The sequence below is a fragment of the Citrobacter telavivensis genome, assembly GCF_041807075.1.
GTDB lineage: Bacteria > Pseudomonadota > Gammaproteobacteria > Enterobacterales > Enterobacteriaceae > Citrobacter_A > Citrobacter_A telavivensis.
In genome coordinates, this window is the sequence record NZ_JBGUBF010000004.1 from 1 (window position 1) to 57,671 (window position 57,671).

The 57,671-nt window shown below is 52.9% G+C and carries 55 protein-coding genes and 1 tRNA gene (1 of these 56 running past the window's edge); 33 read left to right on the forward strand and 23 right to left on the reverse strand.

What is annotated here, in order from left to right; all coding sequences use genetic code 11:
- On the reverse strand, positions 1 to 703 hold a 703-nt coding region (tssI, locus tag ACERJC_RS17175), incomplete at its 3' end, for a type VI secretion system tip protein TssI/VgrG (protein ID WP_373672131.1).
- A 211-nt stretch (positions 704 to 914) separates the two neighbouring features.
- Complete coding sequence (locus ACERJC_RS17180; RefSeq protein WP_330983250.1) at positions 915 to 1,433, reverse strand: Hcp family type VI secretion system effector; 519 nt, start codon at positions 1,431 to 1,433, stop codon at positions 915 to 917.
- 676 nt (positions 1,434 to 2,109) lie between these two features.
- On the opposite strand from ACERJC_RS17180, the gene tssB reads away from it, so the two are divergent.
- From tssB to ACERJC_RS17275, 19 genes are all read left to right on the forward strand, one after another.
- The gene (gene tssB, locus ACERJC_RS17185) at positions 2,110 to 2,610 is read left to right on the forward strand and encodes a type VI secretion system contractile sheath small subunit (protein ID WP_373672132.1); all 501 of its coding nucleotides are present in this window, start codon (positions 2,110 to 2,112) and stop codon (positions 2,608 to 2,610) included.
- A gap of 19 nt (positions 2,611 to 2,629) precedes the next feature.
- Positions 2,630 to 4,114, forward strand: a complete 1,485-nt coding sequence (tssC, locus tag ACERJC_RS17190) for a type VI secretion system contractile sheath large subunit (protein ID WP_373672232.1) — start codon at positions 2,630 to 2,632, stop codon at positions 4,112 to 4,114.
- A 2-nt stretch (positions 4,115 to 4,116) separates the two neighbouring features.
- Positions 4,117 to 4,542 carry a type VI secretion system baseplate subunit TssE gene (tssE, locus tag ACERJC_RS17195; RefSeq protein WP_373672233.1) on the forward strand — a complete coding sequence of 142 codons (426 nt, stop codon included), beginning with the start codon at positions 4,117 to 4,119 and terminating at the stop codon, positions 4,540 to 4,542.
- A 5-nt stretch (positions 4,543 to 4,547) separates the two neighbouring features.
- Complete coding sequence (gene tssF / locus ACERJC_RS17200) at positions 4,548 to 6,380, forward strand: type VI secretion system baseplate subunit TssF (RefSeq protein ID WP_373672133.1); 1,833 nt, start codon at positions 4,548 to 4,550, stop codon at positions 6,378 to 6,380.
- A complete protein-coding gene (gene tssG, locus ACERJC_RS17205) occupies positions 6,347 to 7,390 on the forward strand; it encodes a type VI secretion system baseplate subunit TssG (RefSeq protein ID WP_373672134.1) in 1,044 nt (347 codons plus the stop codon). The genes tssF and tssG overlap by 34 nt, the downstream gene beginning before the upstream one ends.
- 16 nt (positions 7,391 to 7,406) lie before the next feature.
- Positions 7,407 to 8,693: a type VI secretion system-associated FHA domain protein TagH gene (gene tagH, locus ACERJC_RS17210; RefSeq protein ID WP_373672135.1), complete on the forward strand. Its 1,287-nt coding sequence runs from the start codon at positions 7,407 to 7,409 to the stop codon at positions 8,691 to 8,693.
- A gap of 23 nt (positions 8,694 to 8,716) precedes the next feature.
- Entirely contained in the window at positions 8,717 to 9,223 is a 507-nt protein-coding gene (tssJ, locus tag ACERJC_RS17215; RefSeq protein ID WP_373672234.1) for a type VI secretion system lipoprotein TssJ, read from the forward strand.
- 2 nt (positions 9,224 to 9,225) lie between these two features.
- On the forward strand, positions 9,226 to 10,569 hold the full coding sequence (gene tssK, locus ACERJC_RS17220) for a type VI secretion system baseplate subunit TssK (RefSeq protein WP_373672136.1): 1,344 nt from the start codon (positions 9,226 to 9,228) through the stop codon (positions 10,567 to 10,569).
- A gap of 4 nt (positions 10,570 to 10,573) precedes the next feature.
- A complete protein-coding gene (gene icmH / locus ACERJC_RS17225) occupies positions 10,574 to 11,386 on the forward strand; it encodes a type IVB secretion system protein IcmH/DotU (protein WP_373672137.1) in 813 nt (270 codons plus the stop codon).
- Between the two features lie 11 nt (positions 11,387 to 11,397).
- Entirely contained in the window at positions 11,398 to 14,139 is a 2,742-nt protein-coding gene (gene tssH, locus ACERJC_RS17230; RefSeq protein ID WP_373672138.1) for a type VI secretion system ATPase TssH, read from the forward strand.
- Positions 14,136 to 14,879 (forward strand): type VI secretion system-associated protein VasI, encoded by a 744-nt coding sequence (vasI, locus tag ACERJC_RS17235; protein ID WP_373672139.1) that lies wholly within the window; start codon positions 14,136 to 14,138, stop codon positions 14,877 to 14,879. Before tssH ends, vasI begins: the two co-directional genes overlap by 4 nt.
- A gap of 4 nt (positions 14,880 to 14,883) precedes the next feature.
- Positions 14,884 to 16,314, forward strand: a complete 1,431-nt coding sequence (gene tssA / locus ACERJC_RS17240; RefSeq protein ID WP_373672140.1) for a type VI secretion system protein TssA — start codon at positions 14,884 to 14,886, stop codon at positions 16,312 to 16,314.
- A 75-nt stretch (positions 16,315 to 16,389) separates the two neighbouring features.
- On the forward strand, positions 16,390 to 19,851 hold the full coding sequence (gene tssM / locus ACERJC_RS17245; protein WP_507161368.1) for a type VI secretion system membrane subunit TssM: 3,462 nt from the start codon (positions 16,390 to 16,392) through the stop codon (positions 19,849 to 19,851).
- Between the two features lie 131 nt (positions 19,852 to 19,982).
- Complete coding sequence (locus ACERJC_RS17250; RefSeq protein WP_373672141.1) at positions 19,983 to 20,894, forward strand: hypothetical protein; 912 nt, start codon at positions 19,983 to 19,985, stop codon at positions 20,892 to 20,894.
- 9 nt (positions 20,895 to 20,903) lie between these two features.
- On the forward strand, positions 20,904 to 21,404 hold the full coding sequence (locus ACERJC_RS17255) for a DUF1240 domain-containing protein (RefSeq protein WP_373672142.1): 501 nt from the start codon (positions 20,904 to 20,906) through the stop codon (positions 21,402 to 21,404).
- The gene (locus tag ACERJC_RS17260; protein ID WP_373672143.1) at positions 21,397 to 21,888 is read left to right on the forward strand and encodes a DUF1240 domain-containing protein; all 492 of its coding nucleotides are present in this window, start codon (positions 21,397 to 21,399) and stop codon (positions 21,886 to 21,888) included. The genes ACERJC_RS17255 and ACERJC_RS17260 overlap by 8 nt, the downstream gene beginning before the upstream one ends.
- On the forward strand, positions 21,881 to 22,405 hold the full coding sequence (locus ACERJC_RS17265; RefSeq protein ID WP_373672144.1) for a DUF1240 domain-containing protein: 525 nt from the start codon (positions 21,881 to 21,883) through the stop codon (positions 22,403 to 22,405). Before ACERJC_RS17260 ends, ACERJC_RS17265 begins: the two co-directional genes overlap by 8 nt.
- Positions 22,402 to 23,745, forward strand: coding sequence for a VasL domain-containing protein (locus tag ACERJC_RS17270; RefSeq protein ID WP_373672145.1), 1,344 nt, complete (start codon positions 22,402 to 22,404; stop codon positions 23,743 to 23,745). Before ACERJC_RS17265 ends, ACERJC_RS17270 begins: the two co-directional genes overlap by 4 nt.
- A gap of 23 nt (positions 23,746 to 23,768) precedes the next feature.
- Positions 23,769 to 24,248 carry an Hcp family type VI secretion system effector gene (locus ACERJC_RS17275; RefSeq protein WP_373672146.1) on the forward strand — a complete coding sequence of 160 codons (480 nt, stop codon included), beginning with the start codon at positions 23,769 to 23,771 and terminating at the stop codon, positions 24,246 to 24,248.
- Positions 24,249 to 24,738: 490 nt separating this feature from the next.
- On the opposite strand, the gene ACERJC_RS17280 is transcribed toward ACERJC_RS17275, so the two are convergent.
- The 3 genes from ACERJC_RS17280 to ACERJC_RS17290 all read right to left on the reverse strand — a co-directional run bounded on the left by ACERJC_RS17280 (position 24,739) and on the right by ACERJC_RS17290 (position 26,917).
- A complete protein-coding gene (locus ACERJC_RS17280; protein WP_373672236.1) occupies positions 24,739 to 25,527 on the reverse strand; it encodes a lipoprotein YafT in 789 nt (262 codons plus the stop codon).
- A gap of 501 nt (positions 25,528 to 26,028) precedes the next feature.
- Positions 26,029 to 26,104, reverse strand: a tRNA-Phe gene (locus ACERJC_RS17285).
- Between the two features lie 105 nt (positions 26,105 to 26,209).
- On the reverse strand, positions 26,210 to 26,917 hold the full coding sequence (locus tag ACERJC_RS17290) for a DUF554 domain-containing protein (RefSeq protein WP_152406004.1): 708 nt from the start codon (positions 26,915 to 26,917) through the stop codon (positions 26,210 to 26,212).
- A gap of 427 nt (positions 26,918 to 27,344) precedes the next feature.
- Here ACERJC_RS17290 and ACERJC_RS17295 point away from each other — a divergent pair, with 427 nt between their 5' ends.
- Entirely contained in the window at positions 27,345 to 29,480 is a 2,136-nt protein-coding gene (locus ACERJC_RS17295; RefSeq protein ID WP_373672147.1) for an ornithine decarboxylase, read from the forward strand.
- Positions 29,481 to 29,575: 95 nt separating this feature from the next.
- On the opposite strand, the gene ACERJC_RS17300 is transcribed toward ACERJC_RS17295, so the two are convergent.
- The 4 genes from ACERJC_RS17300 to mutY form a co-directional block, all read right to left on the reverse strand.
- Complete coding sequence (locus ACERJC_RS17300; protein ID WP_286631572.1) at positions 29,576 to 30,832, reverse strand: nucleoside permease; 1,257 nt, start codon at positions 30,830 to 30,832, stop codon at positions 29,576 to 29,578.
- A gap of 216 nt (positions 30,833 to 31,048) precedes the next feature.
- The gene (mltC, locus tag ACERJC_RS17305; RefSeq protein WP_152406399.1) at positions 31,049 to 32,131 is read right to left on the reverse strand and encodes a membrane-bound lytic murein transglycosylase MltC; all 1,083 of its coding nucleotides are present in this window, start codon (positions 32,129 to 32,131) and stop codon (positions 31,049 to 31,051) included.
- A gap of 178 nt (positions 32,132 to 32,309) precedes the next feature.
- Positions 32,310 to 32,582 carry an oxidative damage protection protein gene (locus tag ACERJC_RS17310; protein WP_152406002.1) on the reverse strand — a complete coding sequence of 91 codons (273 nt, stop codon included), beginning with the start codon at positions 32,580 to 32,582 and terminating at the stop codon, positions 32,310 to 32,312.
- A 27-nt stretch (positions 32,583 to 32,609) separates the two neighbouring features.
- Positions 32,610 to 33,662, reverse strand: coding sequence for an A/G-specific adenine glycosylase (gene mutY, locus ACERJC_RS17315; RefSeq protein ID WP_373672148.1), 1,053 nt, complete (start codon positions 33,660 to 33,662; stop codon positions 32,610 to 32,612).
- A 162-nt stretch (positions 33,663 to 33,824) separates the two neighbouring features.
- Between mutY and trmB the strand changes: the two genes are divergently transcribed.
- From trmB to ansB, 4 genes are all read left to right on the forward strand, one after another.
- A complete protein-coding gene (gene trmB, locus ACERJC_RS17320) occupies positions 33,825 to 34,544 on the forward strand; it encodes a tRNA (guanosine(46)-N7)-methyltransferase TrmB (RefSeq protein ID WP_178824432.1) in 720 nt (239 codons plus the stop codon).
- Positions 34,544 to 34,870, forward strand: a complete 327-nt coding sequence (locus ACERJC_RS17325) for a YggL family protein (protein ID WP_152405999.1) — start codon at positions 34,544 to 34,546, stop codon at positions 34,868 to 34,870. Before trmB ends, ACERJC_RS17325 begins: the two co-directional genes overlap by 1 nt.
- A gap of 52 nt (positions 34,871 to 34,922) precedes the next feature.
- Positions 34,923 to 35,642, forward strand: coding sequence for a YggN family protein (locus tag ACERJC_RS17330; protein WP_152405998.1), 720 nt, complete (start codon positions 34,923 to 34,925; stop codon positions 35,640 to 35,642).
- 189 nt (positions 35,643 to 35,831) lie between these two features.
- A complete protein-coding gene (ansB, locus tag ACERJC_RS17335) occupies positions 35,832 to 36,878 on the forward strand; it encodes an L-asparaginase 2 (RefSeq protein WP_152405997.1) in 1,047 nt (348 codons plus the stop codon).
- Between the two features lie 39 nt (positions 36,879 to 36,917).
- Here ansB and hemW read toward each other — a convergent pair whose 3' ends face one another.
- From hemW to ACERJC_RS17360, 5 genes are read right to left on the reverse strand one after another with little or no spacing between them, the layout of a single operon-like run.
- Complete coding sequence (gene hemW, locus ACERJC_RS17340) at positions 36,918 to 38,054, reverse strand: radical SAM family heme chaperone HemW (protein WP_286631568.1); 1,137 nt, start codon at positions 38,052 to 38,054, stop codon at positions 36,918 to 36,920.
- Complete coding sequence (locus ACERJC_RS17345; protein ID WP_152405995.1) at positions 38,047 to 38,640, reverse strand: XTP/dITP diphosphatase; 594 nt, start codon at positions 38,638 to 38,640, stop codon at positions 38,047 to 38,049. The genes hemW and ACERJC_RS17345 overlap by 8 nt, the downstream gene beginning before the upstream one ends.
- 7 nt (positions 38,641 to 38,647) lie before the next feature.
- Positions 38,648 to 38,938 (reverse strand): DUF167 family protein YggU, encoded by a 291-nt coding sequence (gene yggU / locus ACERJC_RS17350; protein WP_044255664.1) that lies wholly within the window; start codon positions 38,936 to 38,938, stop codon positions 38,648 to 38,650.
- Positions 38,935 to 39,501, reverse strand: coding sequence for a YggT family protein (locus tag ACERJC_RS17355; protein WP_046497238.1), 567 nt, complete (start codon positions 39,499 to 39,501; stop codon positions 38,935 to 38,937). Before ACERJC_RS17355 ends, yggU begins: the two co-directional genes overlap by 4 nt.
- A gap of 18 nt (positions 39,502 to 39,519) precedes the next feature.
- A complete protein-coding gene (locus tag ACERJC_RS17360; protein WP_286631566.1) occupies positions 39,520 to 40,224 on the reverse strand; it encodes a YggS family pyridoxal phosphate-dependent enzyme in 705 nt (234 codons plus the stop codon).
- 17 nt (positions 40,225 to 40,241) lie between these two features.
- Between ACERJC_RS17360 and ACERJC_RS17365 the strand changes: the two genes are divergently transcribed.
- Positions 40,242 to 41,222 (forward strand): type IV pilus twitching motility protein PilT, encoded by a 981-nt coding sequence (locus tag ACERJC_RS17365; protein ID WP_373672149.1) that lies wholly within the window; start codon positions 40,242 to 40,244, stop codon positions 41,220 to 41,222.
- 13 nt (positions 41,223 to 41,235) lie between these two features.
- On the opposite strand, the gene ruvX is transcribed toward ACERJC_RS17365, so the two are convergent.
- The 8 genes from ruvX to metK form a co-directional block, all read right to left on the reverse strand.
- Positions 41,236 to 41,652: a Holliday junction resolvase RuvX gene (gene ruvX / locus ACERJC_RS17370; RefSeq protein WP_042998058.1), complete on the reverse strand. Its 417-nt coding sequence runs from the start codon at positions 41,650 to 41,652 to the stop codon at positions 41,236 to 41,238.
- Positions 41,652 to 42,215, reverse strand: a complete 564-nt coding sequence (locus ACERJC_RS17375) for a YqgE/AlgH family protein (RefSeq protein ID WP_373672150.1) — start codon at positions 42,213 to 42,215, stop codon at positions 41,652 to 41,654. The genes ruvX and ACERJC_RS17375 overlap by 1 nt, the downstream gene beginning before the upstream one ends.
- A gap of 478 nt (positions 42,216 to 42,693) precedes the next feature.
- Entirely contained in the window at positions 42,694 to 43,641 is a 948-nt protein-coding gene (gene gshB, locus ACERJC_RS17380; protein ID WP_373672151.1) for a glutathione synthase, read from the reverse strand.
- A 12-nt stretch (positions 43,642 to 43,653) separates the two neighbouring features.
- Entirely contained in the window at positions 43,654 to 44,385 is a 732-nt protein-coding gene (gene rsmE, locus ACERJC_RS17385; RefSeq protein ID WP_178828210.1) for a 16S rRNA (uracil(1498)-N(3))-methyltransferase, read from the reverse strand.
- A gap of 79 nt (positions 44,386 to 44,464) precedes the next feature.
- Entirely contained in the window at positions 44,465 to 45,172 is a 708-nt protein-coding gene (gene endA / locus ACERJC_RS17390; protein ID WP_373672237.1) for a deoxyribonuclease I, read from the reverse strand.
- A gap of 91 nt (positions 45,173 to 45,263) precedes the next feature.
- On the reverse strand, positions 45,264 to 45,764 hold the full coding sequence (locus ACERJC_RS17395; RefSeq protein WP_373672152.1) for a SprT family zinc-dependent metalloprotease: 501 nt from the start codon (positions 45,762 to 45,764) through the stop codon (positions 45,264 to 45,266).
- Positions 45,765 to 45,842: 78 nt separating this feature from the next.
- Positions 45,843 to 47,237, reverse strand: a complete 1,395-nt coding sequence (gene galP, locus ACERJC_RS17400) for a galactose/proton symporter (RefSeq protein WP_046497268.1) — start codon at positions 47,235 to 47,237, stop codon at positions 45,843 to 45,845.
- A gap of 499 nt (positions 47,238 to 47,736) precedes the next feature.
- The gene (metK, locus tag ACERJC_RS17405) at positions 47,737 to 48,891 is read right to left on the reverse strand and encodes a methionine adenosyltransferase (RefSeq protein WP_371895882.1); all 1,155 of its coding nucleotides are present in this window, start codon (positions 48,889 to 48,891) and stop codon (positions 47,737 to 47,739) included.
- A 138-nt stretch (positions 48,892 to 49,029) separates the two neighbouring features.
- Between metK and ACERJC_RS17410 the strand changes: the two genes are divergently transcribed.
- The 5 genes from ACERJC_RS17410 (at position 49,030) to speB (ending at position 52,847) form a co-directional block, all read left to right on the forward strand.
- Positions 49,030 to 49,368, forward strand: coding sequence for a hypothetical protein (locus ACERJC_RS17410; RefSeq protein ID WP_373672153.1), 339 nt, complete (start codon positions 49,030 to 49,032; stop codon positions 49,366 to 49,368).
- A gap of 61 nt (positions 49,369 to 49,429) precedes the next feature.
- Positions 49,430 to 49,573 (forward strand): small protein YqgG, encoded by a 144-nt coding sequence (gene yqgG / locus ACERJC_RS17415; RefSeq protein ID WP_284554133.1) that lies wholly within the window; start codon positions 49,430 to 49,432, stop codon positions 49,571 to 49,573.
- A 93-nt stretch (positions 49,574 to 49,666) separates the two neighbouring features.
- Positions 49,667 to 49,798, forward strand: a complete 132-nt coding sequence (gene yqgB / locus ACERJC_RS17420) for an acid stress response protein YqgB (RefSeq protein ID WP_371895883.1) — start codon at positions 49,667 to 49,669, stop codon at positions 49,796 to 49,798.
- A gap of 8 nt (positions 49,799 to 49,806) precedes the next feature.
- Positions 49,807 to 51,783: a biosynthetic arginine decarboxylase gene (gene speA / locus ACERJC_RS17425; RefSeq protein ID WP_152405985.1), complete on the forward strand. Its 1,977-nt coding sequence runs from the start codon at positions 49,807 to 49,809 to the stop codon at positions 51,781 to 51,783.
- 143 nt (positions 51,784 to 51,926) lie between these two features.
- On the forward strand, positions 51,927 to 52,847 hold the full coding sequence (gene speB / locus ACERJC_RS17430; protein ID WP_371895884.1) for an agmatinase: 921 nt from the start codon (positions 51,927 to 51,929) through the stop codon (positions 52,845 to 52,847).
- A gap of 197 nt (positions 52,848 to 53,044) precedes the next feature.
- Here the strand turns inward: speB and loiP are convergent, their stop codons facing one another.
- Positions 53,045 to 53,803 (reverse strand): metalloprotease LoiP, encoded by a 759-nt coding sequence (loiP, locus tag ACERJC_RS17435; RefSeq protein WP_178824039.1) that lies wholly within the window; start codon positions 53,801 to 53,803, stop codon positions 53,045 to 53,047.
- A 278-nt stretch (positions 53,804 to 54,081) separates the two neighbouring features.
- On the opposite strand from loiP, the gene tkt reads away from it, so the two are divergent.
- The 3 genes from tkt to ACERJC_RS17450 form a co-directional block, all read left to right on the forward strand.
- Complete coding sequence (gene tkt, locus ACERJC_RS17440) at positions 54,082 to 56,073, forward strand: transketolase (protein WP_152405982.1); 1,992 nt, start codon at positions 54,082 to 54,084, stop codon at positions 56,071 to 56,073.
- Between the two features lie 315 nt (positions 56,074 to 56,388).
- On the forward strand, positions 56,389 to 56,832 hold the full coding sequence (cmtB, locus tag ACERJC_RS17445) for a PTS mannitol transporter subunit IIA (protein ID WP_152405981.1): 444 nt from the start codon (positions 56,389 to 56,391) through the stop codon (positions 56,830 to 56,832).
- Positions 56,833 to 56,859: 27 nt separating this feature from the next.
- Positions 56,860 to 57,671: the 5' portion of a PTS mannitol transporter subunit IIBC gene (locus ACERJC_RS17450; protein WP_152405980.1), read on the forward strand. The gene runs 568 nt beyond the window's last position; 812 of the gene's 1,380 nt are visible here — the first part of the coding sequence; it begins with the start codon at positions 56,860 to 56,862; its stop codon lies beyond the right edge, outside the window.

Below are 57,671 nucleotides of genomic sequence, written 5' to 3' on the forward strand. Positions count from 1 at the left end.
GTGTTTTGAAGGTGTAGTCCTGGGTCTCGACGGAAGAAGGCCGTATCTGCGCCTGATAGCGGAACTGACTGATGCATTCCGTGGAGACCCCGGTCGTGGTGTTCGGGTTAAACGGCATCTTTCCCGATGACGACACTCCGGCGACATCGTCGCAGAGCACCAGCTTCTGCTCCGGCCCTTCCTGTGCGTGCCAGTCAAAAAAGAAGATACCTTCCTCTGACCATAATCGCGTCAGGAACGCGAGGTCGGTTTCACCGTACTGAACGCAGAACTCGCGTGCCGGATGGGGCTCATAGAACACAGGAGTCCATCCGGTGACGCCATTTTCAGTGAGCAGGGTGGAGGAGATGGTCCGGATATCCTGCTGCTGGAAGATGCGGAAGTTCTGGCGCAGACCGCAGCGCCACAGAGGAGGGACTATCGTCAGATGGTAGCGCATCTGCCAGTGGTTATTTTCGCCCAGCACCACCTCATTAATAATGCCACTGACATAGCGCTGTGCCACGGTACCCTGCCAGATGGTCAGTACGGCATTCTTTTCGAGAAAGTCGGTCGCCACCAGGTCAGGAAGGCCGCTGGCGATATCCACCTTAAGCAGGAAAGGGGTTGAGTAATGCTGAGCCAGACGGAAACTCACCACCGCGGTGGTCATTTCCATCAGACCGTCAACTTCCAGTGTAAAACGCAGTCCTTTTAAAGACATACTGACCTCTCTGGTGTACTTACAGGAAAACAGTTACCGCCCGGCGATTGTGGCAGTGCAGTGTTACGCTTGCATTCAGGCACGCTACCGCCGAAGTTTCCGGCGTCTGCCATCTCCCGTAAAAAACGTGACCTCTTACTGACAACCCTTTTACTTACGGCGTAATACAAAAAGCACCCAACCTTTAAGGGTTGGGTGCCAGGGGATTAACTTATGCTTCCAGTGGTGCACGCCAGTCGTCAGCACCAGAGGTGCCTGACTTAACGTGTTCCCACTCGATTTTGCGATAAGCCAGTTTCACAGCCAGCAATTGGGTAAATTCACGCTGAGATGGATCCTGGCAGTGCGGCATATGAAGATTGATGTCGACAATAGTCGAGTCAGTGAGGCGGGTGGTGAAATAATGCTCCTGTTTACCTTCGATCGAAGTACGCCACCATTTAAGCTCAGTTGTTGGGAGCATCTCGCCTGAGGCGAGTGCGTTGTACAGCAACGGAACGGCTTTATTGAGCGCCACGGTAAAGATAAATGGTTTGTGGGCACGCTGACCAGAAGGCTGGCCAGATTGTGGATCGGTCGGCACTGTCACATTATGCAGGAACTCCTGTACCAGCATTTCATCTTCGTGACCCTGCACGTAGATATTACCGACAGAATCTGCAGTGAATGCACCGGCAGTGATGTTTCCTTGGGTTTGACCTGTAATGGAAATGTAACAGGGTGTAGGCATTTGTAAGCTCCTTGTGGGTATTAACAGCTATTACTTGCAATGACCTGTCGTTGATCCTCGACAGATATATGGTGATACGGCTCATATCCGGAACCGTGTCATTTTTCTGCGTCCGATTACGGATAAATCGGTGTTAGTGGTGCTCATAAAAAAATATGGTAATGATTGTCTAAATACTTTTACGATAAAAATATATGTTTGGATGAACAGGTATTTCGGTTTTATGGCATTTTTATATAATTAATTGAAGTCATAACTTACTCATGAATAAATATTGTATTTATCCGCTTGTGAATTATCATATTGACAATTCATGAGGGCTCATTAAGCGTTCTCTGACAATCATATAATCAATATATTTGTATTTAATGATTTACAAGGATAATAAGGTATTTATAAAAATCATTAAAATTCATATGGTTATGTAATTTCATTTGTTTTGCTGTTGTTTGTTGAACGTTTCATTTGTTTTCGTTAATCCTATTCTGTCTCTGAAGAATACATCTCTTTCAAACGAAGAAAAAGTGCTTTTAAAATATTTTTCTGCGGGTAGAATACGATTTAATGAATGTGTTATTAGTATAATCCGTCTCCCCGTGGAAGTATTTTCTGTATATTGTTGGATACGGATTATGTTGTATTCACGGTCTAAATAATAACCTAATGGATTATTTTTATGAGCAGCAAAAAAAATGACGGCAGCGTTGCGCCAAAAGAGCGCGTAAATATTAAATTTCAGCCAAAAACGGGAACTCAGACAGCAGAAGTAGAATTGCCGCTTAACCTACTGGTCACGGGTAACTTGACTGGAAGCACAAACGACACGCCGCTGGATGAGCGCCAACCCGTTGCAATTAACCGTAACAATTTTAACGCTGTGTTGGATGAGGCGGATATTGGTCGTGATTTTGTCGTTCCGTCTGTCCTCAGTGAAATGCCTGATGCACGTATGACTGTCAACCTGAAAGTTAAATCGCTTGCTGACCTTTCACCGGACAACATTGCCGCTCAGGTGCCGGAGATGCGGAAGATGATGGAGTTGCGTGAAGCTCTGGTGGCCCTTCGGGGGCCAATGGGCAATATGCCGGCTTTCCGTGCGCAACTTCAGGCATTGCTCGATGATGAAAAGAGCCGTGAACAACTGATTGCGGAGCTGGGCCTCACTGGCCAGGATTAACTTGTACAAGGATTTCAGTATGTCAGAAACCACCATACCGGAAGTATCAGCTTCCATCACGCCGGTCACCGTGCCCAGCCTGCTGAATGAAATTATGGCGCAGACTCGTTTTAAACCGGAGTCAGAAAGTTACGATATCGCGCGTCAGGGTGTAACGGCGTTTATTACCACGCTGTTGCAGAACAACGACGAGGCGGAGCCTGTCAATATCCTTGCTGTCAACGGCATGATTGCCGACATTGACGAGCGTATGGGGCGCCAGATGGATCTGATCCTTCATGCCCCAGAGTTTCAGGAACTGGAGTCTTTCCTGTGCTCGCTGAAACTGCTGGTTGACCATGCAGACCCACGTGAAAACATCAAGATTCATTTGATGCACGCCACCAAAGAAGAATTGCTGGATGATTTTGAATTTGCTCCGGAAATTACCCAGTCAGGTTTCTACCGGCAGGTTTACTCAAGCGGCTTCGGCCAGTTCGGTGGAGAACCTGTTGCCGCCGTCATCGGTAATTATGCCTTCGATAACACTGCCGCAGACATGAAGCTGTTGAAATATGTCAGTGCGGTCAGTGCGATGGCCCACTGCCCGTTCCTGTCCTCTGTTTCCCCGGAATTTTTTGGTCTGGATTCGTTTACTGAACTTCCTGGCATTAAAGACGTAGCCGCTATTTTTGAAGGTCCGGCTTACACCAAATGGCGTTCGTTACGTGAGTCAGAAGACTCTCGAAACCTCGGCCTGACGGCTCCCCGTTTCCTGTTGCGTCATCCCTACACACCAGATGAAAATCCGGTGAAAAGTTTTAACTATCATGAAGATGTCAGTAAAAATCACGAGCATTATTTGTGGGGGAATACTGCTTTCTTGTTGGCGGCAAACATGGCTGAAAGCTTCATCTCAACCCGATGGTGCCCAAATATTGTCGGCCCGCAAAGTGGTGGTGCAGTAAAAGATTTGCCGGTGCATTTGTATGAGGCAATGGGTCAACTTCAGGCCAAGGTTCCGACCGAAATTCTCATTACCGACAGGCGGGAGTATGAACTGGCAGAGCAGGGGTTTATCACTCTGACCATGCGAAAAGGCTCTGATAATGCTGCATTTTTCTCTGCTAACTCGGTACAGAAACCAAAGGTCTTCCCCAATACGCCGGAAGGTAAAGAGGCTGAGACCAACTACAAGTTGGGTACTCAGCTCCCTTATCTTTTTATTATCAACAGATTAGCGCATTACATTAAGGTACTTCAGCGTGAGCAGCTTGGCTCCTGGAAAGAAAGAGGCGATCTGGAGCGCGAGCTGAACACCTGGATTCGCCAGTATGTAGCAGACCAGGAAAATCCGCCTTCTGAAGTCCGAAGCCGTAAACCGCTGCGTCAGGCAAAGATTGAAGTCTCTGATGTGGAAGGTGAACCGGGCTGGTATCAGGTTGCCCTAAGCGTGCGACCACATTTCAAATATATGGGGGCATCGTTTGAATTGTCCCTGGTAGGACGTCTGGACAGAGAGTGAGCATGATAACGGAGCGGGAGTCGGGAGGCAGTCTGTTTGAACGCATCAATGAAGCAGCGAAGCCATCGTCGGATAGAAATCCGAAGGTGAAATTATTGCAGTCCATCATGCTCAGTCTGCAAAACATCCTCAACACCCGTTCCGGAAGTTGTCATGGTTCTCCGGAACTGGGGCTTCCTGATTTAGACAATGATGAATCCTCGATCTCCATGAGCATTAGGGATATGACTGCCCGGTCTGTCAGGGAGTGTATCCTGCGTTATGAACCACGGATTTCTGATACCACGGTCATTGCCAGGGCGCTGGATGAGAACTCACCACTGGAGCTTCGTTTTCGTATTCTCGCACAGGTGAATTTCAATAACAGGCGAGATGTCCTTGAGTTCGAAATCCTGCTGGATAATCACCAGCACTGGCGCGTGGAGTAATCCTGATGGCGTTTGAAGAACATTATTATCGCGAAGAGCTAGACTACTTGCGCCAGCTAGGCCATCTGCTGGCACAAGAAAAACCATATCTTGCCCGGTTTCTGGCCGAGAAAGAAGGTGATCCGGATGTGGAGCGTCTGCTGGAAGCCTTTGCTTTCCTCTCCGGTGGTCTGCGGCAAAAGTTGGAAGATGAGTTTCCGGAGTTTACGCATGGCTTAATCAATATGCTGTGGCCCAATTATCTGCGCCCGGTGCCATCAATGGCTGTGATTGAGTATAAACCTTTAGCAACGCAACTCTCTGCGCCAGTCAGGGTATGCCGTGATGAGCTTATTTGTTCCGGGGTAGTGCGTATGACATCATCCGGGCGAAAGATTCTGGCTGAAGAGAGCACCACTCCTCCCTCTGCTTGTCATTTCACCCTTGCGCGGGACATCTGGCTACAACCCCTGTCTGTTAGGAACGTACGCAACACCAGTAGTCTGGATAAGGGGTGTGTTGAGATTGATTTCTGCTCAGACAGCAACATTTCTCCTGCAGCGTTGGATTTGAATAAACTTACTTTCTGGTTGGGTAATAAGGATGATTATACCCGCCAGCAGCTCTATTTGTGGTTCAGCGAGCGGTTAATGGATGCTGAACTGGTTGCCGGGGAGTACCGTATAGGGCTGCCGGATCTGTGGCTCGACGCAGCGGGATTTGAGCGGGAGGATGCGCTACTACCTTGGCCGAAAAATGTCCATAACGGCTACCGGGTTCTCCAGGAGTATTTTTGCTACCCGGAGAGTTTTTTCTTCTTTCACCTGCGGGATGCAGCACCTCTGCCGGATAATTTCCCAGTCCACGCCTTTACATTGCGCCTGCACTTTAATCAGCCGTTACCTGGGGATATCAAGCTACGTAAGGATTCCCTACGTCCTTATTGTACGCCTGCGGTGAATCTGTTTGCCCATTATGCTGAACCCGTTAGTCCTGACGGTAGTTCGCCTCAATACTCACTACGAGCCAGCCAGCGGAGCCCGGATCACTACGATATCTTTCAGGTGAAGTTAGTGGCCAGTAAAATCTCCGCATCAAATAGCATACCCGGTCCGGATGACAGAATGCTCATCTGGCCCGAGTTTGAGGGGTTTCAGCACCAGATTGAGTACAGTCACCAGCGAGAGGTGGTTTATTGGCACCATCGTACAAAAACGTCCCTGTTTCACCGAGGACTGGATCATTTCATTGCTTTTGTTCACGCCGATGGCAGCCTGCCGGAGCACTCCCTGCTGGACGGCGAGATGCTAACCGCCTCGCTGGTCTGTACCAACAGGATGTTGCCCACGTCGTTGCACATTGGCGATATCTGCGTGCCTGTAGACAAAAATCCAGCCGTCGCTTCTTTCAGCAACGTCACCCGCCCAACCCGTCCGTTGTATCCGGTAACAGATGGTGATATGCACTGGTCGCTGATTTCCTGCATGAATCTGAATTATCTCTCGCTGCTGGACAGAGAAGCGCTGATCCAGGTGCTGCGGACCTTCGATCTGCCGGGAATTCATCATCCACAGCAGGCCAGGCTTTCCTCTCAGAAGCTCGACGCCATCGAAAAAATGGAATCCCGCCCTATTGATCGCCTGTTTAAAGGCGTGCCGGTTCGTGGTCTGTCCACCACATTGTGGATAAGCCCAGCCCCTTTTGTCTGCGAAGGCGAGATTTACCTACTGGGAACCGTGCTGTCGTACTTCTTCGCCCTCTACGCCAGTATCAACTCATTTCACTGTCTCAAAATCATTAACACGGAAAGTCAGGAGTCCTGGGAATGGCAACACACAGGCCAGCACGCCCTGATGTAGGGGAAACCACACTACCCCCGGATGTGCGCGGGATGAATTTTTATATGCTGATGGAGTCGCTGTACCGCCGGTATGGTGAACCGAATAGTGAGCCATCCCTGCGTACCGAACCGGAGCAGGAAGTGGCGCTGTTCAAATCTGACGCCAGTATTGCTTTTCCGGGCAGTGATTTAAGCACGCTTGAACGTAGCGATACCGGGCAGTTTACCCTGACTACAAAATTTCTGGGCTTCTCCGGCAGCCAGTCACCGTTACCCGGTTATTACCTGGATCGGATGGCAAGGGAGACTGCACAGAACGAGGAAGGATTGAAAGACTTCCTTGATCTGTTCAGCCACCGCTGGACGCAGTTTGCTTACCATGCATGGCGTAAATACCGTTATTACATCTGTTTTCGTAACGGCGGGACAGATGCCTTTTCACAGCGAATGTATTCGCTGGTCGGACTGGGCAATCAAAGTGTGCGCGACAGGCTTGCCATCAACCACAGCAAGATGCTGGCGTACGCCGGAATACTGGCGTCGCCTGGACGCTCACCGGATGTCGTCTGCAACCTGGTCAGCCACTGCTTTGATTTACCGGTTGTCAGTATTGAGAGTTGGCAATTACGTAAGGTAGCGGTTGATCCCGACCAGCAGAACCGACTGGGCGTGCGCAATCCTAAAACGAAAACCGCCGGATATGTGGCGGGGCGCTCGGTAATTGGCGTTAATTTTACCCTCGGTACCAGAGTGCCTGATCGCAGCGGGAAATTCTTGCTGCGGTTAGGCAATCTCTCAATGGCACGCTACCTCTCATTTTTACCGGAAGGCGAAAACCACGAGGCTCTGACCCTGTTCATTTCCTTTCTGCTGCGCGATCAGTTCGCCTGGGATCTCCGTCTGGATTTAGCTCCTGAGCAGGCGAAGGGGATGCGACTGGGCGACAGTTCCCGTTCTTGTATCGGACGCACGGCGTTTATTGGTCAACCGAAAAGTCCCCCCTCCGTCACCCTCCACATCAGGGATTAATTTAATGGAATCGCATATGGCTGAAGAAAAAACGCAGTCTACCCAACGCTCACTGACATTGCAGGTGATGAACGGTAACGAGCTGGAGAGCGGTCGCGCTGCAAAATGCCTCTTTACCTCTGAAGGCGGGGATATCGGCAATGTACCCGAGTGTCACTGGCCGGTGCAGGACAGGACTGGTGCCGTTGCGGGGCGCGCCTGCCAGGTGGTATTGCACGATGGCGAATTTTGCCTGAAGAGCCTTGTGTCCGGACTCATGATTAACCTGGCGCCGGTTGTTCCGGATGCCGGACTGGTACGTTTGCGCCAGGGCGATGAGATAGTGCTGGGTTCGCTGGCGCTGAAAGTGTTTATCCACACGGGAAAACAGGTTAGTTACAGTGAGCAGATGGCCGCACCTGAAACCATCGTCAGTAATCGTGACCGCCTGGCGGACGCGCTGCTAACGACGGACGGTCAGCCTGCGTACCCGGGTATGCCTCAGCGGCATCAGCTTGCGGACACTGTGGTCAACAGCTTTTCAGCCGATCCTTTGCAGGCACTCCAGGCTGAAAGTCTGACGGTGGCAGGCGATCCGCTTTCGGGAATTGTACCTGGCCGAACTTCGGTTCCTGGCAGGGATGGCGTGATAGACAAACCATTTATGGATTTACCGCCGGTGTATCCCTCTCCTCCAGAGCTCCGCAATGATACGGCATCCCAGGAAGATATCGCACAGCTCCATCTTGCCGTCACTCCGTTGTTACGCGGTTTGGGTAGTTCGCTTGTGGTACGCAACTCACAGGATGCGGATGATTTTCTCGAAGAAGCCGGGCGGACATTACAGGCAGCCATCAGCGGGCTGCTCGATCTGCAACTGCGTCGTAACAGTCTGTCGGACAAGCATTTGCGGCCGCTGGAAGATAACCCGCTGCGGCTAAATATGGATTACACCACTGCGCTTGATGTGATGTTTGCGGAGGGTAAAAGCCCAGTGCATCTGGCCGCGCCTGCCGCAGTCAGTGAAAGTCTGCGTAATGTTCGCCACCACGAAGAGGCCAACCGGGCGGCGATTGTTGAATCACTGCGCGTTTTGCTGGACGCCTTCTCGCCACAGAGCCTGATGCGCCGTTTTGTACAGTACCGCCGCAGTCATGAACTGCGCCAGCCACTGGACGACGCTGGCGCATGGAGAATGTACAGCGATTACTACGACGAATTAGCATCCAGTCGCCAGCAGGGATTTGAAATGCTGTTTAACGAAGTTTATGCCCAGGTGTATGACCGGGTGCTTCGTGAGAAACAGCGGGAGCCAGAAGTATGACAGGGCGTTTTTTTCGTACCTGCATGGTGGTGATACTGCTCAGTATCTCCCTGACCGGGTGCGAAACGGTGAAAAAACTCGGCCAGGTAATTAAGAACCCTGATATTCAGGTTGGAAAGCTGGCGGAACAACCGTCAGAGGTCACGGTCACGTTGCTGACCGAGCCAGATACGAACACCAATGCCGACGGTGAAGCGTCGGCAGTCGATGTGCAACTGATTTATATGAGCGACGACTCAAAACTACAGGCTGCTGACTACGATTTGGTCGCCAGCACGCCACTACCGGATGTGCTGGGCAAAAACTATATCGATCACCAGGATTTTAACCTGCTGCCGGACGCCATCAAAACTCTGCCACCAGTGAAACTGGATGAAAAGACGCAGTTCATTGGTGTTGTGGCCTACTTCTCCGATGACCAGACCACTGAGTGGAAACAAATCGAAGCGGTGGAAGGCTCGGGCCACAACTACCGCCTGCTGGTGCATGTACGACAGGGCAGTATCGAAATGAAAAAAGAGGAAAACTGACGATGGCGACCATGAAAAACAAAGTGATCTGGCAGGAAGGGCTGTTTGCTCTGCCGCAGCACTTTCAGCAACAGCAGCGTAATCAGGAATATCTGCTGAACCAGCGCATGAATGCGCAGGATGATTTTGCCTGGGGGTTTACCTCGCTGTCGATCAATACAGAGTTGCTTGCCCAAGGGAAACTCATGCTCGACAACGCGTCAGGCTGTATGCCGGATGGCTCGGTGTTTCGCATTCCTGACCAGGATCAACTCCCCGTACCATATCAGCCGCTCGATCTCTCGAAAGCAGGAAGCCATGATATTTATCTGGCGTTGCCGGTCATCAGTGACATTACCTGTGAAGTCGAAGGACGCCAGAGTGCCGGACAGGGCACGGAACGTTATCGTCTGGCCCGCGCCGATATCCGCGATTTGCACTCCGACGACGGTGATGTGCAACAAATTGTACTGGGGCAACTGGCACCGAAAATTGTCAGTGGCGCGGACGATCTCAGCGCAATGGTTACGCTGCCATTGTGCCGTATCCGCGATAAGCTGGCTAACGGCGCACTGGTACTGGATAACAGCTTTATCCCGACCTGCCAGGCCATTCGTGTCAGTCCGGTGCTGAGCGGATTTGCCGGTGATGTGCAGGGGCTTATCAACAACCGTGCCAGTGAACTGGCAAAACGTATCGGCTCGCCGGAGCAGAGCGGCATTGCTGATGTGGCGGAATTTATGATGTTGCAGATGCTTAACCGCAACCAGATGCACTTCACTCACCGTACGCACCTGCATACCCTGCATCCTGAAACTTTTTATCTGGATCTGGTCCGCTTACTCGGTGAATTGATGACCTTTACCGAAGATAGCCGCCTGCCATGCCCGGTGGAAGTCTATAACCACCGGGATCTCACTCAGTCGTTTAATACTGTGCTTCCTGAGTTGCGCCGGGCGCTCAACACTGTGCTGATGCCGCGTGCGCAGAACCTGCCGCTGGTCTTCTCTGACGGGTTTTATGTTGCCACGGTTAACGATCCGACGCTGTTGCAGTCCGGCACCTTTATTCTGGCGGTGCGCGCACGGATGCCTCACAGCCAGCTTATTCACCAGTTCACCCAGCAATCGAAAATTGCCGCCACCAACAAAATCCGCGATATGGTCAGCGTGCAGGTGCCGGGTGTGCCATTGACACCACGAACCGCCGCCCCGCGCCAGTTGCCGTATCACGACGGCTTTGTTTACTTTGAGCTGGACAAAGGGGTCGCCGCCTGGCAGGACGTAGTAAAAGCAGGGGCGATGGCGCTGCACATTTCCGGTACTTTCCCGGATCTGGGGATACAACTGTGGGCGATAAGAGGTTAAGGCCATGAGCGAGCAATCGGTTCTGTCCCGCGACGGAAATGACAGCCAGGATGCAGTGAACTCAGGGGAAAGATCAGCTTTGCATGATGTAGGCGAAGGAAACTCCAGCCGTCTGTACCGGTTGCCCCTGCGTGGTAACAGCCTGAATCCGATGGTTGATGCTGCCACACCGTTACTGGGCATGGTGATGCGCGTGGACGGGATGAACAGCCAGACTATGCCGGAGTACCTCTTCGCGCAGGTGGTCACGGATGTTCAGGCCGTGGAGCAACTGCTTCAGGAGAAGGGTTACGAGCCGGGCGTGATTGTCTCGTTTCGCTATGTCCTCTGCACCTTTATTGATGAAGCGGCGCTGGGTAATGGCTGGTCGAACAAGAATGAGTGGATCAAACAGTCGCTGTTGGTCCATTTCCACAATGAAGCCTGGGGTGGCGAGAAGGTTTTCATCCTGCTGGAGCGCCTGATCCGTGAGCCAAAACGTTACCAGGATTTACTCGAATTTCTCTTTCTCTGCTTTTCACTGGGTTTTCGCGGGCGTTACAAGGTGGCTGTACAGGATCTGGGGGAATTTGAACGGATATACCGCCGCCTACACCACGTTCTGCATACACTGCGCGGCGATGCCCCCTTTCCGTTACTGCACCAGGACAAAAAGACGCTGGGCGAACGCTATCAGTTAATGAAGCGCCTGACTATAAAACACGTCCTCTTGGGGGGCGTTGCTGTGCTGGCGTTGTTTTATCTGTTCTACATGCTGCGGCTGGACAGCCAGACGCAGGATATTCTGCATCAACTGAACCGGCTGCTTGCCAGGTAAGGACACAACATATGATCCAGATTAATCTGGCCTCACTGGTTAAGCATCTGAATCCGTTTTCCCGGCAGGCGCTGGAAGCAGCTGCCGCGGAGTGTATGAGTCAGCAGGCTACGGAAATTACCGTTGCGCATGTTCTGTTGCAGATGCTGGCATCTGTGCGCAGTGACTTAAGGGTGATTGTTGAACGGGCGGAAATTGACACGAGTGAACTCCGCCGGGCGCTGACGGTGGAAAACTATGCCACGGCGCGCACGACAGATAGCTACCCAGCATTTTCTCCAATGCTGGTCGAGTGGCTGAAAGAGGGCTGGCTGCTGGCGTCAGCAGAAATGCAGCACAGCGAGTTGCGCGGCGGCGTGATGCTACTGGCTTTATTGCATTCTCCATTGCGCTATGTACCGTCTGCCGCTGCCCGACAGCTGACAGGAATCAACCGTGATCGCCTGCAACAGGATTTTGCGCTGTGGACGCGGGAGTCTGCGGAAACGGCAATGCAGAATGCCGACGGACAATCTGTCAGCACTGCGGCAGATACGGGGGACGGCCTGCTGTCACGCTACACGAAAAACATGACGGCGGATGCCCACAACGGCAGGCTGGACCCGGTGCTGTGCCGCGACCATGAAATTGACCTGATGATCGATATTCTCTGTCGTCGCCGCAAAAATAATCCTGTGGTGGTGGGCGAGGCGGGAGTGGGGAAGAGTGCACTAATCGAAGGGCTGGCGCTGCGTATTGTGGCAGGTCAGGTACCGGACAAACTGAAGAACACCGATATTATGACCCTGGATCTGGGCGCATTACAGGCCGGCGCTTCGGTGAAAGGTGAGTTTGAAAAACGTTTTAAAGGGTTGATGGCGGAAGTGATTCAATCACCAAAGCCTGTCATTCTGTTTATTGATGAAGCGCATACTTTAATTGGTGCGGGTAACCAGCAGGGCGGTCTGGATATTTCCAACCTGATCAAACCGGCGCTGGCACGCGGCGAGCTGAAAACTATCGCCGCCACCACCTGGAGCGAGTACAAAAAATACTTCGAGAAAGACGCGGCTCTGTCCCGCCGCTTCCAGTTAGTGAAGGTCAGCGAACCCAACGCTGCCGAAACGACCATTATTCTGCGCGGCCTGTCAGCCGTCTATGAACAATCTCATGGCGTATTGATTGATGATGAAGCGTTACAGGCGGCAGCAACGTTAAGCGACCGTTATCTTTCCGGACGTCAGTTGCCGGACAAGGCCATCGATGTGCTGGATACCGCTTGTGCTCGCGTGGCTATCAACCTTTCATCGCCACCGAAACAAATTTCGGCACTGACCACCCAGAGCCACCAGTATGAAGCGGAAATCCGCCAGCTTGAACGTGAACTTCGTATCGGGCTGTGTACCGACACCTCACGGATGACAGAGGTACTGGTGCAGTACGATGAAACGCTGACGGCACTGGACGAACTGGAAGCCGCCTGGCATCAGCAACAGACGCTGGTTCAGGAGATTATCGCGCTGCGCCAGCAGTTGCTGGGGGAGAGGGTAGGACATGTCGACTCATTGCCGGATGCAGAGATTGTGCAGTCTGATGATTTTGAAAGCACACTAGCGGAAGAGAATGCAGATACTGTGCTACCAGCAGATGCAGCTTCCCTGGTTGAACGGTTGGTGCAGTTAACCGTTGAACTGGACACCCTGCATAACACACTGCTTTTAGTTTCCCCGCACGTCGATAAAAAACAGATTGCGGCGGTGATTGCCGAATGGACTGGCGTACCGCTCAACCGCCTGTCACAGAATGAAATGTCGGTTATCACCGATTTGCCGACGTGGCTCGGCGAGACAATCAAAGGCCAGAATCTGGCGATTGCCAGCTTGCACAAACACCTGCTCACCGCACGCGCTGACTTGCGCCGTCCGGGACGCCCGCTTGGCGCGTTTCTGCTGGCGGGCCCCAGCGGTGTGGGTAAAACCGAAACCGTTCTGCAACTGGCTGAACTGCTCTACGGCGGTCGCCAGTACCTGACCACCATCAATATGTCGGAGTTCCAGGAGAAGCATACCGTCTCACGGCTGATCGGCTCACCTCCGGGCTATGTCGGCTATGGTGAAGGTGGCGTGCTGACCGAAGCAATTCGCCAGAAACCGTACTCGGTAGTGCTGCTCGACGAAGTGGAAAAAGCGCACCCGGACGTGCTCAACCTGTTCTACCAGGCATTCGACAAGGGGGAAATGGCAGATGGTGAAGGCCGCCTGATCGACTGTAAAAATATCGTCTTTTTCCTCACCTCCAACCTCGGCTACCAGGTGATTGTCGAACACGCCGATGACCCGGAAACCCTGCAGGAAGTGCTGTATCCGGTGCTGGCGGACTTCTTCAAGCCGGCACTGCTGGCGCGTATGGAAGTGGTGCCATACCTGCCGCTGTCGAAAGAGACGCTCGCCACCATTATCGCCGGGAAACTCGCCCGTCTTGATAACGTACTTCGCAGCCGCTTTGGCGCGGAAGTGGCCATTGCACCGGAAGTGACGGACGAAATTATGAGTCGCGTCACCCGTGCTGAAAATGGCGCAAGGATGCTGGAGTCCGTCATTGACGGCGACATGTTGCCGCCGCTCTCGTTGATTCTGTTGCAAAAAATGGCGGCAAACACGGCGATTGCCCGTATTTGTCTGTCGGCGGCAGGCGGCGCGTTCATGGCAGACGTAGAAGATGCTATGCCTGATGACACGGCGACACTGCAAACAGTGGATGAAACCGTTTTATGAACAGGATGCGCGTTTTCCGGCAGACAGGATTGTTAATAACGGGTCTGCTGGCAGCCTTGTCTGTTGGTGCCGTCCCCGCAGAAACATCGTCAATGATCAGTGTGGCAATGACCGTCGCCACAATGGCACCGGCAGATGAGCAGGCTACGTTACAGGCCATGCAGTCCTGTCGGCGGGAGACGGCGGCGCTGGAGCGACTTAACTGCTATGACCGCCTGCTGGCACCACAGTCATTATCAGGGTTTGATGGCGCGCTGGTAAAGGCCAGTTTTGTGGGGGAAGCGTGGACGCGCGCCACAGAGCAGGAAAAGCATCGCCAGGGCAACACCACTGAGTTGCTGGTAACGCAGGTGCCGGGTGAACGCCCGACGGTGGTTATCACCACCCCGGCTATTGGCTATGTTCCACCGCGTCCGGTGCTGATGTTCAGTTGTGTGGACAATATTACCCGGATGCAGATAGCCCTGGTTAAGCCGATGGATGCACACGATATGGCCGTCACTCTGACTACTGATGGCAGTGTATTCCACAGCCGCTGGTTTGTGCGCGAAAACGGCACCCTGCTGGAGTCTAGCCGGGGATTATCCGGGATTGATGAAATCAAGCAGCTATTTGGGGCAAAAACGCTGACGGTGGATACCGGTGCAGATAGCGCAACCGGAAAGCTGACCTTCAACATTGAGGGGCTGGCGAAGGTGATCAATCCCCTGCGCGATGCCTGCCACTGGGCAGGAGAATGAGAATATGACAATGGACTTACGCGATCCGAATGTCTGGGTTTCGCACCTGCTGGAAAAACTGCCGGAAGAGAAACTGGCATCCGCCCTTCAGGACGATAACCCGGACTGGGAATATATTGACGGCGAAATTGTCAAACTCGGCTCGCTGGCTCACGGTCAACTGGATATACCGGAACTCCAGTGCCGTGGTCTGATGCTCCTGGCCTCGGAAACAAAAGATTTTCGCCTGCTGGCGCATTTGCTCAGAACCCTGCAACACGCGGGCGATCCTCTGCTGGCCGTTTGTCTACTGACGCTGTACGCAGAGCACTGGTGGTCGGTTGCTGCACCTCAAAATATGGCGCATAAAAAACGTTTTGCCGCTCAGGTGATAAAACGTTTCGATGTTGGTGTTACCGTTTTTGCGGAAAGCGCCACCACGGCGCAGCGAGATGCACTACTGGGTGAACTGGCAAAACTGGCGCAGTGCTGGCAGGTGCATAATACCCCTGAACTTGCGCAGGCAACGGATGATCTTTTCACCCTGTACCAGCGAACCTTTAATGGTGTAGCGCCTGTATTATCTTCCTCTCCAGAGGCCTCCGGCACTCCATCACAGGCTGCTATCGTACCTGCGCGCGATAATTCGCAAAATACTACCACGGTACCCGCAACCCCGGCCCCACAGGTCACTATCGACAGCCACGACGACACCGCCTGGCGCGACACGCTGTTAAAAGTCGCGGCGATTCTATGTGAACGCCAGCCAGACTCGCCGCAGGGCTACCGCCTGCGTCGCCACGCACTGTGGCAATCCATTACCGGCACACCGCAGGCTGAGAGCGACGGGCGAACCCCGCTGGCCGCCGTCCCTGCTGACATGGTGGCGGATTACCAGGCACAGTTGGCCAGCGCAGATATCGCGCTGTGGCAACAGATAGAGAAAAGCCTGTTACTGGCTCCGTACTGGCTGGACGGGCATTACCTTTCAGCTCAGACCGCATTACGCCTCGGTTATCAACAGGTATCGGAAGCCATCCGCGAAGAGGTGTCCTGCTTTCTGGACCGTCTTCCGGCCCTTTCTGGTTTGTTGTTTAACGACCGAACCCCCTTTATGAGCGGGCAGACAAAGCAGTGGCTGGCAGTCTCATCTTCCGCCTGTCAGTCCACTCCAGTCCTGCAATCCAATGAGGAATGGCAGGCCGCCAGAACCTGTTTTACTGAGCAGGGCCTGGAGGCCGCATTGCAGTATCTGAATATGCAGTCTGAAGGCGATCCCCGCGACCAGTTCCACCGACAATACCTGGGGGCACAACTGATGGAAGAGTGCGGGATGGTGCAGCTTGCGCAACAGCAGTACCGGATGTTGTTCAGAATGGGGTTGCAAATGATGGTGGCCGATTGGGAGCCATCCTTGATTAAGCAGCTTGAACAAAAATTCACGGCAGAACAATAAGCGATAACAGGAGTTTTTGTGAGATTACCAACACCCCGTTTATTCAGCGGACTGAAATCCGCACTCAGACCGGCGATGCCACGATTTAAGGTTTCTGCTGTCTGGTTGCTGGTACTGGCGTGGATTTTTCTGCTGGTATGGATCTGGTGGAAAGGCTCATCATGGACGTTGTATGGAGAGCACTGGTTACAGTCACTGACCCGCCGTTGGTTGGCAACCGCCATATGGGGATTTATCGCCCTGGCATGGCTCACCGTCAGGGTGATGAAACGCCTGCAACAGCTTGAAAAGCAGCAAAAGCAGCAACGTGAAGAGACCGTTGACCCGCTGAGTGTGGAACTTAATGCTCAGCAGCGTTACCTGGATCGCTGGTTGTTGCGTCTTCAACGCCATCTCAACAATCGCCGTTATCTGTGGCAATTGCCCTGGTATATGGTCATTGGTCCTGCGGGCAGTGGAAAAACAACATTGCTGCGCGAGGGCTTTCCATCCGACATTATTTATACTCCTGAAGCAGTACGTGGCGCGGAGCAGCGCCAGTATATCGTCCCACACGTCGGGCAGCAGGCGGTCATTTTTGATATTGATGGCACGCTCTGTGAACAGTCGGATACAGACGTATTGCACCGCCGTTTATGGGAACATGTCCTGGGCTGGCTGGTGGAAAAAAGAGCCCGCCAGCCACTGAACGGGCTTATTCTGACACTGGATTTACCCGATCTGCTAACTGCCGACAAGCGTCATCGTGAGCATCTGTTACAAATGTTGCGCAGCCGCTTACAGGATGTGCGTCAACATCTTCACTGCCAGTTACCAGTTTATGTGGTGCTGACGCGGCTGGACTTGCTGCATGGTTTTGCTGCTCTGTTTCAGTCACTGGATAAAAAAGATCGCGATACCATTCTTGGGGTGACATTTACCCGCCGTGCCCATGAAAATGAGGACTGGAGAAGCGAGCTTAATGCCTTCTGGCAGTCGTGGTGCACTCAGATGAACCAGGCGCTACCGGACCTGATGCTGGCACAGAACCATATGCGGAGTTCCCTGTTCAGCTTTGTCCGTCAAATGCAGGGGAGTCGGGAGTTTCTGGTGGCATTGCTGGATGGTTTACTGGACGGCGAAAACATGGATGTCATGCTGCGCGGTGTTTATCTCACGTCGTCACTGCAACGCGGTCAGATAGATGACATTTTTACCCAGTCTGCCGCCCGACAGTACCGCCTGGGCAGTAGTCCGCTGACGGCCTGGCCTCTTGTTGATACCACGACTTACTTCACCCGCAACCTGTTTCCGCATGCGTTACTGGCTGAGCCTAACCTGGCCGGAGAAAGCCGTACCTGGCTGATGAATAGCCGCCGCCGTCTGACGGTCTTTTCCGCTGCGGGTGGTGTAGCGGCGCTGCTGTTAATCATCGGCTGGCACCATTATTTCAACGACAACTACGCTTCCGGCGTCCAGGTACTGAAGCAGGCGAAAGCATTTATGGACATCACACCGCCACAGGGGATGGATGACTACGGCGACCTTCAACTGCCTTTGCTGAACCCGGTACGCGATGCCACTCTCGCCTATGGAGACTGGGAAGACCGCAGTCGTCTGGCGGATATGGGGCTATATCAGGGGCGGCGTGTCGGGCCATATGTAGAGCAGACGTACCTGCAACTGTTGGAACAACGTTTTCTGCCATCGCTATTTAACGGGCTGGTAAAAGAGATGAACGCCGCGCCGCCGGAGAGTGAGGAAAAGCTGGCAATACTGCGCGTGATGAGAATGCTGGAAGATAAAAGCGGGCGTAACAATGAAGTCGTGAAGCAGTATATGGCGAAACGCTGGAGCGGGAAGTTTCACGGCCAGCGCGATGTTCAGGCTCAACTGATGTCCCATCTCGACTACGCTCTGACCCGCACAGACTGGCACGCCGAGAGAGTAGCGGGTGATGGTGACGCCATCACCCGCTGGACGCCGTATGACAGTCCGGTGGCGTCGGCACAAAAAGAACTCAGTAAACTGCCCGTCTACCAGCGAGTGTATCAGAGTCTGAAAACACGGGCGTTAGGGGTGCTGCCTGCCGACCTTAACCTGCGCGACCAGGTGGGACCGACTTTTGACCAGGTGTTTACTTCCGCTGATGACAGCAAGCTCATTGTTCCGCAATTTCTCACCCGTTATGGACTGCAAAGCTATTTTGTGAAGCAGCGCGATGAACTGGTGGAACTGACAGCAATGGATTCGTGGGTCCTGAACCTGATGCAAAGCGTGAAATACAGTGACGCAGACCGTGCTGAAATTCAGCGCCAGTTAACCGAGCAGTATATCAGTGATTACACCGCCACCTGGCGGGCCGGGATGGATAATCTCAATGTGCGTGATTATGAATCCATTGCACAACTGACAGGCGCGCTGGAACAGGTTATCAGCGGCGACCAGCCTTTACAGCGGGCGCTGACCGCCCTGCGCGATAACACACTCCCTTCGGTACTCCCTGAAAAACTCTCTGATAAAGAACGGGAGGATGCACTGGCGGAGCCGGACTATCTCCTCCTGACACGTCTCGGCCATGAGTTCGTACCGGAAAACAGTACGCTGGCGGTACAGAAGGACAAAGAAAGCACAATGCAGGCGGTATATCAGCAATTAACGGAGCTTCACCGCTACCTGCTGGCTATCCAGAATGCGCCGGTACCGGGGAAATCGGCACTGAAGGCCGTACAACTGCGTCTGGATCAGAACAGCAGCGACCCGATATTTGCCACCCGTCAGATGGCAAAAACCCTGCCTGCACCACTCAACCGCTGGGTGGGCAAACTGGCCGATCAGGCCTGGCATGTGGTGATGGTGGAGGCGGTCCGCTATATGGAAATTGACTGGCGCGATAACGTGGTGAGACCGTTCAACGAACAGCTTGCCGGTAACTATCCGTTTAATCCGCGTGCGCAGCAGGATGTCTCGCTGGATGCCTTCGAACGCTTCTTTAAACCGGATGGCGTGCTGGATTCGTTCTACCAGCAGAACCTGAAACTGTTTATTGAAAATGACCTGAGTCGTGATGGTGATGATGGCGTGATTATCCGCGAGGATATTACCCGGCAACTGGATACTGCGCAGAAAATCCGCGACATCTTCTTCAGCAAGCAGAACGGGCTGGGAACGCAGTTTGCTGTGGAAACGGTATCACTCTCCGGAAACAAGCGCCGCAGCGTGCTGAACCTCGACGGACAACTGGTCGACTACAGCCAGGGACGCAACTACACCGCACACCTGGTGTGGCCGAACAATATGCGCGAAGGCAATGAAAGCAAGCTGACGCTGGTAGGCGCCAGTGGCGGTGCTCCGCGCAGTATCAGTTTCACCGGGCCATGGGCCCAATTCCGCCTGTTTGGGGCAGGGCAGCTAACCAGCGTTGAAGAAGGAACTTTCAGCGTACGCTTTAACGTGGATGGCGGCGCGATGGTCTACCGGATACACACCGACACCGAAGACAATCCGTTCAGCGGCGGGTTGTTCAGTCAGTTCCGGTTGCCGGACACGTTGTACTGACGATGTTGTCCGAACTATCAAACCGGACGTCATCATGGCTATTTTTATTTCTGTGTTGCAGGTGCAAAAAAGCAAGCTGGGCAGACTGTCACAGAGCAATAGTTTTTTTCACCTGACACAAGGAGGAGTGTATGTCTGACTTCAGAAATCAGAATCCATCAGGGGCAGATTATCTCGGTGATGTTCTACGCGGTAATGTGCCCGTCAACCAGTTGATCCCGCAGCATCCTTATATACTGGATACGCTGGGGCTGGCAGAAGCCTTTGAGAAAAACACCACGCATATTATGTTACTGACCCTGGATGAGGTGCAGGGCGTGATTGATGATTTGGACAACAGTCAGCCTGTGACGCTTGCTACTACCTATGCAGGCAATATTAAGGACAGCATCGCGGGGGCAAAAAATGTCTCAAAGCTCACGAGTTATGCTGATGCTGGTAAGCTGGTCTACCGGTTAAAGGGATTAGGTATCAAAGCTATTCCGTATCAATATAATGGACAGGCTTATGTCAAAATTACCGGTTATGCGTCGTTGCGACGTATCCTGCAGGGGACAAGATATAAAATTAACTCGCCCAAAGTACTTGAGTTAGGCATTGGTAAAGCTGGTGTTAATGCTGGTATTCTTGAAGGTGCCAGATTCTGCATCTGGTTTTCATTCGCGTATCGTACTGTTCAGCTTATTTTTAAATCAGACCATGATGTGGCAGCCTTTATTGGCAATATCACGATGGACATTGCCAAAATTATTGTGACGATATTTGTGACGAATATTTTGGTTATGGCTGGTGGAGCTTTAGCTGCGAGTGTGGCATCTGTTGGTTTTGCTGTTACGCTCCCCGTTACTTTAGGAATAGTCCTTATTGTCGCAGTCGGCATTTTAATTACATTTGAGCTGGACCATCTAGATCATGAGTATCATTTGTCTGACAAGTTAATTTCAGCGATTAGAGAAGGGATGAAGTCACAGTCCGAAATTGAAAAATGGAATCTTGAACATACCAATCCATTTACACATGGTCTGATGAATACACACTGGTAAGGAACTGTCATGTCTGGAAAACGAGAAAATCAGGAGCGCATGGCAAGACAGGCAATGACCACTATCCCTTTAAAAACGAGACTGTCTGCGTTGTTTTTATTTGTGTGCGTTACTGCTGCAACCGTTTTTATCTTTACAGTCGGTGGTTCTGAGCTTGTAGATATACTGCATAAAAAAGACGTTGTTTACTATGACTGGAAAACCACACCGCTTTTCCTTTGGCTTCCGGCATTTTTTTATGCTGATATTCTTGTTGCTGCCATGATGTTTTTTCCCATTACCAGAAACTTACTGGAGTATCTTCTGACAGGGATGAGAGCTATAGCAGTATATGGGTGGTTGATGTTATTCCTCTCAATTCCACTATCGCTAATAATTTTATATTATCCATTGGGCAACTACGAGTCATGCGGTCAAAATGGCCCCTTTTCAGGCAGTTACTATGTAAAAGATCTCAAAATGTGTAAGCAGTTTGAATACCATCCTGAAAAGGAAGCATCTAATGATTAATAATAATGAGTTGTTGCTGAAAAAAATGACATTCAAAGAGCGAGTGAAGTTTGTTTTTTTATGCTTTTTTGCCATTTTTGTTCTTTCCGGATCTTTGGTCTTTTTTGCAAAGATAAGCGGCTCTACAATCAGGGATGTTTTTGAAGGCGCAGACACCGTTTACTATAGCTGGCGTGATGTGTTTGCATTACTGTCTTTACCTGTTATGGGGTATTTCGACGTATTAGTGTTTTTGTTTTTATTTTTCCCTTTAACGCTTAATCTCGCGAAAATATGGTGGAAACTTGCAAATATAATTTATGCTTATATTTATATTGCATTTATTCTTGCCTTCCCATTATCGCTGTACATTTCATTCGTTCCCCTTGCAGACTATCACTCGTGCGGCCAAAAAGGTCCCTTTTCCGGCGTTTACTACGTAAAAGAACCAAAAATGTGTGAGCAGTTTGAATACCATCCTGAAAAGGATAAGTCTGATGAATAATAAATTCATAATGAAAGAGATGTCGCTAAAAGAAAGAATAAAATTTATTCTTGTATGCCTTTTTTTTATCTCTGCAATTACAGGTGCGCTTATCTTCTTTATCAATACCTGTGGCTCAACATTAATAGATATTTTTACGAATGCAGATACTGTCTACTATAGCTGGCTGGATGTTTTCATAGTTATTTATTTTCCTGTTATGGGGTATTTTGATGTCCTAGTGCTTTTATTTTTATTCACCCCTTTAACACTTCGCATTGGAAAACTATGGGGGAAGCTTTTAAATATAATTTGTGCTTATATTTATATCGCATTTGTTCTTGCTTTCCCGTTTTCATTGTACATTTCATTCGTTCCTCTTGCTGACTATCATTCGTGCGGCCAAAAAGGTCCCTTTTCAGGTGATTACTACGTAAAAGATCCAAAAATGTGTGAGCAGTTTGAATACCATCCTGAAAAGGATAAATCTGATGATTCCTCTACAGCGGTAATACCTACGGATACGAAAGTAAAATGAACATGTCAGCTTACACTCAGACCATTACTACTGGTGCAGATCCTCGCACCCTGCCGGAGTTTATCGCTATCCGTGAGGAAATTAACAAAGCCAGCCATCCGGCACAGCCGGAACTGAACTGGCGACTGGTGGAGTCACTGGCGTTGACGATTTTTAAAACCAACGGGGTGGATTTACACTCAGCCACTTACTACACGCTGGCGCGCACCCGCACCCAGGGGCTGGCTGGTTTCTGCGAAGGTGTGGAACTGCTGGCGGCGATGATAAGCCATGAATGGGACAAATTCTGGCCGCAGAATGGCTCTGCACGAACCGAAATGCTGGACTGGTTTAATACCCGTACCGGGAATATCCTGCGCCAGCAGATTTCCTATGCAGAATCTGACCTGCCGTTGCTCTGTCGCACGGAACGGGCAGTGCAGCTAATCTGCGACAAACTCCAGCAAGTGGAGCTGAAGCGCCCGCCGCGTGTGGAAAACCTGCTGTATTTTGTCCAGAACACACGTAAGCGGCTTGAACCACAGCCCAGGAACAGTGCTGTAAATACATCGCAGACAGCCGTCAGAACGCTGGTCTATGCACCGGAGAGTGCCACGTCCACGACGACAGAGGTTATGTCGTCGCTGCCTGATCTGCCGGAAGTAATGAAGGTGGAAGTGCGCAGCCTGGTAGCGACAGGCGAAGCGGTAAAATCGGGTAGTACGGTAAAAGGTTTTGCGGCGGGTATCACCAGCGCGGCCATCATTGCCGCAGCACTCTGGTGGTGGCAGGTCTGGCCCATGCAGCAGCAACTCACACAAATCAACGACACCGCACAGGGTGCTGCAACGGCCTGGCTGGCTTCGCCTGAGCCGGGAAACTATTCGCGAAGACTGCAACAACTCCTTGCAGCCTCACCCGTACAGCCACTGGAAACCGGGATGCAGATGATGCGTACCGCTGACAGTCGCTGGCCGGAAAGCCTGCAACAACAACAGGCTACCGCGCAGTGGAATGAGGCACTGAAAACCCGCGCACAGAGTAGCCCGCAGTTACGTGGCTGGTTGCAGGCCCGTCAGGACTTACATGCCTTTGCTGATTTAGTGATGCAGCGCGAGAAAGAAGGGCTAACGCTTTCCTATATCAAAAATGTTATCTGGCAGGCAGAGCGCGGGTTGGGGCAGGAAACGCCGCTGGAATCCCTACTGACACAATATCAGGATGCCCGCGCGCAGGGACAAAATACCGACACGCTGGAAAAACAAATCAATGAGCGACTGGATGGTGTCGTCAGCCGCTGGTTGCTGCTAAAGAATAATGCGATGCCAGAAACGGCAACTGATATAAAACCCGAAAAATAACGATGGAATAGAAGGAGTTTAACATGGCAAATCTTGTTTATCTGACGCTGAATGGCGATCTTCAGGGGCTGATTTCAGCCGGTTGTTGTTCCCAGGCTTCAATCGGCAATAAGGCGCAGATTGCACATATGGACCAGATAATGGTAATGGGTATGAGTCACGGGCTGAGTCGGGCACAAAATGTGAACCATCTTGCACTTAACATTCAGAAACCAGTGGATAAATCAACACCTTTACTGAGTAAGGCTATTACCGAAAATGAATGTCTGACCTGCGATTTTGAATTTTATCGTACCAACCGTTTCGGGATTAATGAACTGTATTACAAAGTAAAACTCATTAAAGCGAGAATTTCAGATATCCATCTGTCAGTTCCACATTCCATTACCAATAGTGGCGGTCAACCAGAGGAAACCGTGTCGTTCACTTATGAGAGTATCACTCAGGAACATTGTATCGCTGGCACTAGCGCTTACAGTTTGTGGGAAGATCGGATTTTCTGATTATTCCGTATCTGAGGGGATGAATAACCAGATAAGTGTGAGGTTTAAATAATTGATAAAGTTAAGAAGGGTTTTTATGGATTATCATATTAATAATTAAAGATTTTTTGCTTTTATTTCAACGATGGTTGCTACTGGTTTTTACTATGGGGACAGTAAATGCATTCGACTATTTTACCACTCTATTTTTTTCAATAGTTATTGGTGTAATTTATACTTACGCCAAATTTATTAAATGATAATTATTGACGATATATGCTATCTTTAAATATCGTTCTTAACGAAATAATGGATTGACTAGCAGAACGTAAGACGTTGTTAGCGTCATTGCTGATGCAGGACCAGAATGTATGCAATATTGGCGCACAGGAAAAACCGTTCAACGAGTGGCTGGATGGCGTTTTAAATCACTGGCTGCCGCCGTAAATCACTGGCTGCCGCCGTAAATCACTGGCTGCCGCCGTAAATCACTGGCGGCAACCAATGCTGATTACTGGTAGCGGTTTACCAGATCCTTCATCATTGCTGCATACGTCTTTTGCTTAAGCTGAGTGATTTGTTGCTCTGTCACATCAGAGGGACCGACTTCTTTTTTCCCTGGTAGTGGTGGAAGCACTTTGTATTCATAATTGATCGGCGACCATGTGGCCCACTCGCCTGTTGCCACATCCACCAGAGTGAAGCGCACCAGGTAACGCAGTGAGATAATGTCGGTCAGTTTTTCATTTGTATAATCTGACCACACTGTTGATTTCAGGGCCGGGTCATACTTTTCTGTCTGCAATGTATCCTGATAAACGACGATGGCTTTCTGATGTCCTTTTGCGGCAACAAAACGCAGCGCCTGCATCCAGTTCATATTTTCAGCCACCGCGACATCCTGGCTCTCATCCCTATTTTTTTCTTTATTGCAGGTTACCGCTTTTTGCCTGTCCGGGATGCCAGAAAATGTTGCGATAGTATAATATTTCCGCATCTCTTCTTGCATAGTAACTTCCGGCGCGCGACTGCCGGATTGCACCAGGATCACTGGGGAATTAAGTGGTACGCGGAACTTGTCTCCTTCCAGTGCTGCCTGAATGTCCTCTTCAGTTACGGCCAGTGTGGTTTCGTTGCCAAAAATATCTTTATCCGTCAATTGAGCAGAAAGGCTTTTACTGCTGACACTATTGTCTTTCCCGGATACTCCTGTTTTTTTCTCATCAATTGGGGAATGTGGTGCGCATCCTGCCAGTAACAAAGTGGCTGTACATAAAAAAAATATCGACCTGGAATTCATTTTCCAATCCTTCATTTGCTCTCAATATTGTTACGCGAGTTATCTGGGGTATTGTGTTCATTGTATACCCATATTTGAGGCTAACAAATATAATAAATATATTCATGATTCAGATATATATGGTAAAAATAAAAACTATTGTGAATAAAAATGAATTCACGTTCTGAAAACCGTACTCCACATATCTTTGAAAGTGAGTGTTTACGGTATTTCTGGTATCGCTTGATATTTTTAAGCTGTATGTAAGTATGCCCCCGCCGATATCAGTAAAAATGGATGGATAAAGAGGGATTAATATTCGGCAATATGGTGCTGGAGGTTTTGGACTGGGGCCTAATGTGTCAATGCACTTTCATAATGATTGCCAGGAGCTTCCCAAACAAAGATTAGGTCGATGCACAAGACAACTGACCAGATGTTGTCTTGTGGTAAAGAATCCAATAGCCATGACACATGCCACAAAAGCAAAAAACCAGCCCGTAGGCTGGTTCTTCTAAATAGTGGTGCCCGGACTCGGAATCGAACCAAGGACACGGGGATTTTCAATCCCCTGCTCTACCGACTGAGCTATCCGGGCAACGGGGCGCATTAAAACCGATCCGCCTCATTTCGTCAACGAAATTTCTTCAATTCGACGCAGACTGCACAATCTATCACCACTTTGCTGTTATTGCACGCATTCTCAAGCGAAATACGCGGTCCAGGCGGCGGAAATCGGCATGGCGAGGATCAGCGCCGGAAGCATATTGACCACGGCAAACATTTTGATTCCGCAGATGCGTAAACCGGTGGCGACCAGCAGCAATCCCCCGACCGAACTGAAATCGGCCATCATCGCGGGGGTGGTGAGCGGCAAAATGAGCGCCGCGCAGGTAGCCAGTGAAAGCTGGATGAGCAGCATCGGGGCAGAGATAACCGAAACGGCGATACCGAGCGAACAGGCGAAAATCATGGCGGTAAAGAAATCGAGGAAGGATTTGGCAATCAGGATACTCGGATCGCCGGTCATCCCTTCGCGCATCGCCCCAAAAATCCCCGTACCGCTGGCGCAGAAAAGAACAATGATGGCGACATAGTTCTGGATAAACGATTCATGGGGCTGCTTTTTACCCGGGCGCATAAAGAGCGTCTGCGCTTTCGCGACGGCGTTGTTGATCCCCTTTTCCAGATAGCAAAACTCACCAATTAACGCACCGACCAGCGTTGCCAACACCATAACCGGAAGATTGGCGCATTTGACCACCAGTAAGATACCAATGCCAAGTGACGCGAGACCGAAAATTGAGGTCATTGAGACGCGAATCCGTTCCGGTAAACGTTGGCTAAGAAGGGCACCAATAACGCCACCCACCAAAACGGCGCTGGCGTTAATAAAAGGTCCGATTACCACGTTAGCTCCTGTTAATTATTATGTCAGATTGCATTATTATGACCTGATTCTCATTTTCAGTGTTGTTTAACCGCAACAAGTGTGCATAAGAATTAAATCTTGCCCCTCCTGGTTAAAGGTGCCATGATTGCGCGAATTTTCTCCAGTCCGTTTGGGGCCGCACGGGATGAACGCTACACCTTCACATCACCTTTTGCATCGCCGCTTAGCGCGATGGCTACCCCTTCTCGTTATTCCTTCCCTTTTACTCACCATGCGGTGAGGGCAACGTATGCTCACTGCAGGACAACAGTAAAATCAGAAGCGGTCTGCTTTTACTGATGTCTGGCGGTCGGAGCTGGTGACCAGTTTGACCCAAACATCTCGTGGGGCAGGGCATTGAGCCTTGTCCGGGACTCTTATTCTCCCGAAACGGGTTTTTGCGCTTATGAAATCAATGAACATTGCCGCCAGTAGTGAACTGGTCTCTCGTTTATCTACTCATCGCGGCGTTGTGGCGCTGGACAGTACCGACTTCACCGATATCGCGGCGGTCGTCATGACCGTTGCCGATAGCCGTAGCGGCATTCTTGCTCTGCTCACACGTACGGGCTTTCATCTGCCGGTCTTTATTCTCACTGAAGAGAAAATGGATCTACCCGCAGGCGCGACGGCGCTCATTAGCGGAAATGCGCAGGAGTGGCTGGAGCTGGAATCAGCCGCCTGTCTGTATGAGGAAGACCTTCTGCCGCCGTTTTACGACACGCTGACGCAGTATGTGGAAATGAAGAACAGCACGTTCGCCTGTCCAGGGCATCAGCACGGTGCGTTCTTTAAAAAACACCCGGCCGGACGCCACTTCTATGACTTCTTTGGCGAAAATGTCTTTCGCGCGGATATGTGCAATGCCGACGTGAAGCTCGGCGATCTGTTGATTCACGAAGGTTCGGCCAAACATGCGCAGAAGTTTGCCGCAAAAGTCTTTCACGCCGATAAAACCTATTTCGTTCTGAACGGCACGTCGGCAGCGAATAAAGTGGTCACCAATGCGCTGCTGACGCGTGGCGATCTGGTGCTGTTCGATCGCAACAACCACAAATCGAATCATCACGGAGCGCTGATTCAGGCGGGGGCGACCCCGGTGTATCTGGAAGCCGCCCGTAACCCGTTTGGTTTTATCGGCGGGATCGATGAACACTGCTTCGATGAAGCGTATCTGCGCGAACAGATCCGTGAAGTGGCAGCGGATAAGGCGGAGCTGCCGCGCCCCTTCAGACTGGCAATCATCCAGTTGGGAACCTACGACGGAACTATCTACAACGCACGTCAGGTGATCGACAAAATCGGTCATCTCTGTGACTACATCCTGTTCGACTCAGCCTGGGTTGGCTATGAGCAGTTTATCCCGATGATGGCCGACGGTTCGCCGCTGCTGCTGGAATTGAATGAAAACGATCCGGGTATTTTCGTCACCCAGTCGGTGCACAAGCAGCAGGCCGGGTTCTCGCAGACTTCACAGATCCACAAGAAAGATAATCACATTCGCGGCCAGGCGCGTTTCTGCCCGCATAAGCGGCTGAACAATGCGTTTATGCTGCACGCCTCAACCAGTCCGTTCTACCCGCTGTTTGCCGCGCTGGACGTCAATGCCAAAATCCACGAAGGAGAGAGTGGCCGACGCCTGTGGGCAGAATGTGTGACGTTGGGAATTGAGGCGCGTAAGGCGATCCTTGATCGCTGTAAGCTGCTTCAGCCGTTCATTCCGCCGGTCGTTGACGGTCAGGCGTGGCAGTCGTGTCCCACCGAGGTAATTGCCCGTGAGCGGCGCTTCTTCAGCTTTGCACCGGGCGCAAAATGGCATGGTTTTGAAGGGTATGCCGACGACCAGTATTTTGTCGATCCGTGCAAGCTGCTGCTCACCACGCCGGGCATTGATGCACAGACAGGGCGTTATACTGATTTTGGTATTCCGGCGACCATTCTGGCTCATTACCTGCGCGAGAACGGTATTGTGCCGGAGAAATGCGATCTCAACTCGATTCTGTTCCTGCTGACGCCCGCCGAGAGTCCGGAAAAGATGGCGCATTTGACGGCGATGCTGGCGCAATTCGAACAACATATTGAAGACGATACCCCGCTTGCAGAGGTACTTCCGACCATCTTCAATAAATATCCGGTGCGCTACCGCGACTACACCCTGCGCGAACTGTGCCAGGAGATGCACGATCTGTACGTTAGCTTTGACGTGAAGGATCTGCAAAAAGCGATGTTCCGTCAGGAGAGCTTCCCGGCGGTGGCGCTGAATCCGCAGGATGCGCACAGCGCTTTTATTCGCGGTGATGTTGAACTGGTGCGCATTCGTGATGCCGAAGGCCGTATCGCGGCGGAAGGGGCGCTGCCATATCCTCCTGGTGTGCTGTGCGTGGTGCCGGGCGAAGTGTGGGGCGGGGCGGTACAGCGTTATTTCCTGGCGCTGGAAGAAGGGGTCAATATGCTGCCGGGGTTCTCGCCGGAGTTGCAGGGCGTTTACAGTGAAACCGATGCTGACGGAATTAAGCGGTTGTATGGGTATGTTTTGAAGTAATCGAAGGAGAATGCCGGATGGCGCTTGCGCTTATCCGGCCTGGTATTCGGTGTAGGCCGGATAAGACGCGAAAGCGTCGCCATCCGGCAGAGAGATTAATGTGCGACGGTCTGCGTGCCGGTCGGTACGCGAACGTGTTTGTACTTAAACAGCGCCACGAAGGCAAAGGCCAGAACCAGCGAGTAGCCGGCAAAAATCAGCCACACGGTTTGCCAGTCGGTAATGCCGTTCAGAGTGTAATACTCCACCACTTTCCCGCTCACTACGCCGCCGAGGATACAGCCGAAGCCGTTGGTCATCATCAGGAACATGCCCTGCGCACTGGCGCGAATTTCGGGGCGAACTTCTTTCTCAACGAATACCGAACCGGAGATGTTGAAGAAGTCGAAGGCGCAGCCATAAACAATCATCGACAGAACCAGCAGTACGGTACCAAACGGGCTTGGGTCGCCATAGGCGAACAGGCCGAAGCGCAACATCCACGCTACGATGCTGATCAGCATCACGTTCTTGATACCGTAACGGCTCAGGAAAAACGGAATGGTGAGGATGAACAGCGTTTCGGAGATCTGCGAGATCGACATCATCACCGACGCGTGCTCAACGATAAAGCTTCCAGAGAACAGCGGGTTGTTATCGAAGCTGTGCAGGAAGGTGTTCCCGAACATGTTGGTAATTTGCAGTTCCGCGCCGAGCATCATCGAGAAGATGAAGAAGATCGCCATGCGCTTGTTCTTAAACAGCGCGAAAGCATCCAGACCCAGCATCGAGGTCCAGCTTTGATTCTTCTGCTGATTCGCCACCGGGATGTGCGGCAGGGTCAACGTAAACAGCACCAGTATCACAGAGAGCGCGGCGCCAATATACAGTTGCATATGGCTCAGTTCGAAGCCGGAGAAACTCACGGCCCACATGGCGACGATAAAACCGATGGTGCCCCAGATACGAATCGGCGGGAAGTCGGTGATAATGTCCATGCCTGCGTTCTGCAAGCGATAATAGGAAATGGTGTTGATAAGCCCAAGCGTTGGCATATACGCCAGCGAGTTAAGCAGGATGACGAAGAACATCGCTCCCGGCGTGGTGACTTCGGCGGCGATGAACAGCGTTATCGCGCCCACCACGTGACAGATGGCGTAGACCCATTTTGCACTGAGCCACTTGTCCGCCACAATACCCAAAAGCGTCGGCATCAGAACCGCCGCGATCCCCAGTGAACTGTAGACTGCACCAATAGAAGCACCGTCAAATTTGAGGGTGACAAACATATAGGATCCGAGGGTTGTCAGCCAACTTCCCCACAGGCAGAACTGCAGAAAAGAGAGTATTTTCAGCTGCAGCTTAAGATTCATGTTAATTTCCTCACACCATAAGGCGAATGGATGTTTCGATTGGCACAAATGCCGTTGCTGTATGATGTGATTCTATCAATGACTGTGGGCGATTTTTTGTTACCTGTGACAAATAATTGCAAAACAATTCCCTTTTGCAATGCTAAAGGGTGATGGTTGTCACGATTTCTTGACTCACCCGCTCACCGTTTTATCGGGAGCGGGGGAAGAGGGGGATCAGTTCCGCCGATAGGTTTTTTGCGCGGAATTGACTTTATACAGGTAGCGGCGCGATTCAGAAGAGGGATGACGCGTGGTTAACGTCTGGTACACATCCCCTGGCGTCATGCTGTTGATGATCGTCGCGGCCTGCACTTTATCACTGGAGAAGACGCGCAGTACGCTGCCCGCCCCGCCGTTGTAGGCGGTGATTACCGCATAGCGTCGCGAGGTGGGATTATCGATTCCGCCCAGATAGACATTATTGAGCATCGCCAGATATGCGGTGCCGGTATCAATATTGCTGGCCGGATCGAACAGTTCACTGCGGCTCGGCGTACCGGAGCGGCCCTGCGAGCGATAAACGTCTTTCCCGGCGGTATGCTGAACCACCTGCATCAGACCCAGCGCATCGGAACGGCTCACGGCGTACGGGTTGAAGGATGACTCCGTCTGCATAATCGCCAGAATCAGCGACTCATCAATGCCATATTTATGGGACGCCTTGCGCACCATGCCGAGGTACTTATGCGCACGTTTATCCAGGTGGTTCGGCACCAGATTAATCGTCACGCTGAAAATCATGCGGATCCCGTTGCTGCGGCTTTTCATCCGCGTTTGCAGCAGGTAATCGGCGAAGTTCGTAGCCCGGCCTTCCCAGCGGATGGGTTGTCCCGTGTGATCGAGCACCTGACCGTACAAGAACGGTTCTCTGGAGATCTGAATGTCATCGACGTCAGAGTAGAGGTCGACAGAGGTGGGATCGTCACCCATCAGCAGCGTTTTAATAATGGCGCGACGTAAATGCGCCGCGGGCTCCGTCCCGGCGATGGTCTCAACGGTTATGGTCCCGTCGTCAAAGTTGATATGGCTGCGGGTCTGATATTGATCGGTGTACTTCACGTAGTCCTTCGGACCGGCGATCAGCACTTCCTGATAACCCCACAGATTCTCAATGTTGTGGGCAAACTGCCCCATGAGAATGTCAAAACCGTTGGTATCCTTGACCCAGGCTTCGTTATAAGAATCGCCTTTTTTGGTCGAGCTGGAACAGGAGATGAGCAACGGCGCAATAACGGCAAGCGCGAGAAATTTTTTCATCATTCCGGGAGTGCGTGTTGTGTTTGTCGTTGTGCCATTTTGCCGGATAGCGTCATCATTGATCGACCTACGAATCGTGCCCGCCCAGGTCGGACAAGGCATTTACGCTGCCTCCGGCTTCTTTGCATTGCCCGATGGCGCTGCGCTTATCGGGCCTGGAAAATTAGCGCTATAGGCGTTATTTACCTTCCGGCGTATAACCTTCGATATGCACGTCTTTACCTTCAAACAGGAAGTTGATCATCTCCTGTTCCAGCAGTTTGCGGTGCTCGACGTTCATCATACTGAGTTTCTTTTCGTTGATCAGCATGGTCTGCTTGTGCTGCCACTGCGCCCATGCTTCTTTTGAAATCTCGTTATAAATGCGTTTTCCCAGTTCGCCCGGGTACAGCTGAAAATCCTGTCCTTCTGCTTCACGCTGCAGGAAAGTGCAAAAAATCGTTCTGCTCATAACTCATCCTCTTCATCGTCCGGTGCGTTAAACGGGGGCACCGGTACGTAACTGCTGTAATAAACGCTCCACCGGAGCCGCCAGGCCAACGGATGGCGGTTGCGCTAAGTTATACCAGAGCGCGTTGCCTTCATCCATGCATGAACCGCATGAGGACACAGTAAGCCACATAGGCACAATATCCAGATGGAAATGGCTGAAGGTATGGCGAAACGCGTTAAGTTGGGTCAAATTATCAGCGTTAACATGCCGTTGTGCCAGCCATTCCCGTAATTCCTCTTCACTGGCAAACTGCGGGAAACAGAATAAGCCACCCCATAGTCCGCTCGGCGGGCGCTGCGCCAGCAGGACGTCATCCTGATGTTGCAACAGCAGAAAATAACTTGTCCGCTCTGGCAGCGTCTGCTTTGGCTTCTTGCCGGGATAGTGCGACCAGCTGTCGTTCGCATAGGCGATACAGCCGTTCTGCAACGGGCACAGCGAGCATTTCGGTTTTGAGCGCGTGCACACCATCGCGCCTAAATCCATCATCGCCTGGTTAAAACGCTCCACGCCCTTCACCGGCGTTACCTGTTCGCTCAGATCCCAGAGCGTTTTCTCGACCTCTTTTTTACCTGGCCAGCCGCTAACAGCATAGCAGCGCGCCAGCACGCGCTTAACGTTGCCGTCAAGAATCGGAAAAGGTTTACCCAGCGAGAGTGACAGCACGGCGCCTGCGGTTGAACGTCCGACGCCGGGGAGCGCCGCAACCTCTTCAAAGGTTTCCGGGAAAACGCCCTTATGCAGTGTGGCAACCTGTTGCGCCGCTTTGTGCAGGTTGCGCGCCCGGGCATAGTAGCCGAGCCCGGTCCACAGGTGGAGCACTTCATCCAGCGGCGCGTTGGCAAGATCGGTCACCGTCGGAAAATGGACCATAAACCGTTCAAAATAAGGGATAACCGTCGTAACCTGAGTCTGTTGCAGCATCACTTCTGAGAGCCATACTTTGTAAGGCGTCTTATCAATTTGCCAGGGCAGGGTTTTTCGCCCGTATTTATCGTACCAGTCCAGAACCTGGGCTGAAAATTGAGACGCTTGCATGGTCACCGAATTCATTATTGTTGGGGGCAAGATTGCAGCACAGAGGCAACAGGCTGTAAACCGGAACTTTCCGCAGCGTGACCGCTTCCTTTACTTGCATCCGGCAACTAACTTTGGATAATGCCCGTTTTCAGACCTTAATCACAAGCAGACTTAACTTTTATGAAAAACGACGTCATCTCACCGGAATTTGATGAAAACGGCCGTCCACTGCGCCGGATTCGTAGTTTTGTTCGTCGCCAGGGGCGACTGACCAAAGGGCAGGAACACGCGCTGGAAAACTACTGGCCGGTGATGGGCGTTGAGTTCAGCGAAGAACCTGTGGATTTCGCGACGTTGTTTGACCGTGAAGCGCCGGTCACGCTTGAGATTGGCTTCGGTATGGGCGCTTCTCTGGTGGCGATGGCGAAAGCGCGTGCGGAGCAAAATTTCCTCGGTATTGAAGTTCATTCACCGGGCGTGGGCGCCTGTCTGGCGTCGGCCCATGAAGAGGGCGTTGAGAACCTGCGCGTGATGTGTCATGACGCGGTCGAAGTCCTGCATAAAATGATTCCTGACAATTCTTTAACGATGGTTCAGCTCTTTTTCCCTGACCCGTGGCACAAAGCGCGTCATAATAAACGCCGTATCGTTCAGGTGCCGTTTGCTGAGTTGGTCAAAAGCAAACTGAAGCTGGGCGGCGTGTTCCACATGGCGACTGACTGGGAAGCTTATGCAGAGCACATGCTTGAAGTGATGTCCTCCATTGACGGGTATAAAAACCTGTCAGAGAGTAACGATTATGTACCGCGCCCACCATCGCGCCCGGTAACCAAATTTGAACAACGTGGCCATCGTCTTGGCCACGGCGTATGGGACTTAATGTTCGAGAGGGTGAAATAATGGCAAAGAACCGTAGCCGTCGTCTGCGTAAAAAAATGCACATCGACGAATTCCAGGAATTAGGGTTTTCGGTTGCATGGCGTTTTCCGGAAGGCACATCTGAAGAGCAGGTTGATAAAACCGTTGATGATTTTATCAATGACGTTATTGAACCGAACAAGCTGGCTTTTGACGGCAGCGGTTATCTGGCCTGGGAAGGTCTGATCTGCATGCAGGAAATCGGCAAATGCACTGAAGAGCATCAGGCGATTGTGCGTAAGTGGCTGGAAGAGCAAAAACTTGAAGAAGTGCGTACCAGCGAACTTTTCGACGTTTGGTGGGACTAACAACGCATACGGGGCCAGCATTTGCTGGCCCGATTTGTCTTGAGGGAAAGTTATGATGCGCAAAACGCTGCTGGCGGCAGCTCTTTCTGTAACAGCGATGACCGCTCATGCAGACTACCAGTGCAGCGTCACGCCGCGTGACGATGTGATTCTGAGCCCACAGACGGTGCAGGTGAAGGGTGAAAACGGCAACCTGGTGATCACGCCGGATGGCAACGTGATGTTTAACGGTAAGCAATACACGCTGAGCGCCGCACAGCGCGAGCAGGCGAAAGATTACCAGGCTGAACTGCGCAGCGCGCTGCCGTGGATTGATGAAGGTGCCAGAAATCGTGTCGAAAAAGGGCGCGCGGCACTGGATAAAATTATTGCCAAAGAAGTCGGCGAGAGCAGCAACATGCGGGGTCGTCTGACGAAACTGGATGCCCAGTTGAAAGCGCAGATGAACCGGATTATCGAGCATCGTACCGACGGTTTGACCTTCCACTACAAGGCTATCGATCAGGTTCGTGCTGATGGTCAGCAGTTGGTGAACCAGGCGATGGGCGGCATTTTACAGGACAGCATCAACGAAATGGGTGCGAAAGCCGTCCTGAAAGGCGGCGGTAATCCGCTGCAGGGCGTGCTTGGCAGCCTCGGCGGACTACAGACGGCGATTCAGGACGAATGGAAGAATCAGGAAAAAGATTTCCAGCAGTTCGGTAAAGACGTGTGCAGCCGCGTGGTGACGCTGGAAGATAACCGCAAGGCGCTGGTCAGCACCCTTAAATAATTTTTTTATATAAAACAATGGTACAGATCGTCTCTGTGCCATTTTCTTTTGCCTTTCTGCTTCGTTTTGATATCCACCTCTAAATTTAACAATCTGGCAGATACATTTATCTGGTTAATTGGATGAAATCACATTATTCGTCTCTGGCATTGGGATAATGCGGCAAATTCACGTAACTGGAGAAATAACATGGAGTTTTTCAGGAAAACGGTACTCGCTGCACTGGTGATGGGCTTCAGCGGTGCTGCGCTCGCCTTACCGAACGTTACTATTTTAGCGACCGGCGGGACCATTGCCGGCGGCGGTGACTCTGCAACCAAATCCAACTATACGGCGGGTAAGGTCGGCGTAGAGAATCTGGTCAGAGCCGTACCGCAGCTTAAGGATATTGCCAACGTTAAAGGCGAGCAGGTCGTCAATATTGGTTCACAGGATATGAACGACGACGTCTGGCTAACCCTGGCGAAAAAGATCAATACCGAGTGTGACAGCACCGACGGTTTCGTGATTACCCATGGTACAGATACGATGGAAGAGACGGCTTACTTCCTCGATCTGACCGTTAAATGCAACAAGCCGGTGGTGCTGGTTGGCGCGATGCGCCCGTCTACCGGAATGAGCGCGGACGGTCCGTTCAACCTCTATAACGCCGTGGTAACGGCGGCGGATAAAGCCTCTGCCAATCGCGGTGTGCTGGTGGTGATGAACGACACCGTGCTTGACGGTCGCGACGTGACCAAGACCAATACGACGGATGTGGCGACCTTCAAATCCGTAAACTACGGACCGTTGGGCTACATTCATAACGGCAAAATCGACTACCAGCGTACGCCTGCGCGTAAGCACACCACCTCCACGCCATTCGATGTTTCTAAACTGAACGCGCTGCCGAAAGTCGGTATCATCTATAACTACGCGAATGCGTCAGATCTTCCGGCAAAAGCGCTGGTGGATGCGGGGTATGATGGGATTGTGAGCGCCGGTGTGGGTAACGGCAACCTGTACAAAACCGTCTTCGATACGCTGGCGACCGCCGCGCATAAAGGGACGGTTGTGGTGCGTTCTTCCCGCGTACCGACCGGCTCAACCACTCAGGATGCTGAAATCGATGATGCGAAGTACGGTTTCGTTGCCTCAGGTTCTCTGAACCCGCAGAAGGCCCGCGTACTGCTGCAACTGGCATTGACCCAGACCAAAGATCCGAAACAGATCCAGACAATGTTTAATCAGTATTAATCTCACAGGCCGGGTCACCGCCCGGCCTGATTTTTTGCATCACTCAGCGAGAAAAAGCTCAAGCAGCGAGTTTAAGAACAGCTTGCCGTGCTGGGTGATTTGCCAGGACGTCTCGCACTCCGTCAGATATCCCTGGGCAATGGCCTCATCAAGCGGCTGACGAATCACCGCTTCAGACAGCCCCGTATACAGCGTAAACTCTGCGCGCGGCGCGGCTTCCAGCAGACGGAAGCGGTTCATAAAGAATTCAAACGGCTTATCAGCCTGCTCCACGTCGCGCTGGCTTTCGAGATAACGTCCCTGCATATAACCGCGCGGATGGCGCGTTTTGGTGGTGCGCAGAATGCGCCCATCGGGGAACGTGACTTTACCGTGTGCCCCGCAACCAATGCCCAGATAATCACCAAAGCGCCAGTAGTTCAGGTTGTGCTGACACTGGTAGCCCGGTCTGGCATAGGCAGAGGTTTCATACTGCTGATAACCGGCAGCGGTTAACAGCTGGTGGCCCTGCTCGAAGATGTCCCACAGCGCATCATCATCGGGTAACACCGGTGGACGAGAACCAAATAGCGTGTTTGGTTCAATCGTCAGTTGATACCACGAGAGGTGCGGCGGATTCAGCGCAATCGCCTGGCGCAGGTCATCCAGCGCGTCGTCCAGCGACTGATCCGGCAGGCCGTGCATCAGGTCGAGGTTAAAGCTGCGCAGACCTAACCCGCTGGCGAGGTTCGCCGCGCGACAGGCTTCCTGTGGACCGTGAATGCGTCCCAGACGCTTCAGTTTCGGTTCACTAAAGCTCTGCACACCGATGGAGATTCGGTTCACCCCGGCATGCTGATAATCGACAAAGCGATCGGCTTCGACCGTACCCGGATTCGCTTCCATCGTAATTTCCGCATCCGCTGCCAGATTCAGGCGCGCACGCACGCCATCCAGCAGCGTTTGCATCGCCGGGCCAGAAAGCAGGCTCGGCGTACCGCCACCGATAAAAATGGTCTTTACTTCACGGTCCTGCGCATACGCAACGTCCGTGTCGAGATCGTTCAGCAGATGCCGGACGTAATCATCGTGCGGGACTTCACCTTTTAACGCATGCGAATTGAAATCACAGTACGGGCATTTTTGCACGCACCACGGGATGTGAATGTAGAGACTCAGCGGTGGCAACTTAACCATTACGTAAGGCTTCCAGCAGCAGTTTCAGCGCCTGCCCACGGTGGGAGATCGCGCTTTTCTCTTCGCGCGTCAGTTCGGCGGCGGTTTTGCCTTCTGAAGGCACGAAGAAGACGGGGTCATAGCCAAAGCCGCCGTTGCCTGCTGCCGTATGGGCGATCGTGCCCGGCCAACTGCCGTGGCACACCAGCGGCGTAGGATCGTCGGCGTGACGCAGATAGACCAGCACGCAGTGAAAGCGTGCCTGACGTCGATCGTCCGGTACATCCTTCAGAGTAAGCAACAGTTTTTCCAGGTTCTGTTGATCGGTCGCGTCTTCGCCGGCATAGCGCGCGGAGTAGATGCCTGGCGCGCCGCCCAGCGCGTCAACGGCCAGACCTGAGTCGTCGGCAATTGCCGGCAACCCGGTTATCTGCGCGGCGTGACGTGCTTTCAGGATCGCATTTTCAATAAAGGTCAGCCCGGTCTCTTCGGCAGAATCAACGCCAAGATCGGTTTGCGCCACTACATCGAGCCCAAAATCGCTGAGCAGCGACGCGAGCTCACGCACTTTACCGGCATTGCCGGTTGCGAGGACAACTTTTTGCATAGGATACCTAATCAGTTAACGCCGCGACTTCTGGCGGGATCTGTTGCGGATGAATGATTTTAACCTGTTTATGGCGGCCAAGTTCGCCCTTTTCAATGACAACCTGGCTCTTTGCCACGCGGAACTGCTTGCCGAGAAACTTCACCAGATGACTGTTTGCCTGGCCGTCCACCGGCGGGGCGGTAATGGCGACTTTCAGTTCGTCGCCATGTAAACCAACAATGCTGTCGCGGCTGGCTTTCGGCTGAATATAGAGCCGTAAGACCAGTCCATCATCACAGCGTGTCACCGCACTCATAGCGCCATCCACAGCCCCGGCAGCAACATGTTACCGGTTGCCTGCAGAACCTCACCAATCCCCATGTTGATGACATACAACAGCAGGACGAGAACCATTGGCGAGAAATCGATGCCGCCCATCCCCGGGAGAATACGACGAATCGGGCGCAGCAGCGGATCGGCCAGTTGAATCAGCACATACTCAATCGGGCTACGACCCTGGCTTACCCAGCTCATAATGGCCATCACCAGCAGTACCCAGAAGATCAGCAGGCCAATGGTTTTGAGCACGATCAGCACGGCGGCGATCCAGACGATCGGCAGGAAGGTCACCACTTTAAACAGCACTATCGCTTTGATAAAGCTGAGGATAAACGCAACCAACAGCGATGCGCTGTCGACCGGTCCCATCGGGGGAATAATACGGCGCAGCGGCCCAATAATCGGTTGCGTCACTTTCACCACAAACTGGGAGAAAGGATTGTAAAAGTCACAGCGAGCCCATTGCATCCACACGCGCAATAACAGCACCATGGTGTACAGCTCAATTACCGTTGAGAGCAAGAAGGTCAACGTATTCATGGCGTTCCTCAGATTTCCTTAATTTTTTGTGTAATCACGTGCACCAAAAATGGCGGTGCCGATACGTACCATCGTGCTACCTGCCGCAATGGCGGCTTCCATATCGTCCGACATACCCAGCGACAGGGTATCGACGTCAGGATAGCGCGTTTTCAGCCCGGCAAATGCTACAGCCATTTGGCGGGCAACTTCAAACTGCCTTACATAATCTGACTCTGGGGCGGGGATCGCCATCAGACCACGCAGACGAAGGTGAGGTAATTCGGCGACCTCTGCGGCAAGTGCATCCAGTTCCTCCAGCGGAATGCCAGACTTACTGTTCTCATCGCTGATGTTGATTTGAATCAGCACGTTCAGCGGTGCCAGTTCTGCCGGACGCTGTTCGCTCAGGCGGGTAGCAATGCGCAGGCGATCGAGGGTATGACACCAGTCAAAATGCTCAGCCACCAGACGGCTTTTGTTGGACTGTAACGGGCCAATAAAGTGCCATTGCAGGCCTGTGATTCCTTTCTCGCGAAAGTGGCGAATTTTCTCTACCCCTTCCTGCACGTAATTCTCACCAAAGGCCTGCTGACCAGCAGCGATGGCTTCTTCGATGGCGCTCGCAGGTTTGGTTTTGCTCACTGCAAGTAACGTAACTTCCTCTGAAGCACGCCCGCAACGCAATGCGGCGGCTGAGATTTTGTCCCGGACCTGTGCCAGGTTATGCGCGATATCGTTCATTTTCCGAGGATCTGTGTATGAATATGGAAGAAATTGTGGCCCTTAGTGTAAAGCATAACGTCTCGGATCTACACCTAAGCAATGCGTGGCCTGCGCGTTGGCGAAAACGAGGGCACATGGAACGCGCGCCCTTCACCGCAGCCGACATTACCGGACTGCTGACGGACTGGCTGGATGAAGGGCAACAGGCGACGTTACAGCAAAATGGGCAACTGGATTTCGCCGTTTCGCTTGCGGGAAACCTGCGGTTGCGGGCCAGCGCATTTCAGCAGCGGCAGGGGACGTCGCTGGCGCTGCGACTGCTGCCGACACAGTGCCCGACGCTGGAAATGCTGGAGACCCCCTCCGTGCTGCCTGAACTGCTCAGCAGCGAGAACGGCTTAATTCTGGTGACGGGGGCAACGGGCAGCGGGAAATCGACCACCCTGGCGGCGATGGTGGCGTGGTTGAATCAGCATGTCGATGGGCACATTCTGACGCTGGAAGATCCCATCGAGTATGTCTACACCAGCCAGCGCTGTCTGATTCAACAGCGTGAGGTGGGATTACATTGCGCCTCGTTTGCCGCGGGGTTGCGTGCGGCGCTGCGTGAAGATCCGGACGTTATCCTGCTGGGGGAGTTACGCGACAGCGAAACCATCCGTCTGGCGCTGACGGCGGCGGAAACGGGGCATCTGGTACTGGCGACACTGCATACGCGTGGCGCCGCGCAGGCGATCGAGCGGTTGATCGACTCTTTCCCGGCGCAGGAAAAAGAGCCGGTACGCAGCCAACTGGCAGGCAGCCTGCGCGCCGTACTGTCGCAAAAACTGGAGTCCGACAAGCAGGAGGGACGCGTTGCGCTATTTGAACTGCTGATTAACACCCCGGCGGCGGGGAATTTGATTCGGGAAGGGAAGTCCCACCAGTTGCCCCACGTCATTCAGACCGGGCAGCAGGTGGGGATGATGACCTTTGCTCAGAGCCTGCAACAGCGACAGGCGCAGGGAAGGCTTTGAGAAACGCGTGGCTTCAGTAGCCCTGCTCGAAGTAACTTTCGAGAATGATGACGGCGGAGGCGGAGTCGATCTTCCCTTTGTTCAACGCGCGATAGCCGCCCTGCTCGAACAGGCCGGAGCGTGCTTCCACGGTGCTGAGCCGTTCATCGTGCAAGGTGACCGTGACGCCGAAACGTCCGTGAATGCGGTTGGCGAATTTGCGTGCGCGGGCGGTGAGCGGTTGCTCGGTGCCGTCCATATTCAGTGGCAGACCAACAATGATTTCATCCGGCTGCCACTCTTTGAGCAGACGTTCGATCAGGTTCCAGTCCGGCGTACCGTCCTGCGCTTTAATCGCGGGCAGCGCGCGCGCCGTGCCGGTTACCCGCTGACCAATCGCCACGCCGATACTTTTAGTGCCAAAATCAAAGGCCAGTAATGTTTCGCTCATCAGGCATGCCCTGCCACGCCGGGCATCGTCAGGATGTCGATGCCAATCAGCCGGGCAGCGTCACGCCAGCGATCGGCAATCGGTGTTTTGAACAGGATATTGAGATCGGCAGGGGCGGTCAGCCAGGCGTTATCCAGCAGTTCTTGTTCAAGCTGGCCTTTCTCCCAGGAGGAGTAGCCGAGTGCGACCAGCACGTCGGCAGGCTGTTCGCCCGTGCCTAAGGTTTCGAGCACGTCGCGTGACGTGGTGATCACGGTGTTATCCGAGATGCGAATACTGGAGGCAAAGTGCGACGGCGGCGTGTGCAGGATAAACCCGCGATCTTCCGCTAACGGGCCGCCAAGCATCACTGCTTTATCCAGACGGATCGCCGGATCGCGCGGTTCCGGCGCGATTTTCAGTTTTTCCAGAATCCCTTCAATCTGGAGATTTTCCAGAGGCTTATTCACAATAATCCCCATTGCGCCATCTTCGTTATGTTCGCAAATGTACACTACTGAACGGCGGAAAATCGGATCCTGGAGAGCAGGCATGGCAATAAGAAAGTGATGCTGTAAATTCATTGTCAGAGGTTCTGTTTCCTGGTTCAAAAAAGCAACAGGGGTCAGTATGTGGGTAAAGCGCACGGATGTCACTACCGTAGGCCGGATAAGACGCTCGCGTCGCCATCCGGCATCGGTGTCTTAATGCCTGATGGCGCTGCGCTTATCAGGCCTACAGGGCTGCAAAAGCGCTTCGAAAGCGTCCATCAGCGTCCCGGTAAAGCACACGGATGTCACTACCGTAGGCCGGATAAGACGCTCGCGTCACCATCCGGCATCGGTGTCTTAATGCCTGATGGCGCTGCGCTTATCAGGCCTACAGGGCTGCAAACGCGCTTCGAAAGCGTCCATCAGCGTCCCGGTAAAGCGCACGGATGTCACTACCGTAGGCCGGATAAGACGTTCGCGTCGCCATCCGGCATCGGTGTCTTAATGCCTGATGGCGCTGCGCTTATCAGGCCTACAACGGCATGCTGGATGTGGTCATCCAGCAAACGACTTATTTCTGCAAACGTGCTTCGATAGCGTCCATCAGCATCCCGGTGATGGAGACAGGGAATTCGGCTTCAATCTCGCGGATACAGGTCGGGCTGGTGACGTTAATCTCGGTCAGACGATCGCCAATGATGTCCAGACCGACAAAAATCAGCCCTTTCGCTTTCAGCGTTGGCCCGATACGGCGCGCGATTTCCCAGTCGCTGTCGGTTAACGGACGCGGTTCGCCGCGACCGCCAGCGGCCAGGTTGCCACGGGTTTCGCCGCCCTGCGGAATACGCGCCAGGCAGTACGGAACCGGTTCGCCATCAACGACCAGCACGCGCTTGTCGCCATCTTTAATCGCCGGCAGATAGTTCTGCGCCATACAGTAGCGGGTGCCATGCTCGGTCAGGGTTTCCGTAATCACGCCGAGGTTCGGATCGCCTTCTTTAACGCGGAAGATCGATGCGCCGCCCATACCGTCCAGCGGCTTGAGAATAATATCATTGTGCTTTTGCCAGAACGCCTTCAACTGCGCTTTGTTGCGGGTGACCAGCGTTTCCGGCGTCAGGTCTGAGAACCAGGCGGTGAACAGTTTTTCGTTACAGTCGCGCAGGCTCTGCGGCTTGTTGACGATAAGCGTACCTTTTTCTTCCGCGCGTTCCAGAATATAGGTGGCGTAGATAAACTCGGTATCAAACGGCGGATCTTTACGCATCAGAATGACGTCGAGAGCGTCCAGCGGCAGATCCTGCTCGCCGGTAAACTCATACCATTTGTCGTAGTTCTGCTCAACGCTCAGAGCACGCGTGCGGGCGCGGGCTTCACCGTTAATCAGATAAAGATCGGCCATCTCCATATAATGAAGTTCGTAACCACGACGTTGCGCTTCCAGCAGCATAGCGAAGCTGGAATCTTTCTTGATATTGATGCTTGCGATGGGGTCCATCACGATGCCGAGCTTGATCATTATTCTTCTCCGTTAGCCCAGATCGCCAAATCGCACCTGAAGCGCGGTAATGGCGGTGAGCGCAGTTGTCTCAGTACGCAGAACGCGAGGTCCTAACAGGATATCAGTAAACTGATAGCGTGCGGTCATGGCAATTTCCTCTGCCGATAGCCCGCCTTCCGGGCCAATCAACAGACGAACACGTTCAACCGGCAGCGGCAATGTGTTAATGCTGTCGCTGGCGCGAGGATGAAGGTTCAGCTTCAGCCCTTCGTCCTGTTCCGCGCACCAGGCTTCCAGATCCATGGCCGGGCGAATTTCCGGTACCCGGTTGCGACCACACTGTTCGCAGGCGGCAATGGCGATTTTCTGCCACTGCTGGAGCTTCTTGTTCAGACGTTCACTGTCCAGTTTAACGCCGCAGCGTTCAGAAAAAAGTGGCGTAATGAGGCTTACACCCAGTTCGATCGATTTCTGGATAGTGAACTCCATCTTCTCGCCGCGCGACATGACCTGACCAAGATGGATGTGCAGCGGTGATTCACGATCGTCAATCTCGCTACTCAACACGTTCACGTCCACGCTTTTCTTGCTGGCGTGGGTGATTTCGGCAGCGAAAACCTGATTGCTGCCATCAAACAGTTGCAGTTCCTGACCCGGTCCCATCCGCAGGACGCGTCCGATATGGTTAGCGGCATCTTCGCACAGGGAAATCTGGCTGCCAGCGGTGATGGGCTCAGGGTGATAAATGCGGGGAATGCGCATAGTTAAAAATCCGCGTCATCTCCCCACGCAGGCTCGCCGCGCGGGGTAAGGGGTTAATCAATCATCCCGCTAGTGTAGGTTAGCTCTTTTGCGCCTGGCAAGCGCGTTGCACGTAAGGGTTGTGGTTTCCCTGAATCTTCGCTATCCGGTCGTCGCGCTCACATTCCCAGTCGGTGACCGGGTACATCTTGTTCCAGGCGTTGAAAAGCTGGGTTTGCTGGCGGGAAAGCGTCAGGTTGTACTGGTCGCGCATATAAAAATAGGTTCGCGCAATCGCGCCGCGCGCGCGGGCTGGCGGCTCGGCGATCTTTTCTTTGAAATCGACCTTCATGGCGCACTGCCCGTACTGACCTTCGCCGCCGTTCCACTGGCTGTACATGAAGTTACCGCGATCGCCATTCACCTCACCCACGGCGGGTTGTAGGTTGTGCATGTCGCTTTCCATTTTGCGATAAACCGGATCTTTGGCGCAGTTTTTTCGTCCACCGTCCTGCCAGCACTGGCGCTGATGGCCAAACTGCCATGCCGGAACCACGTGTTCCCATTCGATTCGGCTGGCGCGATTCTCGTTCTTTCGCACTTTATAGCCGCAGGAGTCGAGATCGACGACCCCCTTTTTTCCCTGCCAGTTGATTTTGCATCCGCAATAGAAGTCGCCAGGGACATCGGCGTTGACCTTGACGCCTGCGGTCTTTGCCTGTGAAAAACTGTTAATGCCAGCGGCCAACGTCTGGCCTGAAAGGGCTACCGCAAAAAGGGTGGCAGCCAAAGAAAGATGACGGTACATCATGAACTCCGTATCAAAACGAGCCCGCAACGTAACGAAAGTTGATGTGTGATGCAATCAGCCAGATCAGGAAAGTTCCTGATAGTTCTGGTTATTTAAGCGGCACCAACGGTTCGCCGCAGTGAACGCAGCGGTAGGTGGCTTCGCCGCGCACGACGCGATTGTGACGACGGATGGTCAACTGATGCTCCTGACACTGGCAGCGATAAGGGAAAGTATTGCGACGTACCGATTCGAGTTCGAACTGGTGCGTGCGGCGTGCGGGGACGCCGAGCACGCCTTCCATCATCCACTTCCACTCTTTACCGTGCGGCGCAACCCGGCCAAACCGTTTCCACACCAGTAAATGCGCCAGTTCGTGCGGCACCACTTCGTTGATAAACGCTTCGACGTTTTCCATCAATAGCACCGGATTGAGGCGAATTTCGTAACTCTCCAGCCAGGCGGTGCCGGCAGAGGTGCCACGTTGCTGATACACCAGCTTTGGTTCGGGATAACTGCGGCCAAGCTTCAGGTTAGCCTGAGCGAGATTTTCCCGCAGGCTGCGCATAACGGCTTGATGGACGGCGATAGGGAGACGGGCGGTTTTCATAACGGCAGAGAATAGTGCGACAGAGACGGGACTGCAAGAGGAAGGCGTCCTCCCGCGGGGGAGGACGCAAAAGGCGGATTAATCGTGCGCGCCGATTTCACGCAGCTTACGACCTTTCATCAGGTTACGTTCGATGTGTTCCAGCGAGACGTGTTTGGTTTCCGGAACCAGCCACAGCGTCAGCAGGATAAACAGCACATTCAGACCCGCGTAAACCCAGAAGGTATTCGCGTTACCGAGGTTTTGCAGCATGGTCAGGAACGTCGCGCCGACAATCATGTTGGCAATCCAGTTGGTGGCGGTCGAGCAGGTGATACCGAAGTCGCGGCCTTTCAGCGGCTGAATTTCAGAACACAGCACCCAAATCAGCGGACCGGCGCTCATGGCGAAACCAATGATGAACATCAGCAGCATCGCGATAGCGAAGTACTGCGCGGACGGCGAGTGGATGCCGACATGCATCATCGTCCCGAGGATCCCCATTCCGGCCGCCATCACCAGGAAGCCCAGCGTCAGCGTCGGTTTACGACCCCAGCGGTCAACCAGGCCAATCGCGATAAAGGTGGCCAGCACGTTGGTCAGACCGACAATCACGGTGCCCCACATCTGCTCGGACGTATTGGTGTAACCCGCCATTTCAAAGATTTTTGGCGCGTAATACATGATGACGTTCATCCCGGTGAACTGCTGCATCACCTGCAACAGCACGCCAAGGAACACTGCACGACGGAAGTTGCTGTTCTCTTTGAACAGTGCCCAACCGCTTTGTTTCACCTGCAAACTTTCGCGGATCTCATCTAACTCGCGTTTGGCTTCCGCGCTGGTATCACGCAGACGCAGCAGTACGCGTTCGGCATCGACAAAGCGACGTTTCGCGGCAAACCAGCGCGGGCTGTCCGGCAGGAAGAAGACGCCGATCAGCAGCAGAATTGCCGGGATGATAATCACGCCCAGCATCCAGCGCCATGCACCGCTGTAGCTGAAGGCGGTATCCGACAGATAGGCGCCGAGGATCCCGATAGTGATCATCAACTGGTACATGGAGATCATGCTACCGCGGATTTTTTCCGGTGCGATCTCAGACAGGTACAGCGGGGCGGTGTAGGAGGCCACGCCGACGGCCAGCCCCAACAGTACGCGGGAGAGGATCAGCACTTCAACATTCGGCGCCGCAGCGGAGAACAGGGACCCGGCGACAAACAAAATCGCGCCGATCATCAGGCTTTTCTTGCGCCCGAGCCTGAAGGAGAGCCAGCCGCTGCCGACGGCACCGACCGCTGCGCCGAACATCATGGAGCTAACGACCCACTCCTGGGTGTGGGCAGAGATCTGGAATTCATCCGTGATAAACGGTAATGCGCCAGCGATAACGCCGATATCCAGGCCAAAAAGTAATCCTGCCAGGGCTGCAAGAAAGCAGACAAAAAAAGTCATCGCCTTATTGGAACGCCCCTGTTTTTTATTGTCAGGCATTATGCCCTCCGGTTGGGTTATCAGTTTTGTTGATAATTAGGGTAGGTGACTACGACGTAAAAATATGTGACATATCTCACGTTGGTGTAATCGGTTACACTGAATGTGGACTGTCAGTTTTATTAACACTCTGAAAATATAGTGTTAATTCTGTTGATGTGCATCCCGTTTGGCGAAGTTTCAGACTTAACTGAAATAAAATGTAACAACAGATGAATTCAGAACATGAAAAGGGATTAATCTGAAAGCGTGGCTTTTCGAGGTTGGTGTAAGCGGTTTCATTTGGCGGATTTTGCCGGATGGCGCTGCGCTTATCCGGCCTACGGATCAATGGGACTACGGTTTTGTCGTTTTTTGCCGGGTGGCGGCTGCGCCTTACCCGGCCTATGAGTCCAGGGTTTGTAGGTCGGGTAAGGCGAAGCCGCCACCCGACAGATGCCTCGCGCAGAAATGCAAAAGGCCAGCACGAGGCTGGCCTTAAGTCACGGATGTCGGTCGCTTATTTCAGACCGGCAGCCTCGCGCAGTACCTGCGCTTTGTCGGTTTTTTCCCACGGGAAATGTTCGCGACCAAAGTGACCGTAAGCGGCGGTCTCTTTGTAGATCGGGTGCAGCAGATCCAGCATTTGAATCAGACCGTACGGACGCAGGTCGAAGAATTCGCGAACCAGCAGCGTCAGCTGCTCAGCAGGCACTTTCTCGGTACCGAAGGTTTCCACCATGATGGACGTCGGCTCAGCCACGCCGATCGCGTAGGAAACCTGAATTTCACAACGGTCAGCCAGGCCTGCGGCAACGATGTTTTTCGCGACATAACGCCCGGCGTAAGCCGCAGAACGGTCCACTTTCGACGGATCTTTACCGGAGAATGCGCCGCCACCGTGACGCGCCATGCCGCCGTAGGTATCAACGATAATCTTACGACCGGTCAGACCGCAGTCACCCATTGGGCCGCCGATAACAAAACGGCCGGTCGGGTTGATGAAGAATTTGGTGGCAGAGTTCAGCCATTCGGTCGGCAGAACTGGCTTGATGATTTCTTCCATTACCGCTTCTTTCAGCGACGCCTGATCGATATCTTCCGCATGCTGGGTGGAGAGCACCACGGCATCGATGCCGACAATTTTGCCGTCGTCGTACTGGAAGGTAACCTGGCTTTTCGCATCCGGGCGCAGCCACGGTAGAGTGCCGTTCTTACGTACTTCAGCCTGACGCTGCACCAGACGGTGCGCGTAGGTGATCGGCGCGGGCATCAGCACGTCGGTTTCGTTGGTGGCATAGCCAAACATCAGGCCCTGGTCGCCCGCACCCTGTTCCAGCGGATCGGCACGGTCAACGCCCTGGTTGATATCCGGGGACTGCTTACCAATGGCGCTCAGGACGGCACACGAGTTGGCATCAAAGCCCATGTCGGAATGCACATAGCCAATTTCGCGCACGGTGTTACGTGTGATCTCTTCGATATCGACCCATGCGCTGGTGGTGATTTCACCGCCGACTAAAACCATGCCGGTTTTCACGTAGGTTTCACATGCGACGCGCGCTTTCGGATCCTGTTCCAGGATAGCATCCAGCACAGCATCAGAGATTTGGTCAGCGATTTTGTCAGGATGCCCTTCTGATACGGACTCGGACGTAAAAAGGTGTTTTGCCATTTTTTGTTTCACCTAAGGAGAATTTGGTTAGCTCAAACTGTTGTGCGGAAAAGCCAAAGCAGAAGATTCTACCAAGGCCTGCAGGTTAGTGACACTGGCAGTCTGAGTGTTAATCAGTATGGATGGATTAACATCTGGATGGCTATTTTAGGTCACTTCTTCACCCGATTTCCACTATTTTTTGAATCAGGTCTCACTGTGTTGAAAACCCTGGTGGAAATTTTTACAGATACTGCTGGCAATGTGCGCATTTATGTTTTGCTTTTTTACCGTGTTGTCGGTATAAAACGCGGCGCGCGGCTCATATCCGTCATACTTCAAGTTGCATGTGCGTTGGCTTCCTCGTTCGCCCCAGTCACTTACTCATGTAAGCTCCCGGGGACTCACTGCGTTGCCGCCTTCCTGCAACTCGAATTATTTTGGATAGACAAAAAGCACACGACGTTTTCTTCGTGTCGCCACTTCCAGCCGGGTTAAAACGTAGCTTTGGCTTGTGGGTTCGTTCCTGATGGAGCGACCGTGGAGGTGATAAGAGATAATGAACCGTTGTATTCTGCTGAATCTGTTGCACCGTTCTGGTGTGCGTATGTCTCCCGCAATCTGCATCTCTGCTTTGCATACCTGCCGATGTTATACCCATCTCGGCGCTTCTCAGGACTCCAGAGCCGGTAACTGGCACTAAGGACTGAACAAGGGCGCTCTTGTGCAAACAAGAGTTTTCTCGTGGTTTCGCCGAACCGTCATACGTAAGTTCGGTTACGTGTTTTACAATGATATGAAAAAGAAACCGGTCGCGCAGGCGGACTGCCAGCACGTTCTGCTGGGAAATCCGACTGTTTATGGGTTGTTATCGCCTCTTCGGATTGCGATAGTAGTCAACTGTTTTACACTTGTTACTAAAATTTGAGGTTCGCTATGTCTGACGACATGTCTTTGGGTTCGCCTTCGTCAGCAGGCGAACAGGGTGTACTACGCTCCATGCAGGAGGTTGCAATGAGCTCCCAGGAAGCCAGCAAGATGCTGCGTACTTACAATATTGCCTGGTGGGGCAATAACTACTATGACGTCAATGAGTTGGGTCACATTAGCGTGTGCCCGGACCCGGACGTACCGCACGCGCGCGTCGATCTTGCTAAGCTGGTGAAAGCGCGCGAAGCGCAGGGGCAACGCCTGCCAGCGCTGTTCTGCTTCCCGCAGATCCTGCAACACCGCCTGCGCTCTATTAACGCCGCGTTCAAACGCGCGCGTGAGTCGTACGGCTACAACGGTGACTATTTTCTGGTCTACCCGATCAAGGTTAACCAGCATCGTCGTGTGATCGAATCTCTCATCCACTCTGGCGAACCGCTGGGGCTGGAAGCCGGCTCTAAAGCTGAACTGATGGCGGTTCTGGCGCATGCCGGGATGACCCGTTCCGTGATCGTGTGTAACGGCTATAAAGACCGTGAATACATTCGTCTGGCGCTGATCGGCGAGAAGATGGGCCACAAGGTCTATCTGGTCATCGAAAAGATGTCTGAAATTGCGATTGTGCTGGATGAAGCCGAACGTCTGAACGTTATTCCGCGTCTGGGCGTGCGTGCGCGTCTGGCATCGCAGGGCTCCGGTAAATGGCAGTCCTCCGGCGGCGAAAAATCCAAATTCGGTTTGGCGGCAACGCAGGTACTACAGCTGGTGGAAACCCTGCGCGAAGCCGGGCGTCTCGATAGCCTGCAACTGCTGCATTTCCACCTCGGTTCGCAGATGGCGAATATCCGCGACATCGCTACCGGCGTGCGTGAGTCCGCCCGTTTCTATGTTGAGCTGCACAAGCTGGGCGTCGATATTCAGTGTTTCGACGTCGGCGGCGGTCTGGGCGTGGACTACGAAGGTACTCGCTCGCAGTCTGACTGCTCGGTGAACTACGGCCTGAATGAGTACGCCAACAACATTATCTGGGCGATTGGCGATGCCTGTGAGGAAAATGGCCTGCCGCATCCGACGGTAATCACTGAGTCTGGTCGTGCGGTTACCGCGCACCACACGGTGCTGGTGTCCAACATCATCGGCGTTGAACGTAACGAATATACCGTGCCTGTCGCCCCGGCTGACGATGCGCCGCGCGCGCTGCAAAGCATGTGGGAAACCTGGCAGGAGATGCACGAGCCGGGCACCCGTCGCTCGCTGCGTGAATGGCTGCACGACAGCCAGATGGATCTGCACGATATCCACATCGGCTACTCTTCCGGCACCTTCAGCCTGCAGGAGCGTGCGTGGGCGGAACAGCTTTACTTAAGCATGTGCCACGAAGTGCAGAAACAACTGGATCCGCAAAACCGCGCGCACCGTCCGATCATCGACGAACTGCAGGAGCGTATGGCGGACAAAATGTACGTCAACTTCTCGCTGTTCCAGTCGATGCCGGATGCGTGGGGTATCGATCAACTGTTCCCGGTCTTGCCGCTGGAAGGACTGGATCAGGTGCCTGAACGCCGTGCGGTGCTACTGGACATCACCTGTGATTCCGATGGCGCCATCGATCACTACATCGACGGTGACGGTATTGCGACAACCATGCCGATGCCGGAGTACGATCCGGATAATCCGCCGATGCTCGGTTTCTTCATGGTCGGTGCGTATCAGGAAATCCTCGGTAATATGCACAACCTGTTCGGTGATACCGAAGCGGTTGACGTGTTTGTCTTCCCGGACGGCAGCGTGGAAGTTGAGCTGTCGGATGAAGGGGATACCGTGGCGGACATGCTGCAATACGTGCAGTTGGATCCGAAAACGCTGCTGACGCATTTCCGCGATCAGGTGAAACAAACCGATCTGGATGACGCGTTACAGCAGCAGTTCCTCGAAGAATTCGAGGCAGGTCTGTACGGCTACACGTATCTCGAAGACGAATAATGGCTGATGCCCGGGTGACTTGAACCTGGGCAATTAAGCAGCGATAATTTAGCGAATTACTGTGTTTACGAATCAAACCCTTTCTCGTCGGGCCTAACGACGCGGGAGGGTTTTTTTATATCGACGAATATGAGGTTTTTGCCATGAGCACCTTAGGTCATCAGTACGATAACTCCTTGGTTTCTAACGCCTTTGGCTTCCTGCGTCTGCCGCTGAATTTCCAGCCGTATGACAGCGATGCAGACTGGGTGATCACTGGCGTGCCGTTTGACATGGCAACGTCCGGTCGCGCAGGTGGACGTCATGGCCCCGCGGCAATCCGTCAGGTGTCAACGAATCTGGCCTGGGAACACAACCGCTTCCCGTGGAACTTCGACATGCGTGAGCGTCTGAACGTTGTGGACTGCGGCGATCTGGTTTACGCCTTTGGCGACGCGCGTGAAATGAGCGAAAAACTGCAGGCACATGCAGAGAAACTGCTGGCCGCCGGTAAACGTATGCTCTCTTTTGGCGGTGACCACTTTGTGACGCTGCCGCTGTTGCGTGCGCACGCAAAACACTTTGGCAAAATGGCGCTGGTGCATTTCGATGCCCACACCGATACCTATGCGAACGGCTGTGAGTTTGACCACGGCACGATGTTCTACACCGCGCCGAACGAAGGTCTGATCGACCCGCATCACTCTGTACAGATTGGTATTCGTACGGAATTTGACAAAGACAACGGCTTTACCGTGCTGGACGCCTGCCAGGTGAACGATCGCGGTGTTGATGACATCATCGCTCAGGTGAAGCAGATTGTTGGCGACATGCCGGTTTATCTGACCTTTGATATCGACTGCCTGGATCCGGCATTCGCGCCGGGGACCGGTACGCCGGTGATTGGCGGCCTGACCTCCGATCGCGCCATCAAGCTGATCCGCGGTCTGAAAGATCTGAACATCGTGGGGATGGACGTGGTGGAAGTGGCTCCGGCTTACGACCAGTCCGAAATCACCGCCCTGGCGGCGGCAACGCTGGCGCTGGAGATGCTGTATATTCAGGCGGCGAAGAAAGGCGAGTAACGGATTTCGGGCTATTTTACTCGCCATTTTGAACCCGGGCAGTGCTCGCCATCCTCACGTACTACGTGTACGCTCCGGTGGCTGTGCGCTGTCCGGGCCCAAACTGGCTTCGCCAATAACGCCCGATAATCGGACTGAATTTGTTGTTCTGTAGGCCGGATAAGGCGTTTACGCCGCCATCCGGCACTGCTCAATGGTTACTTAATCCCGTCTGCTTTCATGCGATCGCGAATATGTTGCGCACGTTCTGCGGAGGCCGGGTGATCGTCAAACATGGAACTCTGACGACCTTCTTCCAGTTTCGCCAGTTTTTCAAAGCTGGTGGCAAGACCCGCCGGGTTGATACCGCGCTTGCGCAACAGATCGTACGAGTAGTCGTCTGCTTCCGACTCCTGACGCTGGGAGAACTGCGAGTTCACCAGTTTTTCCCCCAGATCGCCGAGCTGTGACTGCGACAGGCTGCCGACAATCCCGCCTGCAGAAGCCGCGGCGGCGCGAACGGCGTTGGTGCCCAGCGCCACTTGCATGCCTTTCTTCACGTGTCCGAGCGCAACGTGCCCCATTTCATGGCCAATCACCGCTTCGACTTCGTTATCCGTCATCATGTCCATCAGACCGCTATACACGCGAATACAGCCATTCGCCATCGCGAAGGCGTTCACGTCTTTCGCCATGTAGACCTTATAGTTTACCGCTTGTCCGTTGATGTTATCACCGAGCGCCGTGGCGATTTTACTCAGGCGTTTCGCGTACTCGCTGCCGGCAGGCGCGATGGTTGCTTTACCATCCATTTCCGTACAGGCCTGGTTGCTTAACGCGATAACCTGCGCGTCGCTCAGACTGTAGGCCTGAAAAGCCTCGGCCCCCGAAGAGAGCAGTCCGTTGGAGTTCATATTCTGGCAGCCGGTCAGCACCGTCGCCATGCCCATAACAAGCAGTAACGCGCGAATCTTCATGTTTTTTCTTCCACACGAAATGAGGATTGTTCTAAAAATGCGCTATTTGCAGATGAATTAGCGCTCACGCTAAGTATAAAGAAAAGAACAACAAGCGGGCGAGCAGATTGCGCAACATGCGAGTGTGATCCGGAGATTTCTGAAGCGGCAAAAGGATGCTCCATGTACATGACAGGCGGCTTGGGTTACATTGTTGGCACTTTTTTCCGGCGTAGCCCAAAACGCGCTGTCGTCAAGTCGTTGCGGGTATGGCCTTCATCATCCGATCTGGAGTCAAAATGTCCTCACGTAAAGAGCTTGCCAATGCTATTCGTGCGCTGAGCATGGACGCAGTACAGAAAGCCAAATCCGGTCACCCGGGTGCCCCGATGGGTATGGCTGACATTGCCGAAGTCCTGTGGCGTGATTTCCTGAACCACAATCCAGGCAACCCGTCCTGGGCCGATCGTGACCGCTTCGTCCTGTCCAACGGTCACGGCTCCATGTTGATTTACAGCCTGCTGCACCTCACCGGTTACGATCTGCCGATGTCTGAGCTGCAGAACTTCCGCCAGCTGCATTCCAAAACCCCGGGTCACCCGGAAGTGGGTTACACCGCGGGTGTGGAAACCACCACGGGTCCGCTGGGTCAGGGGATTGCTAACGCAGTCGGTATGGCTATCGCTGAAAAAACACTGGCGGCACAGTTCAACCGTCCGGGCCATGACATCGTTGACCACTACACCTATGCGTTCATGGGCGACGGCTGCATGATGGAAGGTATCTCTCACGAGGTATGTTCTCTGGCCGGTACGCTGAAACTGGGTAAACTGGTGGCGTTCTACGATGACAACGGTATCTCTATCGATGGTCACGTTGAAGGCTGGTTCACTGATGACACCGCGAAGCGTTTCGAAGCCTACGGCTGGCACGTCGTTCGTGGCGTTGATGGACACGATGCGGACGCTATCAAACGCGCAGTTGAAGAAGCTCGCGCCGTTACCGACAAACCGTCCCTGCTGATGTGCAAAACCATCATCGGTTTTGGTTCCCCGAACAAAGCCGGTACCCACGATTCCCACGGTGCGCCGCTGGGCGACGCAGAAATCGCACTGACCCGCGAACAGCTGGGCTGGAAATATGCGCCGTTCGAGATCCCGTCTGAAATCTATGCTCAGTGGGATGCGAAAGAAGCCGGCCAGGCGAAAGAGTCTGCCTGGAACGAAAAATTCGCGGCCTACGCCAAAGCCTTCCCGCAGGAAGCGGCTGAATTCACCCGTCGTATGAAAGGCGAAATGCCGTCTGATTTCGACGCGAAAGCGAACGAATTCATCGCGAAATTGCAGGCCAACCCGGCGAAAATCGCCAGCCGTAAAGCCTCTCAGAATGCGATCGAAGCCTTCGGCCCGCTGCTTCCTGAGTTCCTCGGCGGCTCCGCTGACCTCGCGCCGTCTAACCTGACTATCTGGTCTGGTTCGAAGGCCATTAACGAAGATACCGCTGGTAACTACATCCATTACGGTGTGCGTGAATTCGGTATGACCGCGATTGCCAACGGTATCTCGCTGCACGGCGGTTTCCTGCCGTACACCTCCACCTTCCTGATGTTCGTGGAATATGCCCGTAACGCGGTGCGTATGGCTGCGCTGATGAAACAGCGTCAGGTGATGGTCTACACCCACGACTCCATCGGTCTGGGCGAAGATGGCCCGACTCACCAGCCGGTTGAGCAGGTGGCTTCTCTGCGTGTGACCCCGAATATGTCCACATGGCGTCCGTGTGACCAGGTGGAATCCGCGGTGGCGTGGAAGTACGGCGTTGAGCGTCAGGACGGTCCGACCGCGCTGATCCTCTCCCGTCAGAACCTGGCCCAGCAGGAACGTACTGCAGAGCAACTGGCAAACATCGCTCGCGGTGGCTACGTACTGAAAGATTGCGCAGGCCAGCCAGAGCTTATCTTCATCGCGACCGGTTCTGAAGTTGAACTGGCGGTTGCCGCATGGGACAAACTGACCGCTGAAGGCGTGAAAGCGCGCGTGGTCTCCATGCCGTCTACCGACGCGTTCGACAAGCAGGATGCCGCTTACCGTGAATCCGTTCTGCCGAAAGCGGTTACCGCTCGCGTAGCAGTGGAAGCCGGTATCGCTGACTACTGGTTCAAATACGTGGGCCTGAACGGCGCGATCGTTGGCATGACCACCTTCGGTGAATCTGCTCCGGCAGAGCTGCTGTTCGAAGAGTTTGGCTTCACCGTCGATAACGTTGTCGCGAAAGCAAAAGCACTGCTGTAATCATTACAACAGCCTCTAACGGGTCGCTTCGGCGGCCCGTTATCATCTCGAAAGTTAATTATTTTCTCTCAAGCAAGTGCTTATTGTAGATCTAATTCACAAAAATGATATTTAGTATGTTTGTATATTTGCAATGCGCATCACGTAATTGCTCTTGCTATTTTAATTTTAATTCATAACGTTCTGTTTTCTAATGATTTGCATTATTGCCCCTTTTGTCTGCCCCTGTTTTCCCCTTGATTGATTTCGTTTTGCCGCACGCGTATTTTGTTTTTAGCGATAAGTTGTACCCTAAAAATAAAATAAGGATAATTTATGCGGTTGATTGACTATTTTCCTGACGCCTCTATCTCAATAAAATCGGCGGCAAAGAACTGGCAGGAAGCCATTGATTTTTCCATGTCATCGCTGTTGGCGAATCATTATGTCAATGCAAACTATATTCAGGCTATAAAAGATTCGACGATAAACAATGGCCCTTATTATATTCTGGCTCCCGGTGTGGCTATGCCTCATGCTCGCCCGGAATGCGGTGCGTTAAAAACAGGTATGTCATTAACGCTACTTAAACAAGAAGTACAGTTTGCCGAAGATGATGAACCCATAAAATTACTCATTGGGTTATCAGCGGCGAATGCCGATTCACATATCGGCGCTATCCAGGCTTTAAGCGAACTATTATGTGAAGAGGAAAATCTGGCAGCATTATTCGCTGCTAAATCAGAAAAACAGCTGGCGGATATTATCGCTCGCGCATAATCATTTTCTCCTCGACAGGATATTATCATGGAACACAAGTCTGCTCGTGCAAAGGTCCAGGCTTTTGGGGGATTTTTGACTGCAATGGTCATCCCTAATATCGGTGCTTTTATTGCCTGGGGTTTTATTACTGCATTATTTATTCCGACCGGGTGGATGCCCAATGAGCATTTCGCCAAAATAGTCGGCCCGATGATTACCTATTTGCTACCCGTGATGATTGGTTCCACCGGCGGACATCTGGTGGGCGGGAAGCGTGGGGCAGTGATGGGGGGAATCGGTACCATCGGCGTGATTATTGGCGCGGATATCCCGATGTTCCTCGGTTCAATGATCATGGGGCCGCTGGGTGGTCTGGTGATTAAATACATCGATCGCCTGCTGGACCAGCGTATTCCTGCGGGTTTTGAGATGGTGATTAATAACTTCTCTTTAGGCATTGCCGGGATGTTATTGTGCCTGCTGGGGTTTGAAGTCATTGGCCCGGCGGTACTCATTGCCAATAATTTTGTGAAAGAGTGTATTGAGTCACTGGTGCATGCCGGTTATCTGCCACTGCTCTCATTGATTAACGAACCCGCGAAAATTCTCTTTCTGAATAATGCGATCGACCAGGGCGTTTATTATCCGCTGGGCATGCAGCAGGCCTCGGAAACGGGAAAATCCATCTTCTTCATGGTGGCGTCGAACCCTGGCCCCGGTTTAGGTTTACTGCTGGCGTTTGCCTTCTTTGGTAAAGGGATGGCGAAGAAATCTGCACCTGGCGCCATGATTATCCATTTTCTCGGCGGTATCCACGAACTCTACTTCCCGTATGTGCTGATGAAGCCCCTGACCCT

Bases quoted from the DNA above. Each gene is read 5' to 3' on its own strand.
- metK (WP_371895882.1), bottom strand. From the start codon at position 48,891: ATGGCAAAACACCTTTTTACGTCCGAGTCCGTATCAGAAGGGCATCCT.
- ACERJC_RS17180 (WP_330983250.1), bottom strand. From the start codon at position 1,433: ATGCCTACACCCTGTTACATTTCCATTACAGGTCAAACCCAAGGAAAC.
- tssG (WP_373672134.1), top strand. From the start codon at position 6,347: ATGGCAACACACAGGCCAGCACGCCCTGATGTAGGGGAAACCACACTA.
- ACERJC_RS17300 (WP_286631572.1), bottom strand. From the start codon at position 30,832: ATGAATCTTAAGCTGCAGCTGAAAATACTCTCTTTTCTGCAGTTCTGC.
- vasI (WP_373672139.1), top strand. From the start codon at position 14,136: ATGAACAGGATGCGCGTTTTCCGGCAGACAGGATTGTTAATAACGGGT.
- yqgB (WP_371895883.1), top strand. From the start codon at position 49,667: ATGAAAAAGAAACCGGTCGCGCAGGCGGACTGCCAGCACGTTCTGCTG.
- rsmE (WP_178828210.1), bottom strand. From the start codon at position 44,385: ATGCGCATTCCCCGCATTTATCACCCTGAGCCCATCACCGCTGGCAGC.
- hemW (WP_286631568.1), bottom strand. From the start codon at position 38,054: ATGGTTAAGTTGCCACCGCTGAGTCTCTACATTCACATCCCGTGGTGC.
- tssH (WP_373672138.1), top strand. From the start codon at position 11,398: ATGATCCAGATTAATCTGGCCTCACTGGTTAAGCATCTGAATCCGTTT.
- ACERJC_RS17295 (WP_373672147.1), top strand. From the start codon at position 27,345: ATGAAATCAATGAACATTGCCGCCAGTAGTGAACTGGTCTCTCGTTTA.
- tssF (WP_373672133.1), top strand. From the start codon at position 4,548: ATGGCGTTTGAAGAACATTATTATCGCGAAGAGCTAGACTACTTGCGC.
- endA (WP_373672237.1), bottom strand. From the start codon at position 45,172: ATGTACCGTCATCTTTCTTTGGCTGCCACCCTTTTTGCGGTAGCCCTT.
- ruvX (WP_042998058.1), bottom strand. From the start codon at position 41,652: ATGAGCGAAACATTACTGGCCTTTGATTTTGGCACTAAAAGTATCGGC.
- trmB (WP_178824432.1), top strand. From the start codon at position 33,825: ATGAAAAACGACGTCATCTCACCGGAATTTGATGAAAACGGCCGTCCA.
- tssM (WP_507161368.1), top strand. From the start codon at position 16,390: ATGCCACGATTTAAGGTTTCTGCTGTCTGGTTGCTGGTACTGGCGTGG.
- gshB (WP_373672151.1), bottom strand. From the start codon at position 43,641: ATGATCAAGCTCGGCATCGTGATGGACCCCATCGCAAGCATCAATATC.
- cmtB (WP_152405981.1), top strand. From the start codon at position 56,389: ATGCGGTTGATTGACTATTTTCCTGACGCCTCTATCTCAATAAAATCG.
- ACERJC_RS17410 (WP_373672153.1), top strand. From the start codon at position 49,030: ATGGCTATTTTAGGTCACTTCTTCACCCGATTTCCACTATTTTTTGAA.
- tssC (WP_373672232.1), top strand. From the start codon at position 2,630: ATGTCAGAAACCACCATACCGGAAGTATCAGCTTCCATCACGCCGGTC.
- speB (WP_371895884.1), top strand. From the start codon at position 51,927: ATGAGCACCTTAGGTCATCAGTACGATAACTCCTTGGTTTCTAACGCC.
- yqgG (WP_284554133.1), top strand. From the start codon at position 49,430: ATGAACCGTTGTATTCTGCTGAATCTGTTGCACCGTTCTGGTGTGCGT.
- mutY (WP_373672148.1), bottom strand. From the start codon at position 33,662: ATGCAAGCGTCTCAATTTTCAGCCCAGGTTCTGGACTGGTACGATAAA.
- ACERJC_RS17265 (WP_373672144.1), top strand. From the start codon at position 21,881: ATGAATAATAAATTCATAATGAAAGAGATGTCGCTAAAAGAAAGAATA.
- ACERJC_RS17325 (WP_152405999.1), top strand. From the start codon at position 34,544: ATGGCAAAGAACCGTAGCCGTCGTCTGCGTAAAAAAATGCACATCGAC.
- ACERJC_RS17275 (WP_373672146.1), top strand. From the start codon at position 23,769: ATGGCAAATCTTGTTTATCTGACGCTGAATGGCGATCTTCAGGGGCTG.
- yggU (WP_044255664.1), bottom strand. From the start codon at position 38,938: ATGAGTGCGGTGACACGCTGTGATGATGGACTGGTCTTACGGCTCTAT.
- ACERJC_RS17375 (WP_373672150.1), bottom strand. From the start codon at position 42,215: ATGAATTTACAGCATCACTTTCTTATTGCCATGCCTGCTCTCCAGGAT.
- icmH (WP_373672137.1), top strand. From the start codon at position 10,574: ATGAGCGAGCAATCGGTTCTGTCCCGCGACGGAAATGACAGCCAGGAT.
- ACERJC_RS17360 (WP_286631566.1), bottom strand. From the start codon at position 40,224: ATGAACGATATCGCGCATAACCTGGCACAGGTCCGGGACAAAATCTCA.
- ACERJC_RS17260 (WP_373672143.1), top strand. From the start codon at position 21,397: ATGATTAATAATAATGAGTTGTTGCTGAAAAAAATGACATTCAAAGAG.
- galP (WP_046497268.1), bottom strand. From the start codon at position 47,237: ATGCCTGACAATAAAAAACAGGGGCGTTCCAATAAGGCGATGACTTTT.
- ACERJC_RS17365 (WP_373672149.1), top strand. From the start codon at position 40,242: ATGAATATGGAAGAAATTGTGGCCCTTAGTGTAAAGCATAACGTCTCG.
- loiP (WP_178824039.1), bottom strand. From the start codon at position 53,803: ATGAAGATTCGCGCGTTACTGCTTGTTATGGGCATGGCGACGGTGCTG.
- tssA (WP_373672140.1), top strand. From the start codon at position 14,884: ATGACAATGGACTTACGCGATCCGAATGTCTGGGTTTCGCACCTGCTG.
- tssK (WP_373672136.1), top strand. From the start codon at position 9,226: ATGGCGACCATGAAAAACAAAGTGATCTGGCAGGAAGGGCTGTTTGCT.
- ACERJC_RS17330 (WP_152405998.1), top strand. From the start codon at position 34,923: ATGATGCGCAAAACGCTGCTGGCGGCAGCTCTTTCTGTAACAGCGATG.
- tkt (WP_152405982.1), top strand. From the start codon at position 54,082: ATGTCCTCACGTAAAGAGCTTGCCAATGCTATTCGTGCGCTGAGCATG.
- speA (WP_152405985.1), top strand. From the start codon at position 49,807: ATGTCTGACGACATGTCTTTGGGTTCGCCTTCGTCAGCAGGCGAACAG.
- ACERJC_RS17310 (WP_152406002.1), bottom strand. From the start codon at position 32,582: ATGAGCAGAACGATTTTTTGCACTTTCCTGCAGCGTGAAGCAGAAGGA.
- ACERJC_RS17345 (WP_152405995.1), bottom strand. From the start codon at position 38,640: ATGCAAAAAGTTGTCCTCGCAACCGGCAATGCCGGTAAAGTGCGTGAG.
- ACERJC_RS17250 (WP_373672141.1), top strand. From the start codon at position 19,983: ATGTCTGACTTCAGAAATCAGAATCCATCAGGGGCAGATTATCTCGGT.
- tssB (WP_373672132.1), top strand. From the start codon at position 2,110: ATGAGCAGCAAAAAAAATGACGGCAGCGTTGCGCCAAAAGAGCGCGTA.
- ansB (WP_152405997.1), top strand. From the start codon at position 35,832: ATGGAGTTTTTCAGGAAAACGGTACTCGCTGCACTGGTGATGGGCTTC.
- ACERJC_RS17270 (WP_373672145.1), top strand. From the start codon at position 22,402: ATGAACATGTCAGCTTACACTCAGACCATTACTACTGGTGCAGATCCT.
- tssJ (WP_373672234.1), top strand. From the start codon at position 8,717: ATGGTGGTGATACTGCTCAGTATCTCCCTGACCGGGTGCGAAACGGTG.
- mltC (WP_152406399.1), bottom strand. From the start codon at position 32,131: ATGAAAAAATTTCTCGCGCTTGCCGTTATTGCGCCGTTGCTCATCTCC.
- ACERJC_RS17355 (WP_046497238.1), bottom strand. From the start codon at position 39,501: ATGAATACGTTGACCTTCTTGCTCTCAACGGTAATTGAGCTGTACACC.
- ACERJC_RS17255 (WP_373672142.1), top strand. From the start codon at position 20,904: ATGTCTGGAAAACGAGAAAATCAGGAGCGCATGGCAAGACAGGCAATG.
- tssE (WP_373672233.1), top strand. From the start codon at position 4,117: ATGATAACGGAGCGGGAGTCGGGAGGCAGTCTGTTTGAACGCATCAAT.
- tagH (WP_373672135.1), top strand. From the start codon at position 7,407: ATGGCTGAAGAAAAAACGCAGTCTACCCAACGCTCACTGACATTGCAG.
- ACERJC_RS17280 (WP_373672236.1), bottom strand. From the start codon at position 25,527: ATGAATTCCAGGTCGATATTTTTTTTATGTACAGCCACTTTGTTACTG.
- ACERJC_RS17395 (WP_373672152.1), bottom strand. From the start codon at position 45,764: ATGAAAACCGCCCGTCTCCCTATCGCCGTCCATCAAGCCGTTATGCGC.